Consider the following 57,089-nt stretch of genomic DNA (forward strand, 5'->3'; position numbering starts at 1 on the left):
AGCTGCTAATACTTCATAGTTTGAGTTGAAGTAAGATTTTATTTTGTGAATAGCTCTCATATAGTTATACGTTTTCTAAGTCTCCACCAACTTCAGCAAAAACTAAAAGGTTTGCAATAGAAGAAGCTCTTCCTGAGATTTTTTCTAATCTTCTTAATGAACTTAAAACTTCAAAGTACTCTTTAGAAAGTTCAATATTTTTAGTGATAAGTTTTAGAATATTTTTTTCAATCATTGCATATAAGTCATCAGTTTTACTATCTTCAACTAATACTTTATTAAATTTCTCTTCAATTGTTTTCTCATCATCTTCACCAATCATTTCAATTGCAGTATTAAGTGCAAGATTTGAAGTTTTTAATAAAGGAATTGCATACTCTAGAATTGCATCTGCATTTAATTCTGGTGAAAATGATTTTCTAAAGTTTTTAGCAAATGTTTTTGAGTAAGCTGCTGCTCTCATTAGCTCATTTGTAATCTTTAAATATGAAACCATCTCTCTTAAATCTTTTGCTTCTGGTGAGTATAAAGCTAAAGTTTTAACTATTAAGTTATCAATCTCATTTGATTTTGTAGATAACTTTTTTAAAGATAGATTTACATCTTTTAACATTGATGGGTCATTCTCTTTTAAAGCAGATAAAGAGATTTTATTTGCGTGAGAAATCTCTTCTCCAATAATAGTTATTTCTTCTTTTATTTTATTAATATTTTCAATATATGGCTTTAACATTATCCGAACCTTCCTGTAATATAATCTTCAGTTTTTTTATTTGATGGATTAACAAAAATAGTTTCTGTTTCATCATACTCAATTAGTTTTCCTAAGTGGAAAAATGCCGTATAATCTGCTACTCTAGCTGCTTGTTGCATATTGTGAGTTACTGTAATAATCGTATATTTCTTTTTTAACTCTAACATTAATGCTTCAATCTTTTCAGTCGAAATAGGGTCAAGAGCTGATGTTGGCTCATCCATTAAAATAACTTCTGGTTTAACTGCAATTGTTCTTGCAATACAAAGTCTTTGTTGTTGTCCACCTGAAAGTGAAGTCCCTGGTTCTTGTAATTTATCTTTTACTTCTTCCCAAAGACCAGCATCTATAAGTGCTTTTTCTACAAGCTCATCACAAGCTTTTCCTTTTTTTACATGACCATGTTTTAAAGGAGCATAAGCTACATTTTCATAAATAGATTTAGGAAATGGATTTGGTTGTTGAAATACCATACCAATCTTTTTTCTAACACTTACTTCATCTACATCTTTATCGTAGATATTCTTTTTATCAATAACAACAGAACCATCAATTTTCACACTTGAGATTAAGTCATTCATTCTATTTAAACATCTTAGGAATGTAGATTTTCCACATCCAGATGGTCCGATTAATGCTGTAATTTTGTTTTCATATAAAGGAACAGTGATATTATGAAGTGCATGATTATCTCCGTACCATAAGTTTAATTCGTTTACATCTATTTTTATACTATTTTTTGACATCTTTTTTATTCCTTCTTACCACTTAACTTCATATTTTTTTCTAAGATAAATTGCTAATGCATTTAGTGAAATTAAAATTGTTAATAACACCATAATACCAGCTGCTGTTTTTTCTATATACATTCTCTCTGGCATACCAGCCCATGTAAATAGCTGTGCAGGCATAACTGTCGCTGCTTCAAATATTGAACCTGGAGAATCAGGGATAAATGCAATCATACCAATGATGATTAATGGAGCAGTTTCACCCATTGCTTGTGCTAAACCAATAATTGAACCAGTTAAAACTCCAGGGAATGCTAATGGTAAAACATGGTCTCTTGTAACTTCAATTTTTGTAAGACCTAATCCATAAGCTGCTTGTCTAATAGAATCTGGAACTGCTCTTAATGCTGCTCTTGAACTTACAATAATAATAGGTAAAGTCATAAGCGCAAGTGTTAATCCCCCAACAAGTGGTGAAGACCTTGGCATACCAAATAGGTTAATAAAAATTGCTAGACCTAAAAGACCAAACAGAATTGATGGAATTGCTGCAAGGTTATTGATATTTACTTCAATTGTTTGAGTAAATTTATTATCATCTGCAAACTCTTCTAGGTATACTGCTGTCATAACCCCAATTGGGAAAGCAACAAGCATTGCAATAATTAATGTTAAAATTGAACCAATAATTGCTGAGTTTAAACCTGCAAACTCTGGTGTTTTTGAGTCACCATTTTTAAAGAAAATTTCATTGAATCTAAGTTCAACCTCTCCATTTGCTTTCATATCATCAATTAAAGCTCTATCTTTTCTTTTTAGCTTGTAGTAGTGACCTTTTAAATATTGGTCAACTTGGTCATCAGCAAGTACCCACATTTTTGTTTTAGTACCTATTAGTTCTGGATTCTTTTCCATTTCCATAGGAAGTGTTCTAAGCCATGCTCTTGATACTATGTTATTGTATTTTCTTTCAATAGCTTTTCTATAGCTCTTTTTAGAGGCTTCACTATAAGTTACTTCTACATTAACGTATGCTTGTTTGAATGCAGGAGTTCCTTTTCCTACAATATCAAAAAGGAAAAATGCTAAAAACGCAATTGAAAAAAGTAAAGATGCAAAAGTAAATCTTTTGAATCTTTTAGAACTTCTATGCCTTTTTGAAAGTGTAGGGTCATAAAATGGATTATCTTTATTCTTATTTTTTCTTTTAATCATAATGTATTCACTTTATATTTTTCTTTGAATTTTCTAATTAGACTTAATGAAATAATATTAAGTACTAAAGTAACAACAAATAGCATAAGACCTAAAGCAAATGCTGAAAGAGTCTCTGGTGAATTAAATTCAAAGTCACCAACAAGAGAGTTTACAATTGTTACTGTAACTGTTGTCATATCTTCTAGTGGATTCCAAGATAAGTTTGGTCTAAGTCCTGCTGCCATTACAACAATCATTGTTTCTCCAATAGCTTTTGAAAAACCAAGGATACAAGCAGAAATGATACCAGGAAGAGCAGAAGGTAATACAATATTTTTAATTGTTTCCCCTTGAGTCATACCAAGACCAAGTGAAGCTTTTCTTTGAGAATCTGGAACTGCTTTAATAACATCATCAGAAAGTGATGAAATAACAGGAATAATCATAATCCCCATTACAACTCCAGATGCTAAAGCTGAGTTGAAAGTTGCTTCAAGTCCTATTGCAGCTGCACCTTTTACAATTAGTGGAGCAACAGTAATTGCTGCAAAGAAACCATATACAACAGTTGGAATACCTGCAAGAACTTCTAATATTGGTTTTAAATATGATCTTGTTTCATGAGAAGCATACTCACTCATAAAAACTGCACTACCAAGTCCAATAGGAATTGCAACAAGCATTGCAATGAATGTAATCATCATTGTTCCAGCAAAAATTGGTATCGCACCAAATTTACTTCCAGTAATACCTGGCGACCACTCTGTTCCTGTTAAGAAGTACCAAAAACTTCTTAATTCAAAGAAGGCTATTGCTTCAAATAGAATTGAAAAAAGAATACCAAAAGTTGTAAGGATTGATATAACAGAAGCTGTAATCAATGCACCTTTAATAAGGTTCTCTTTTAATTCAGTTGATTTGTTTTTAGATTCAAATGAATGCAAATCTACCCTTTATGTTTAAATTTGCGTAATTTTACAAGATATTAGTTACATGCTGGTTACATAAAAATGCATGTACTATAGGGAAGAGGATACTCTTTTGATAGCTTTTTTATTTGTCCTATATTTAGGTTGAATGACTCTTGTGTCGAGCTTTGTGTAAGTTCAATAATAGCTGCTGAAACAGAAAGAAGACTAAAGTTTCTACTTGTTCCAAATCTATCTTTTGATGTCATGTAACCATTATTTATATCTTTTTCACTATAAAGACTTGTTGCACTTAGTCTGAATTCTTCTTGCACATTTTTAATAACATCATAAACATATTCATATTCACTATTTACAAAACCAACAAAAAAGTCATCTCCACCTACATGGGCAACAAAGTTTTCACTTGAGATATTTTTTTGAAGTATTTCTGAGAACATTAAAATTGCACGGTCACCTTGTCTAAAACCATAAGTATCATTAAAGGGTTTAAAGTCATTAAAATCAAAATATACTATTTGAGTATGCTGATTATTTTTAAAAGCAGTAGAGATAAAGTTCTCAATTTGTTTATTCCCTGGTAGCTTTGTAAGGGGGTTTTGATTTTGAGCTATTTCAAGGTTTCTTTTATATGAAAGCGATAAAAGATTATTAAGATTTATAAATCCATAATATCTTGAATCCTTACTTACAAATACACCCCTTGCATCATTTCTCATATTAAAAATTTCTAAGGCTTTATCTATCCCCCAACTAATATCTATCTCTAATACAGGTTTGATGTAGTTTTTTAGTTTTGCTTTAAAAGAGTCATTTTTTGCTAATGATAATCCATATTGTGAATAAGATATCTCTTTAATATCAACTTCATAAATGGCACCTAATATTTTCTTATTATCATCTATAATAGGAACAAAAGTGTTTAATGTATGCTCTTTAAAGTAAACAAATAGTTCATGTAAACTAGCATTTACATTTAAAGGGTCAATTTTATCAATAAAAGACTTATCAATAAAATTTCCTCTAGTTACTCTTCTATCTTTTTTAAAGATATTATCTTTTGAATAGTATTTTTTTATATCTTTAATATTTGTACTTGGTCTTGCTACTAAATACCCTTGGATATAGTCTGCTTTTATCTCTTTACATACATAATACTCTTCTTTAGTTTCAACACCTTCTGCTATAACTTTGATTCCCATTGTGTGAGCCATCTCAACTATCGAGGCACAAAATAGTCTTTTCTTTGCATCTTTATGAATATTTTCAATAAAGAATTTATCTATCTTAATAAAGTTTGTATCAGATAAATATAGCAAGTGAAGTCCAGAGATTCCTGTACCGAAATCATCTAGTGCAATATTATAGTTTTTTGATTTGTATGTACTTACAATATGTTTTATTAGTTGTTGGTCTTCCAATGAACTATGCTCTGTAATTTCAAAACATATGTCATCTTTACTTAACTCTTGTTTTTCAAGAAGTTTAGCAGTCTCTCCAAACTGGAAATCAGGCATTGCAAATAGTCTGTTATCAATGTTGTAAAATAGTTTTAGATTGCTTACTTCAATTTTTTTATATTTTTTAATAGCTTTTTTTCTTAATAACATATCTACTTTATATAGTATTTTCTTATTAGCTAAAGTATCGAAAAAATGGAAAATTGATTCAAACTCAAGTTCTTCAACATTTCTAATCAAAGCTTCAACAGCAAAAATTTTACCTGTATGAGTATTTACGATAGGTTGAAAAGCGAAATCAAGTTTGTCAACATCAATTTTTGCTGACATTGGTTTTACCTTTTTATAAATAGTATTAAATATGAGCTCTTATATTTGTTTGTAAACAGAATAAAAGTTCATAGCTAAAACTATTAAAAGAAGGAGGGACGCCTTCTTTTAATTTGTTAATTAGTAGGGAAAGAAATTAGTGTTTTAAGTCAGCTAATTTAAGTTTTTTAGAACTCATTACTGCTTTTCTAGTATTAGTTCTAGTTTCATCTGGTAAAGAGATTAGTCCGATTTCAGTTAAAATTCCATCAGGTCCAATCATATTTTCAGACATAAACATCTCAACATATTTGTTCATTGCAGGAACTTCTTTTTTATGAGAGTTTTTGATATAGAAGAATAATGATCTTGATACAGGGTATTTACCAGAAGAGATTGCATCTGGAGTTGGAGCTACACCATTGATTGTTGCACCTGCTAATTTATCATCATTTTCAACTAAGAAAGAGAAACCAAAAATACCAAATGCATTTCTGTTTTTATTTAGTTTTTGAACAATAATATTGTCATTTTCTCCTGATGGTACATAAACACCGTCAGTTCTAACTACAGAGTATTTTTTATATTTTTTGTTTGCTTTTTTGTCAGCTTTGTAAAGGTCAGTATAAACAGACATCTTTTTGAATGTTTTTTGCATTACTAACTCTTCAAATGCATCTCTTGTACCAGATGATTTTGGTGGTCCATAAACAATGATTTCTCTATTTGGTAAAGAAGCATCAATATCTGACCATTTTTTGTATGGGTTAGCAATTAATTTTTTTCCATCTTTTGAAGGTACTTCAGCCGCAACTGCTAATGCTAAGTGCTCTCTTGAAATATCAAATGCAGCATTTACTTTAGATTGTGCAAATGCAATTCCATCGTAACCGATAACTGACTCAGTAATATCAGTAACTCCATTTTTTTCACACATAGTGAACTCTTTAGTTTTCATTCTTCTTGATGCGTTAGTGATATCAGGAGTATTTAAATCATTTCCAGCACAAAATAGTTTCATACCACCACCTGAACCAGTTGATTCAACTACAGGAGTTGGGAATTTAGTTGTTGCACCTAATTCTTCAGCAACAGCTGATGAGAAAGGATATACTGTAGATGATCCTACGATTTTGATTTGATCTCTAGCACTTAATGATACAGTAAGTGCAGCACTTGCTAATAAAGCAATTGTAGTTTTCTTTAATGTCATTTTTGTCTCCATATTTTAATTATGATATGGAAGTATAATAGTAGTTGATTACAACTTGGTTACTAAAAGAAAGGTTTTGTGTGGTTATTTATTATAAAGTGAAAACAAATAGGCTTTTATAGCCCATTTGCTTCAATAAGTTTTGCTTGATGATCAGTAATAAGAGGATCAATTACTTCATCTAGAACACCATCATTCATGATTGCATCTAATCTATATAGAGTTAGATTTATTCTATGATCTGATATTCTTCCTTGTGGATAATTATATGTTCTAATTCTTCCACTTCTATCTCCAGTACCAACTTGTTCTTTTCTAGTGGCACCTTCGCTTTCCATTTTTTCTTGCATTTCAAGGTCATAAAGTCTTGCTTTAAGAACTTTCATTGCTCTATCTTTATTTTTGTGTTGAGACTTTTGGTCTTGGTTTGTAACAACAATTCCACTTGGAATATGAGTAATTCTTACAGCAGAGTCTGTAGTATTTACCGATTGTCCACCATTTCCACTTGCTCTCATAACATCAATTTTTAAATCATTTGGGTTGATTTCAATCTCTACATCATCAACTTCGGGCATAACGGCAACAGTAATTGCTGACGTATGGACACGACCCTGTGATTCAGTAGCTGGAACCCTTTGAACTCTGTGTGTACCACCTTCAAATTTTAATTTTGAATATACATGGTCACCTTTAAATAAAGCTACAATTTCCTTGTATCCACCTGCTTCACTTTCACTTTGGTTCATGATTTCAACTTTCCATCCATTGTTTTCTGCATATCTGATATAAGCTCTAAATAGATCGCCAACGAAAATTGCCGCTTCATCTCCACCAGTACCAGCTCTAAGCTCTAGATAGATATTTTTGTCATCATTTGGATCTTTTGGAATCATTAGAAATTTAATTTCTTCTTCAAGCTGTGGCTTTAAAGATTCTAATTCTTTAAGTTCCTCTTTTGCTAGTTCACCAAGTTCTGGATCATCTAACATCATTTTGTTTTCTTCAATATCTTCTACAACTTTGATATACTCTTTTGCTTTATTAACAATTGGTTCTATACTAGATTGTTCTTTAGAAAGCTCAGTCATTCTTTTTATGTCAGAAGTGATATCTGGAGAGATCAATAAATTATTGATCTCTTCATATCTGTCTATAAATGGTTTTAGTTTATCTTGTAGCATATTTGTTAGTATTTATTATATTTATATAGACTCGAATAAAATATTTGAATTTATACTTATATAGCGTTTACTTGTACTTGTAGTCTAGAAACTTTTCTAGCTGCAGTACCTTTCTTTAGGATACCTTTAGATACACAGTGGTGGATGTATTTGTTAGCAGATTTCATTGCTTCAACTGCTTTATCTTTGTCTGCAGCTTCAATTGCAGCTACTACGTCTTTAGTAACATTTTTAATTCTAGTTTTATAGAATCTGTTTCTCTCTGTTCTAACTTTTGTCTGTCTTGCTCTTTTCTCAGCAGATTTGTGATTTGCCATAATTATTTAACCTCTTTGTAAAATTTTAAAGGATAGAATATTATCTAAATAACTTTAAAGTTAGTTTAAATTTAGGAAGATTTAATGAAACTATTTGGAACAGATGGAGTTAGAGGATTAGCAGGTGAGTTTTTAGATGCAATTACTGTATTAAAGCTTGCAAAGGCTGCTGGAATCTACTTTAGAAAGCATTCAACAACAAAAAGAATATTAGTTGGAAAAGATACACGAAGAAGTGGATATATGATTGAAAATGCACTTGTAAGTGGTCTTACTTCAGTAGGTTATGATGTAATTCAAATTGGTCCTATGCCAACTCCTGCAATTGCATACTTAACAGAAAGTATGAGATGTGATGCTGGAATTATGATTTCTGCTTCACATAATCCTTTTGAAGATAATGGTATTAAATTCTTTGATAACCATGGAAATAAATTAAGTACTAACTGTGAAGAGAATATAGAAAAGATTTTCTTTGATGATGAAGTATTAAAAGAGGGTACAGTAACAGGTAAAAATATTGGTTCTTCTAAAAGAATTGATGATGTTATTGGAAGATATATCGTTGCTATTAAAAGTTCTTTCCCAAATGATTTATCATTACAAGGTATGAGAATCGTTCTTGATTGTGCAAATGGTGCAGCCTATAAAGTAGCACCAACAATTTTAGATGAATTAGGTGCTGATGTAATTACATTAAATGATAAACCAAATGGATATAACATTAATGATGGATGTGGAGCTTTATATCCAGCAAATGTAGGAAAGATAGTAAAAGAGTATAGAGCTGATATTGGTATTGCTTTAGATGGTGATGCAGATAGACTTGTAGTTGTAGATGAAGAAGGGGAAGTTGTTGATGGTGACAAACTTCTTGGAGCACTTTGTACTTTCTTAAAAGAAGAGAATACTTTAAAAGGTGAGGCTTGTGTTGCAACTGTTATGTCAAATAAAGCTTTAGAAGACTATTTAAACTCGCATGATTTAGATCTTTTAAGATCAAATGTTGGTGATAAAAATGTTTTAGAACAAATGAAAGAAAGAGGAGTTAATTTTGGTGGTGAACAAAGTGGACATATTATTTTCTCTGATGTTGCTAAAACAGGAGACGGTTTAGCTTCAGCTTTACAGGTTCTTGCATTAATTTTAAGAAAGAAACAAAAAGCAAGTGTAGCTTTAAATCCATTTGAGCTATATCCTCAACTACTTGTAAATCTAAAAGTAAGTGAGAAAAAACCTTTAGATGAGATTGATGGACTAGAAGAGATTTTAGAACCAATTAGAAAAAAAGGTATTAGAGATTTAATTAGATACTCTGGGACTGAAAATAAAATAAGACTTCTTTTAGAAGGTAAAGACAAAAAAGAAGTTGAAGAGTCAATGGCTATATTAAAAGGTTTTATTGAAAAAGTTCTATGAGAAAAGAGTATAAATTATCAATAATTATCTTTATTTGTATATTTGCATTTGACCAGTTTGTTAAATATGCTTTTGTAAACTTTTCTTGGGAAGTTGATGGACCATATATGTCTTTAAAGTTGGCATATAATTACGGTGTAGCTTTTTCAATGTTTGCCTTTTTACAAGAGTATTTAAAATACATTCAACTGTTAATTGCACTTATTGCAACAATTTATTTACTAAAAAACAAAGAAGTTTTTTATAAATATTTTTTACCAATATCAATTCTATATGCCGCAGGTTTATCAAATATCTTAGATAGGTTTACCTATGGGGCAGTAGTGGATTATTTTTATTGGCATTATGGTTTTGAATTTGCAATCTTCAATATAGCAGATGTAATGATTAATATTGCAGTAGCTATCTTAATTTTTATGCAAATTAAAGAAGCAAGAGACGAAAAGAAGAAAGCATCAAAATCGTAAAATTTGGGACTTAAATATTTATTTAGGTATAATCCCCACAAAAATTATTAAAATGGGGTTTTTATGGGTCAGACAATAACAGAAAAAATATTTAGTGAACACGTAGGAAGAGAGGTTTACGCAGGAGAAATTGTAAGAAGTCCAATTGATATGGTAATTGGAAATGATATTACAACTCCTATTTCTATTAGAGCGTTTGAAGAAGGAGGATTTAAAGAGTTAGCAAATCCAGATGGTTTTGCAATCGTATTAGATCACTTTATCCCTGCAAAAGATATTGCATCTGCAAACCAAGCAAAAATCTCTAGAGATTTTGCAATGAAACATGACTTAAAACACTTCTTCGATGAAAAAGATATGGGTATTGAGCATGCTTTATTACCAGAAAAAGGTTTAGTTTTACCAGGTGACGTAATCATTGGTGCAGATTCACACACATGTACACACGGTGGTTTAGGAGCATTCTCAACTGGTATGGGAAGTACTGATATTTCATTTGGAATGATTACAGGTGGTAACTGGTTTAAAGTTCCTGAATCAATTAAAGTTGTAATGACTGGAAAACCAAGTGAATATGTATCTGGAAAAGATATCATCTTAGAAGTTATTAGAATGTTAGGTGTTGATGGAGCTTTATATCAAACTTTAGAGTTTACTGGTGATACAGTACAATATTTAACTATGGACGATAGATTCTCTATTTGTAATATGGCTATTGAAGCAGGTGCTAAAAATGGTATTTTTGCTTATGATGAAGTTACAGAAGAGTTCTTAAAGAAAACAGCAGAATTAAATGATGGTTTAAGAGCTGAACCAAAAATTCATTATTCTGATGAAGATGCAAACTATACTAAGGTTCTTGAAATTGATGTTGCAAATTTAGAACCAGTAATTGCATATCCATTCTTACCAGATAATGGACACTCAGTTTCTCAAGCAGTTGCAGATGAAATTAGAGTTGACCAAGTATTTATAGGTTCATGTACAAATGGTAGATTATCTGACTTTAAAGTAGCTGCTGAAATTATGGAAGGCAAAAAAGTTGCTAGACATGTAAGAATGATTTTAACTCCTGGAACTCAAAAGATTCTTAGAGATGCTACAAAAGCAGGATATATTGACACTTTAGTTGATGCTGGTGCAGTTGTATCAAATCCAACTTGTGGAGCATGTTTAGGTGGATATATGGGAATCTTAGGTGATGATGAAGTTTGTATTTCTACAACTAATAGAAACTTTGTTGGAAGAATGGGTTCTAGATCTTCTAAAATTTATTTAGCAAATAGTGCCGTTGCAGCTGCAAGTGCAATCTCTGGATATATAACTGACCCAAGAGGTTTATAATGACTACTCCACCACTAGAAGATATCCCTTGTGTTATTCTTTGTGGTGGTAAAAGCTCAAGAATGGGAGAAGATAAATCTCTTCTTCCTTTTTCTTCTTCAAATACTCTTACACAATATCAATACGAAAAATTAAAAAAACTATTTAAAAAAGTATATCTATCTTCAAAGGTCGACAAGTTTGATTTTATCTCAAAAGATGAACTACTTCTTGATAAGGCAGAAGTATACTCTCCTATAGCTGCTTTACACTCAATATTTACAAAAATAAACAGCAATAAAGTATTTATAATAACTGTTGATACTCCATTAGTGAAACTTGAATCAATAAATAGAATAATTAGTGAATCTAATGATTATGATATAGCAGTTGCAAAGACAACAAGGGTTCATAACCTTTGTGGAGTTTTTAAAAAAGATAAACTTTTATCTTTAACAAATAAAATGTTAGAAGAAGACTTTCATAAAGTAGGTTACCTATTACAGCAAGTTTCAACTCATTATGTTGAGTTTTCTTTAGAAGATGAATTTATAAATTTAAATGAAAAAGAAGAGTATAAACGAGCTTTATCAATTATAAGTAAGGATAATAATAGTTATTAAACTTTTCAGAAAGTTATAAGTTATGTATTATAAGTTTTTTGATATCCTTACATATAAATTTTACTTATACTAAGGATATTAGAATGTCTAATAATAATGAGTTAAAAGAAGCCCTAGCTTTAGTTGATAAAGAACTAAAAAACAAGGGACTTTCAAGAAGAGATGCCTTAAAGGTTGCAGGATTAGGTTCAGCAACTTTCTTAATGGGAAATACAGAAGTTGAAGCTGCTACTGTTGCAAAAGCAAGTGATATAAAAGCAAAAATACTAATCATTGGTGGAGGACTTGCAGGTATTTCTACTGCTGCAAGATTATCAAATAGTTTATCAAATCCTGATATTACAGTTATTGAACCAAATCCAAAATCTGTTTCATATCAACCTGGAAATACTTTAATTGCTGCTGGTGTATATACAAAAGATGATATTATGTATGACACTAAAGATTTTGTGCCAAGTGGTGTAAAAGTTATTAAAGACAAAGCAATTGAGTTTGACCCAGAGAACAACAAAGTAAAAACACAAAACGGTGAAACTTTTGATTATGACTATTTAATTGTAGCAGCTGGTTTAAAACTTGACTTTGGAAAAATTCAAGGTTTAGAAGACATAGGAGAGCTAACAAGTTTAGGAGATGCTTCTAAACTTACTTCAAAACTTAAAAACTCAGGTGTTTGTTCTATCTATTCTACTGATGGAGCAGTAGCTACTTGGGAAAATATGCAAAAACTTATTCAAGATGCAAAAGCTGGTAAAAATGTAGAAGCTGTATTTACTCACCCAAATACACCAATTAAATGTGGTGGAGCTCCAAAGAAAATCATGTATCTTACTAATTCAAGATTAGAAGAAGTAGGGGCTAGAAAAAATGCGAACTTAACTTTCTTCCCAAATGGTGGAAGCATGTTTGGAGTAAAAGAGTATCATGAGGCAATCTTAGAACAGTTTAAAGCTAGAGATTTTAAATGGCATTACAATCACAATTTAATAGGTGTTGATTTAGAGAAAAAAATAGCAACATTTGATAATTTCTGGGATGAAAAAGGTGAGTATGACCCTGATTTAGAAGAGTATGATATTGTAACTAAACATAAGAATGTAGAAGTTCCATATGACTTTTTACATATTACTCCACCAATGAAAGCACCAGATGAAATTGGTAACTCTCCTATTGGTTCAGGTAAAGGTTGGATTCCAGTTAATAAAGAGACACTACAACATGTAAAATATGACAATATTTTCTCATTAGGTGATATTGCAGCAGTTCCAATGGGAAAAACAGGTGGAAGTGTTAGAAAACAATATAAAGTATTAGTTGACAATATCATTTCAAGTATGGAAGGAAAAGCTTTAACTGCAAAATATGATGGATATACCGTTTGTCCTTTAATTACAGATATTGGAAAAGTAATGCTTGCTGAGTTTGATTGGAGCAAAAAACCAGTGCCTTCATTCCCTCTTGACCCAACAGTGGAAAGATATGTTTGGTGGTTGTTAAAAGTATATATGCTTAAACCAATGACTCAATATGGAATGTTATCAGGTCGAGCATAAAAATGAAGAGAGAGCTTTTATATTTAGGTTTAATATTTGTTGTTTTATCACTTATTATTCACTATAAAGAGTTTCTTTCTTTTCCTTTAGAACATATACAAAACTTACAAGATGCAGGAGCTTACGGATTTGGCTTTTTGCATCCTTTTCTTTTTACATTATTAGTATATATAATATTACTAATACCAAGAATAATAATTAAGATAATTAATAAACTAACAACTAAATACAACTAATATAACTAAAAATTATACTTTATATAATAAAATATAATTTTTATAAAATACCATAAAATCGTACCACTTAACAAATTATAGAGAAAATCAATAAATAAATAATAAAAATTAAAAAAAGTGAACATCTATTCAAAAACATTAATATAATTAATAATAAACATTATATAATAATTACATATTCATTGAAGGAGATGGTAATGGATAATAGAGATTTACTTAATGAGTTTGAAAAAGAACTTATTAAAAAAGGTATATCAAGAAGGGATGCTTTAAAGTTAATGGGACTTGGTGCAGCGAGTACTGCAATGTTAAATCCTATTGAAACTAAAGCTTCTGAAGCAAAAGCTAGTGATGTAAAAGCAAAAATTGTAATAGTTGGTGGAGGACTTGCAGGTATTTCTACTGCTGCAAGATTAATTAACTCTTTAAGTAATCCAGATGTTACAGTTATTGAACCAAGTGATGTATCAGTTTCATATCAACCAGGAAACACTTTTATTGGTGCAGGTGTATATGAAAAAAAAGATGTAATGTATGAACTAAAAGACTTTTTTCCACAAGGTGCTAAACTAATCAAAGATAAAGCCGTAGAGTTTGATCCTGATAATAATAGTTTAACTATTTCAAGTGGTGAAAAAATCTCATATGATTATCTAGTAATTGCAGCTGGACTAACTTTAGATTTTGGGAAAATCAAAGGGTTAGAAGAGTTAGGTGATACATATACTATGGATGAAAGAAGTAAAATCAAAGAGTTATTTGATGGAACAGGTGTTAGTACAGTATATAATACTGATGCTGCTGTTTATACTTGGAAAAATATGCAAGCAACAATTGAAGAGGCTAAAAAAGGCAAAAAGTTAAATGCTATTTTCTCTCATCCTGATACGGCAATTAAATGTGGTGGAGCTCCTAAAAAAATGATGTATTTAATGGATACAAGACTAAATGAAGCAGGAAAAGATGTTAGAGCAAATGTAGATATGACATTTTATCCAAACTCTACAAAGCTGTTTTCTGTAAAAGAGTATGCTGATGCAATTAAAAAGCAATATGAAGCAAGAGATATGAAATGGAAGTTTGCTCATAATTTAAAAGCTGTAGATATTAAAAATAAAGTTGCAACATTTGAACACTATTGGGATGAAAAAGGTGAATATGATGCTGATTTAGGAGAGTATGATTTAGTAAGAAAAACTAAAATGGTTGATGTAGATTATGATTTCTTACATGTGGCACCTCCAATGAAAGCCCCAGATGAGATAGGTAACTCTCCTGTAGGTTCAGGTAAAGGTTGGGTTCCTGTAAATAAAGAGACATTACAGCATGTTAAATATGATAACATCTTCTCTTTAGGTGATATTGCCGCTATTCCATTAGGAAAAACTGGTGGAAGTGTTAGAAAACAATATAAAGTAGCTGTTGATAATATAATCTCTGCAATGGAAGGTAAACCTTTAAGTGCTAAATATGATGGGTACACAGTATGTCCTATTATTACAGGAATTGGAACAGTTATGTTAGCTGAGTTTGATTGGAGTATGAAGCCCACTCCATCGTTCCCACTAGACCCAACACAAGAGAGATATATTTGGTGGTTATTAAAAGCATATATTTTAAAACCAATGACTCAGTACGGAATGTTATCAGGTAGAGTTTAATAAAAAAAGGAGAAGACAATGAAAGCAAAAAATTTATTAAAAAGTTTAGTTATTGTAGGTTTATTAACAAGTGGTGCCCTAGCAAATGACCCAGGGAACTTAACAAAACCAAGTCCTAAAGTTCAAAGTATGATTAGCAAGTTCAAACTAGAAGTTGTTGATTATAACTACACTAAATCAAAGATTGGTAAGGGGACTCATAACAGTGCAAAAGCTGTTTTAGTAGATGCAAGACCAAATAAGAAATTTAAAGTTGGAACTATTCCTTCGGCAATCAATATCCCTGATACTGATTATGAAAAGTATATAGGACAATTAAAAGATACACCTAAAAACAAAGAGATTTTAGTATTTTGTGGTGGATGGAAATGTGGTAAATCTCCAAAAGTAGCTAATATGCTTAAAAAAGATGGATTTACTAATGTAAAACTTTACCAAGCAGGGGAACCTGAGTGGTCAAAGAAAAACTATAAAGAAGTTGATTTAGTAGTAGTAAAAGCAGCACAAGCAAATAATAGTGCAGTAATTATTGATGCAAGACCATATAAAATGTTTTTAAAAGAGACAATTGCTGGTTCTGTTGCTATTCCTGATACAAAAGTTGATGAGTTAAAAGGAAGATTTCCAGTTCATCAAAATGAAAAAATTATTGCATTTTGTGGTGGATATAAATGTGCAAAATCACATAATGTAGCTAATAAACTTATCTCTATGGGATATAGAGATGTAAATGTATTTGCAGGTGGACTTCCTGAGTGGAAAAAATCTGGATTAAGTACAACTAAAAGTGCAGGTGAGACTGTTGCTAAAAAAGCGCCAAGTAAACCAACAATGAGCAAAAATGGTGCTAAACTTGGATTAGATGAGGGTAGTATTGATGGTGAGTGGTTAAATGCACTTATCAAAGAAGATAAAGTACCAGCATTTATTCAAATTGTTGATGTGACTGATCCAAGTGAGTTTAAAAATGGTCATATTAAAGGGGCTATTAATATTCCTGCAGAAAAACTAAGTGCAAAAGAGTTAGAAGCAAAATTACCAAAAGGTAAAACTATTGTGTTTAATTGTACAGCAGGTGGTAGATCAATTGAAGCATGGACAAAATTAAAAGAAGCAAAACTTGATATAAGTGAAGTTTTCTATTTTGATGCAAATGTTGATTGTAAAGGTAATAAGTGTAAAATTGAAGTAAATGAGGCTTTAGGTATTTAATCCTAAGCTTCTTTATTTTAGGCATAAAAAAAGGCAGAAGAGTTAATCTTCTGCCTTTTTTATTTATAGCAAATTTATTAATTATGCTGCTAATGCTTCTTTTGCTTTTACAACTAATGCTGCAAATGCTTCTGCATCATTCATAGCAAAGTCTGCTAGGATTTTTCTATCTAACTCAATGTTAGCTAATTTTAATCCATTCATGAATCTTGAGTAGTTAATATCATTTAATCTACAAGCAGCGTTGATTCTTACGATCCAAAGCTTTCTAATATCTCTTTTCTTTTGTCTTCTATCTCTATAAGCATATACTAAAGAGTGTTCTAATTGCTCTTTTGCTTTTCTAAAGTGTTTTCTTCTTCCTGAGAAAAATCCTCTAGCTTGCTTTAAAACTTTTTTATGTCTTCTTCTTCTAACTACACCAGTTTTTACTCTAGGCATATTTTTCCTTTCTTTACTCTATTTTTTAATAGGTGTCGATTTTATAATCGAACTTGTCCACTTATGTGGAGGGACTATATAATTAACTTTAAAAGTTAATTATGCTTGGCATAACATTCTTTTAACTCTAGTTGCATCAGTTGCAGCTACAGTTTGAGGTCCTCTAAGAGCTCTTTTTCTTTTTTGACTCATTTTAGTTAAGATGTGGCTTCTGAAAGCTGATCCTCTTTTAATAGAACCATTCTTTTTCACTTTAAATCTCTTTAAAGCCCCACTGTTTGATTTCATCTTTGGCATCGTACAGTTCCTTTCTAATAAATTTGCATTTTCATAAGTAATGAAAAAGTTCGAGATTTTACTTAAAATTAGCTTTAATTAAGATTAAATAGTATAAAAGGAGCGCAGAGGGAGTAGCTCCTCTGCATAGAAATTTTTTGGAGATTGGTTTTTAAGATTGTGTATATTTATTATTTTCTATTTTCTTTAGGAAGAACCATCATATTAACAAATCTTCCTTCTTGTTTAGGAGCAGCATCTCTTACTCCATACTCTTCAAGCATAGGCCATACTCTTTCAAGTACGTCTGCACCAGCTTCTGGATGAGCCATCTCTCTACCTTTTAAGAATACTCTACATTTAACATGGTATCCTTTTTCTAAGAATTCAATAGCATGTTTAACTTTATAGTTAATATCATTTTCTGCAATTTTAACAGAGAACTTTACTTCTTTTACTACAATTACTTTTTGCTTTTTCTTAGCTTCTTTTTTCTTTTTCTCTTGTTGGTATTTAAATTTACCGTAATCCATAATTTTAGCAACAGGTGGTTTTGCATCTGGTGCAATTAGAACTAAATCTAGTCCTAAATCATCAGCAGTGTTTTGTGCATCTCTAGTTGATATTATTCCATAATTTGTACCATCATCTCCTGTACATCTAACTTCTGAACATCTGATGTCCTCATTCATAATTGCTTCTGGCTTTTTATTTTGTCTACTCAAATTTTACTCCCTGATTTAATTTCATTTAACATATTAATAAATTCATTTTTGCTCATGTTTGACTGTTCTCTATTTCTTCTATCTCTTAGTGCAACAGTCTCATTTGCTACCTCTTCATCTCCAACAACAATAATCATTGGAACTCTTTGCTTTTCAGCCATTCTAATTCTTTTATTTAATGATTCATTCATATCAAATATTTTTGAATCAATTTCATTATATAAAAGCTCTTTTTGTAATGATTTTGCATACTCAACGTGAGTATCTGCAATTGGTACAAAAATAACTTGTGTTGGTGCAATTACAAATGGGAACTCACCAGCACAGTGTTCAGTTAAAATTCCAACAAATCTTTCAAATGAACCAAGAATTGCTCTGTGAATCATAACTGGTTGTTCTTTTTCACCCTTATCATTTACATACTCGATATTAAATCTACTTGGTAAGTTCATGTCCACTTGAACAGTACCACATTGCCATTTTCTTCCAATAGCATCTGTGATTTTAATATCAATTTTTGGACCATAGAATGCTCCTCCACCTTCATCAATTCCATAAGGTAGGTTTTCTGAATCTAGTGCGTCCATGATACCTTTTGTTGTTGCTTCCCAGAATGCATCATCACCAATTGCTTTTTTAGGTTTAGTAGATACTTCCATCTCATATTTAAAATCAAATAGTTTCATTAATGAATCAACGAATTCTAAAACCTCAATGATTACATCTTTAATTTGATCTTTTGTACAGAAGATGTGTGCATCATCTTGTGTGAATTCTCTAACTCTAAATAGTCCATGCATAGCACCAGACATTTCATGTCTATGAACAACACCATATTCAAAAAGTTTAAGAGGTAAATCTTTATATGAAACTAAATCATTTCTAAAGATTTGAATATGACCAACACAGTTCATTGGTTTAATACCATACTCTTGCTCATCAATTTCAGTAAAGTACATATTCTCTTTATAGTTGTCATAGTGACCAGAGATTTTCCACATGTCTGCTTTTAACATCTCTGGACCACGTACTGGCTCATAACCTCTAATTCTATGTGCTTTATATAAAAGATGCTCTAATTTACTTCTTAGTTTTGCTCCATTTGGTAGCCATAATGGAAGTCCTGCTCCAATATCTTCACTAAACGTAAATAGTTCTAATTCTGTTCCTAGTTTTCTATGATCTCTTTTTTTAGCTTCTTCAAGCATTCTTACGTAATCATGTAACTCTTTTTTATCAAAGAACGCGATACCATAGATTCTAGTAATCATTTCATTTTCTTCATCACCACCTAAGTATGCACCTGCAACTCTTGTAAGTTTGAAGCTTCTAATCATTCTTGTATTAGGTACGTGTGGTCCTCTACATAGGTCTTCAAATTCACCTTGTTTATATAGAGTTAAAGTATCATCTGTAATGTTAGAAAGAACTGCTTGTTTTAATTCATCATTTGCAAATTTAGCTTGAATTTCTTCTCTAGATGCTTCATATCTCTCAATTGGAAGTTTAGCATTTGCTAACTCTTTCATCTTTTTTTCAATCTTTGGAAGATCTTCTTCAGAGATTTTTTCTTCGGTTTTAAAGTCGTAGTAAAAACCTTCTTTTACTACAGGTCCTACGAAGAATTTCGCATCTGGGTATAGTTCTTTAATAGCTTGTGCCATTAAGTGAGCACATGAATGTCTTAGTATCTCAAGAGATTCAGGAGAGTTGTCAGCTTTAATCTCATCTCCACTTAAGTTTAAAGCCTCCGCTGTTTGAAGGTCGAATATCTGTCCTTCTTTTAATATACCAATCGGTTCCAATAAATTCCTTTTTTCCTTAAAAGTTTTTAAAATTCTTATATTTTATCTTAATTGCTCTTAAATTTAATCTTAACAGAGAGTTTTAACAAAAAATTGATAAAATAGTGTATGATTTTAAACCTTTCTAAAATAAAAACAGAAGCCTTACTACTATTTTGTAAAGATTTGATTCTTTCTTATAAAGATAAAGAAGACAGTTTCTTCAATATTGACAAAGAAACAGTTAAATATATTAATACTATCTCAGAAGAGATACTAACTCAAATAAATAATGTAACCTTTCCAACAGAACACTATTTAAAAAATAAAAAACACTATAGGATTTCTGCTGTTTTAAAAGCATATGATTTTATAAATAACTCATTAACTAAAGAGTTTGAAAAAATAGAAGAATCAAAAAGAGTTTTTAATCCTTCAATGTTATATTTTTCTATGCTTGCAGTTTGGTTTAAAGAGCTTGACAAAGAGAGTCGTTCAAAAGAGTATATCTATTTTACTATCTATCCTTATGCAAATGTGTATGACAAACTTCTTATAAATATCAAAGATGAAAACTTTAAAAAAATCAATATTATGATGCTAGAGCTTGCAGAAACAATAATTTACAATTACAACTCAATATCTTTTAATAAGTAAAACTTATAAAACTTTTATAAGTAAAATTAATCTTATCTTATGTATAATTCTCCAAAATTAAGTAAAAGGAGAATTATGAAGGCGTTAGTATTTAAACTACTTGCACTTTTAACATTAGTTTCTGTAGCTCAAGCACAGGATTTAAAAATAATTAAATTTTCAGAAGCAAAAAAACTTTTTGAAAATAAAGAGGCTCTATTTTTAGATGCTAGAGGAGAGAAACTTTTTAAAAGAGGAACTATCTTAGGAAGTTTAAACTTACCAGTAAATAGATTTCAAAAGAGTATTGCATTTTTACCAAATGAAAAAAATGCAAAAGTAGTATCATTTTGTAATGGGTTTAAATGTGAAAAATCAGATGAGCTAGCACATCTTTTACAAAAAGCAGGATATACAAATGTTTTAGTATATAAAGGTGGTTATCCAGAGTGGAAAGAAAAATCTATGCCACTTATGGCTTTAAAAACTGAAACAACTGAACCAAAGGTAGAAGAAGCAAAAGGCCAAAAGTATCAAGCTAAGGGAACAACTATTTATCTTGGACAAGATAAAGGAATGATTGATCAGTTTTGGTTTGAAAAAGTTGTTTTAAATGATTTACCTAAAAATGTACAATTAGTTGATATTAGAAAAGAAAAAGATTTTAAAGAAGGTCATATCAAGGGTGCTGTAAATGCAACTTGGGATTCAAAAACTGAAAAGATTGATATCTCTAAAATATCTGATGATAAGATTATTGTATTTTATTGTAATACAGGAATGCAATCAGCAGAGGCTGCATTGAGTTTAAAGAACAGAGTAGGAAAAGATGTTTTCTATTTTGATGCTAATGTAACTTGTGAGAAAAACAACTGTAAAGTTGAAGCAAATGAGAATCTATAAGAGGGATTAACCTCTTATAGTAAAGTGATTAACAAGAAGGAACGTTTCCTGAATCATTAGCATACTCATATGAGAAATCATAAAGATGAGGAACCCATGAATCTTTAATATCAGATTCTTTTACATCTGGACAAATTACCATCATCTCTTGTTTAAAGTTTCCAGCTTCATTGATTGAAGACCATTCACCTTGAGAATGTTTTGCTGCAAACTTAGCACCATTAAATCCACATTTAGATTTAAACTTCTTAATAAAAATCTTTTGACCTTTTCTTGCATCAGCTGAAGCAGTTGTTGAAGCAACACCTAATAATAGAACAGCAGCCATTGTAAGCTTAAGTAACTTTGTCATTATTTATCTCCTAATTAATATTTTGGTATTATTATATCAAAGATAAATAAAAATAATACTTACATAAGTATAAGAAAAAGTGATAAATATTGAAATACTATATTCTAAAAGAGATTACAAAATACCTACAAGAAAAAGCCCAAGTTATAAAACATATAAGTAGAATTGATAACAATCTAATTATAATTGAATTTAATAATAAAAACCAAATATATTTTGATATGAGTAAAGGAAAAAGTTATATTTACAAAAAAAGAGGAGAAAAAGCTTCTAAAAAAGATTTCAATGCACCTTTTGATGTAGTACTTCAAAAAAGATTTATTAATTCAAGAATTGAGAATCTTGAGATTTATAATGATGATAAAATTATAAATATAAAAGTTAACTCTTCATCTTCATATAAAAAACTAACAACAATTTTACAGTTAGAGTTTACAGGAAAACATACTAATGCAATTATTTTAGATGAAGATAGAACTATACTAGAAGCTTTAAGACATATAGATGAATTTGCTTCAAGTAGAGTAGTAAAGGTAGGAATAAAACTTGACGAAGTTCCAAAACAAGATTTTATACCTAAAATAGAAAAGCTTGAAAATGTAGAAGAGTATCTATATAAAGTATATGAAGAGATAGAGAATAATAACCTTGAAAATCATAGACGTCAAAAAGTAAGTCAAGTAAATAAAAAGTTAAAAAAACTACAAAAAACTTTGGATAATTTACCTAAAAAAGAGGACTTAGAAGAAGAATCAAACTCTTTATATGAAAAAGCAAACTTGATTCTTGCAAATCTACATACAATAAAACCATATCAAGAGGTATTAAAAGCATATAATTATGAAGGAAAAGAGGTAGAAATAAAACTTGATACAAGATATTTGGCTTCTAAGTATTCAAATGATTTATTTAAAAAAGCAAAACGAGCGAAACAAAAAGCAAACAATATAAAAATAGAGAAATCAAATTTAGAAGAGAAAGTTGAATTCCTTAAAAGACTTATAAATAATATTAACTCTTGTAAAACAATTGATGAAATAGAGTTTTTACTTCCAAAGAAACAAAGGAATCAAGCCAAAACAAAAAAGAGTCAAAACTATGAAAGCTTCTTTTATGAGGGATATAAAATTATGCTTGGAACAAATGAGAGAGAAAATATATATTTATTAGAAAATTCAAAAGCAAGTGATTTTTGGTTTCATTTAAAAGATGCTCCCTCTTCTCATGTGATAGTTCAAAATAGTAAAAAGACAATACCTGAAAATGTGATAGAAAAAGCAGCAAAAATATGTGCGCAATTTTCAAGTGATTTTGAAGGAACTTATGCTGTTGATTATACTCAAAGAAGAAATGTAAAGATACAACATGGAGCAAATGTTTTATATAACCCCTATACAACAATAAGTGTAAAAATATAAAAAAGTAGAGATTTAAAAAAATAAAAAAATGAGTCAGTTGTGAGACATTTTTATTGTAAAATCAGAACTTTAATTATAAATAAGGAGAAAGAATGAAAAAAACATCTTTGATTACAGGGCTAATTTTAGCTTTTCTTTTGATGTTATCTGGTTGTAAGAGTACAACAGTTCAAAATATTGACAATAGTGGTTATATAAGTGGTTCTAAGGTAACAACTAAGAAAGTTGAAAGAGCTATTCAAAAAGGTGCTATGAGAAAAGGTTGGGTTACTAAAAGAATTAAAACTGGACTTTTAGAAGCTAAAAATAATGTAAGAGGAAAACACCTTGTTGTAGTAAATATTGCATATGATAGAAAAGGTTATAAAATCTCTTATAAAGATAGTAGAAATATGAATTATGATGCTGGTTCAAATACAATTCATAAAAACTATAATAAATGGATTGCAAACTTAGAGAGAAATATTAACTATGAATTATCACAAATTGGTGTAATGGGGAATACTAGTGCAACTAGAAAAGTAACTAATATTGAACCAAAAAGTTCTACGGCATCTACTAAAAACTATAAAAAAGCAGATAGTAGTGCAATTAGTGGAAAAACAATATATATTAGAAATATAACTCCTTATTCTTCAGGAAATAGAATAGCAGAAAATATTAAAGCTGAGTGTACAATCAATGAGCAATTAGCAACATTTATAAAGAAATTTGCTCAAGAACAAGGTTTAAAAGTAGAGTATAAAAATAAACCTTCTTCTAAAGATTTATTCTTAGATGTTAAAATCGTAGATGCAATTAGCCAAGGTGGAGCATTTAGAGGTCATAGCAAATTTACTTCTATTGAAGGAAGACTTGTAAAAGGAAATAAAAGTTATGGTTCTTTTAAAGCAGCAAGAGTTTCTGGTGGTGGATTCTGGGGAGCTTATAAAGGTTCTTGTGCAGTATTAGGAAGAACAGTTGAAGCTTTAGGAAAAGATGTTGCTCTTTGGTTATATAGTCCAATGGATAATGCAAGATTAGGTGATACTGGATATATAAGATAGAACTAAAATACAGAGAAATTTTCTCTGTATTTTTAGGGAAATTATATATTAAATAATTGTTGGATATAATTTAATATAATAATATATTAGGTTTTATTTTGGATATTAAAAAAGTATTAGTTATATCGTACTCTCAAACAGGACAATTAACTCAATTAACAGAATCAGTTTTAGCCCCTTTAGAGGCAGATACAAATGTAGAAGTGGTTTATAAAAAAATTGAACCACTAAAACCATATCCTTTTCCATGGGATTTTATGACTTTTATGGATTGTTTTCCAGAATCAATATATTTAGACCCTCCAGAAATTAAAGAGATAGAAGATGATGACAATGATTATGATTTAGTAATCTTACCTTATCAAGTTTGGTTTTTATCTCCATCTTTACCTATTACAGCTTTCTTAAAAAGTGATTATGCAAAAAGAAAGTTAAAAGGCAAGCCAGTTATTACTTTAATTGGTTGTAGAAATATGTGGGTTATGGCACAAGAAAAATTAAAACAAATGCTTAATGACGTTGAAGCTAAACTTATTGATAATATAGTTTTAATTGACCAAGGAAACTCTTTTGCAACATTTGTTACAACACCAAGATGGATGTTAACAGGAAAAAGAGATTCATTATGGGGAGTTTTCCCTGAAGCAGGAATCTCAAAACAAGATATAAAAGAGGCTTCAAGATTTGGTAAAGCAATAAGTCATGCATTAGCAAATGATGAAGAGAAAAAACAAGAATCTATTTGCCATGGATTAAATGCAGTTACAATAGATGAAAAACTAATTAAAAGTGAACAAATAGCAACTAAAAGTTTTATGATTTGGGGAAAACTTATTAGAAAAGTTGGAAAACAAGGTGACCCTAAAAGAAAACCTATAGTTATGCTTTATGTAGTTTTTTTACTTTTGATTATTTTAACAATTGTTCCAATAAATATGTTGGTTCAAACAATAATTAGAAAAGTTAATAAAGAGAAAATATTAAAACAAAAAGAGATTTTTGAAGCACCGTCGGGAAGTGCAAAAGATAGAATGAAGGATTTTTTATAAGATGAGTAAAGTTTATATAAACAATATACAAAAGTTTATGCCAAATGATGCAGTTACAAATGAAGAAATAGAAGACTACTTAGGTTATATTGGTGGAAAGAAATCAAAAGCTAAAAAAGTAGTACTTCGAAGTAATGGAATTAAAAGTAGATATTATGTTTTAGAAAAAGGAACTGAAAAAGCTCTTTTTTCAAATGCTCAAATTACAGCTAATGCAATCAAAAAATTAGAGAATGAAAAGTTCTCTTTAGATAGTGTTGATTGTCTTTCATGTGGAACAACAACTCCAGATCAACTTATGCCAAACCATACTTTAATGGTACAAGGTGAATTAGGTTTAACAGAGATTGAGACATTAAGTGCTTCAGGTATTTGTTTAAGTGGAATAAATGCTTTAAAATATGCTTACTATGGAATTAAATGTGGAGATTTAGAAAATGTTGTATCAACAGGTTCAGAAGTTGTTTCTCCAACATTAAGTGCTAAAAACTTTAAAACAGAATCTGACCATAAAGCAGTAGAACAAAATCCAGGAATTGCCTTTGAAAAAGATTTTTTAAGATGGATGCTTTCAGATGGTGCAGGAGCGATGCTTTTACAAAATAAACCAAATGAAGAGGGTTTATCTTTAAAAATTGATTGGATAGATATTTTATCTTATGCGGGTGAAATGCCAACTTGTATGTATAGTGGTTGTGAAGTTAAAGGCGATGAGGTAAAAGGTTTTAGAACATTTACTCAAGAAGAGATAATGGAAAAATCTTTACTTACAATTGCCCAAGATGTAAAACTTTTAAATGAAAATATCATTGAATATACAGTTACAAAACCTATTGAAAAGATAGCTAAAAAAAGAGATTTAAAAGAAGAAGAGATATCTTACTTTTTACCTCACTACTCTTCAACATTCTTTAGGGATAAAGTATATGAAGGAATGAAAAAAGGTGGTTTAGAAGTTCCTTTTGAAAAGTGGTTTACTAACCTTACAAAATGTGGAAATACTGGTTCTGCATCAATTTATATTATGCTTGAAGAGTTATTTAATTCAAATAAATTATCAAAGGGTGAAAAAATTCTTTGTTATATTCCAGAAAGTGGGAGATTTTCTACATCATTTATGATGTTAGAAGTAGTATAAATGGAAAAAATTGAAGTTCCACAAGAAGAGAATAAAACCTTAGATGGAATAAAGAAGGTTATGTATACAACTGACAATGATGGTGAATTTAAAACAGCCAACTATGGAAGCTCTGTTGAAGAGTTTGCTACACAAGTTGCAGTAGAAGAGTATGAAGTTTTAAAACAAGAGAGCTTAGAGAATATAAAAAAAGGTCTTAGCTCTCCTATTGAGTACTTTATGTTTGAAAATAGAATGGATTTACCAACATTAGCAAGTGTTGTGGGGATGTTTCAATTTAGAGTAAAAAGACATCTAAAAATGAATAACTTCAAAAAACTAAATGACAAAGTTTTGTCAAAATATGCCGAAGCATTTAATATTAAAATAGAAGAGTTAAAGGATTTTAAAGTATGAGTGAAAAGTTTGAACATTCACAATTTGCACACTGTGAGAGTGGAGTTGTTTCGACTTTATTAACTCATTATGGTTTAAAACTTAGTGAGCCAATGGTTTTTGGACTTACTAGCTCTTTATCTTTTGTTTTTCTTCCAATAATCAAACTTAATAATATGCCTTTAATTGCATATAGAGAACTTCCTAAAAACATAATCAATAAAGTTTCAAAAGTTCTTGGAATAGATATTGTTAAAAAAACATATAAAAATGGTGTTGAAGCAAATAATGATTTAACAAAATTTGTTGAAGATAAACAATTAGTTGGTCTTCAGACATCTGTTTTTTATCTTCCATATTTTCCAAAGGATATGAGGTTTCACTTTAATGCACACAATCTTTTAGTTTATGGAAAAGAAGGAAGTGATTACAAAATCTCTGACCCTGTTTTTGAAGAGGCTGTTTTATGTGATGAAAAAGAGCTTACGAGAGCAAGATTTGCAAAGGGAGTATTTGCTCCAAAGGGCTTTATGTATTATCCTAAAAATATTCCAACCAATCTTGATTTTTTCTCAATTGTTAAAAAAGCTATAAAGAAAAATGCTAAATCAATGTTAACTCCTTTTCCATATGCAGGAGTAAAAGGAATGAGAACTTTAGCAAAGAAAATATCAAAACTAAATCCTAATTCTGACCCTAGATATTTAAAAAATTATTTAACGCATATTGTTAGAATGCAAGAAGAGATAGGAACTGGAGGTGGAGGCTTTAGGTTTTTATATGCTGCATTTTTAAAAGAAGTGAAAAAGTATGATTTAGATAATGAACTATTAGATGAAGCATCTTCTTTACTTGTGAAGTCTGGAAATACTCTAAGAGAGTTTGCTTTACTTTGTGTAGAATCTAGTAAAAAAATTGATAAATTTGATGCAAATAAAATTGCAGAAAAATTAGTAGAAGCTTCAAAGTATGAAGAAGAGGCTTTTAAACTATTAAAAAAGATACAATAGAGCTTAAACTTTAAGTTCTATTGTAATGTAGTTATTGTTTATATCTTTTGCAATATAAAGGTGTTCACCTTTGTATTCAAGAAGGTCTAAAACTCTTAAAGCACCTTCACTTCCAAAGAAATCTTTTGAATCAATAATCTTATTATTATCAAGTTTTAAAACAATATTTTCATCATTTAGTGCAAATTGATTAAGAGCTATTTTTGAATATGTACTTTTTATATTTTTTAGCAACTCTTCACTTGAACTAAACTCTTGGATATTTGTAATTTCTCCTAAAGAGTTAGATGATTCATTGTTTAAATATAACCAACAGCTTCCATCTTGTGAAGTTTGATTATTTGCAAAGTTTACATACTTTTCATAATCTTTTATTTCCTCAAGGGATTCATCAACCCCTCCAATTAAGATATCTGATATCTCATCTATTTCAAGTTCAAACTGTGCAAGTTGTAAAGACTTCTCAAATGATAAGTATTGAGAAGTTAAAAGCATATTCTTACCCTTTGCATTTAAAGCTTGAGAAACATAAAAGCTAACATTGTTGCTGTTTACATTTAGAAAGTCAAAGGGCATTACTATATTATTTTCTTCATTTATTGTTTGCATTAGCTTATAAACATCATTTATAGGTCCGTATTCACTTGCAACATAAATTCCAAGGTTTTCTCTTAGCTTAATCTCTTTTGTTGCTCTTAGAGCCCCTAGGACTGCTAAAATATTAAACTTACTTGATCTTCTAAGATTTATCTTTGAAATCTCTTTTAACTCTTTTCTATACTCTTTTACAGCTTTACTAGAATTGATAAGTTTATAAGTTGAGTGAATATACATATCAATCCTTATTGCTTAAGATTATTGAACTATTATTCCCACCAAAGGCAACATAGTTTAATAAAATAGTCTGTTTGTTCTCACAAGGTTTGTGTTCTAAAATTGGAGTAAAGGCTAAATCTTCAATTGCTTCTTCAAAACCAAAAGTTGCAGGAAGGAAACTATTTTTAATAGCTTCAAGCATTAAGACAATTTCATTCGTACCACAAGCCCCTAAAGTATGTCCTAAAATAGGTTTTAGAGCTGTAACTTGTGTCTTTTCTTTGTGGCTATTAAATAGTTGAGCTAAAGCTTTTGCTTCTGATGAGTTATTATTTTCACTTCCTGTAGCATGAGCTTTTATACAATCTAAATCTTTTACTTGTAGTTTGGCATTTTTTAAAGCACTATTCATAGCTTCAAAAATAGGAGTTCCTGAAGGGTCACTTGTAGTTTCAGAGTAGTTATCACAGATATTTGAAGAAGAGATATATTTAAAGTTGTTTTCTTCTTTTTTTTCACTTTCTAACACAACAGCTGAACAACCTTCTCCTAAGATAATACCATCACTATTTTTATCAAAAGGTCTGTATATTTTTGATTGAGAAAGAAGCATTAAAGATGAAAAACCACCAAATGTAGATTTGTTAAAAAGTTCAAAGCCAATAACAATAGCTCTTTTGATCTTTTTCTTTTCAATCATTTTAGCTGCATAGGCTAAAGCATTTACACTAGATGTACAGGCAGTTGAGAAAAGAGTAGCTTTGTGTTTAGAGTTAATTAGTTTTTCAACATATTGACCAATAGCACCATTTCCAATATTTTTAAACTCTAAATTAGATGAACCATTATCAAACTCATCTTTAAACTGCTCATTTGTACCCATTTCCATAGAAGTAGAGCCAAGGAAGATATGTAGGTCTTCTTGTTCTTCTTTAGAAAGCTTTGCTTCTTTTACTGCATCTAAAACTACTTTTTCTAAGATTTTTTGAAATCTCTTTTCATTTGAGTAGTCATAATCATATATTTTATAAAAGGTTTTATCTTTTAAAATCTCTTGAAGATTTTCTTTATATGTTTCAGGTGAGATATTTTTTAAATTGGAAATAATATCTTGTTTATTATCTCCAATATTGCAAACTAGTGAGCTACCTGTGATATATGCGTTCAATGTTATTCCGGTTGTATATGGTCTGCTAAAGTATTTATTGATGCCATGATTTTTCTAAGTTTTTTACTATCATTTGCATCAATTCCATATTTTTTATGTAAAGCCATAGATATTTGTAAGGCATCCATTGAGTCAAGTTCTAATTCTGTGTCTGAACCAAATAGTACTTCATCATCACTTATATCTTCTGGTTCGATATCTTTATCGCACTCTTCAATAATTAATTCTTTTAATTCTAGTTTTAGCTTCTCATCTTTAGAACCTATCAATTTATCTCCTCTTTTTTAGTAAAATATATGCTAATAGTAAACAGATTATAGCAAAAGTTATCATGTTATATACATAAGTAGAAATGTCATTAAAACTTCCACCTCTAACAAATACCTCTAAGAAACTCTCTAATCCCCAAGACATTGGAGAGTATTCTGAAAAATCTTGCATAAATTTTGGCATTACAAATTTAGGAACCATAATTCCACCAATTGCTGCAAGAATAATATTTGAAACACCACCAATAGTTGTCGCTTCTTCTGTTGTTTTAGCTATGTTTGCAATTAAAAGTGCAAAAGAGATAGAAGCAAAACTAACAGCAGAGGAAACTAAGAAAATCAAAGGAATACTTCCTTGTATAACTAGTGAATCTCCGCCTAGTAGTGGAACAATATAAATACCTACAAGTATCATAAATACTACTTGTACTTGATTGATAAAATAGTATGGAACAATTTTTCCTAATAAAATAGGAAAGAGTGAAACATTGATACTTCTAATTCTATCAATTGTTCCAAAGGCTTTTTCATTTATAAAAGTATTTGATATAGGAATTAGTATGAAAAACATAGAAAATACAAGCCAAGCAGGAACACTTTGTTGTACTGATGTTGGTGTTACTTCAAAGCCATCTTTTTTATATACATATGAGTTTTGGATTTTTGACTCAAAATCAAGTACATTTTTTGTATCTATTTTTTGAGCAAGCATTAAATCTTCTAAGATAAGTTTTGTACTTGCACTTGAAATAAGTTTTTTAAGAATCTCTATTTTTTGTAAAGAAGTATCTGGTTTACTATAAATAATAACTTTAAAGTTTTTATCATTTAGTTTTATTCTTTCAATATAGTTTCTTTGAATATCAACTATAAAATCATAGTTTTCTTTATATAAAGTCTCTTTATTATCTTTTACTTTTAGAAAGTTAGCATCGAAGAAGTTGTTTTCATTGATACTTTCAATCATAGTTTTAATTGATTTATTGTTTTTAGAGCTTGTAATAGCAACTTTTAAAGGTGTATCTACACTATTTGAATAACTATTTTTTAAAGCCAAAGACATAATTAAAATAAAAATAACAGGCATTACAAATAAAACTAATAAAGCATGTAAATCTCTAAAGATAAGGGTAAACTCTTTTTTTAGTAAGTATTTAAACATTAGTCTCTTAAATCCTGTTTTGTTAAATTTAAAAACATATCTTCAAGATTTTTGTATCCAAAATCAATATTTTCTATTCTTTTATTCTCTTTTTCTAATTTTGCAATCATCTTAGTAAAGTTATCAAAACCATCTTTTGTATCTACTTCTATAATTTCATCTAGAAGTTTTATTTTTATAATAGAGTTTTTCTGAAGTAGCTTCTCTTTTTTCTCTTGTAAAATGATTTTTGATTTATCTAAAATAGCTATTTCATCACATAAATACTCTACTTCTTCCATATAATGAGAAGTGTAAATAATAGTAGTATTCTCTTTTTCATTGATTTTTTTAATAACATTTAAAATATATTTTCTTGATTGAGGATCAATTCCTACCGTTGGTTCATCTAGGTATAAAATCTTTGGACTATTTAGTAAGCCAATAGCGATATTTAATCTTCTTTTTAAACCACCTGAAAAAGTGTGAGCTTGTTTATTTATATATTTTTCTAAAGAAGTTACTTCAATACAGTAGTCAATTCTTTTTTTAAGGGCTTCTTTTTTTAGTCCATAAAGACTTCCAAAAAACTCTAAGTTTTCAAAGGCAGTTAATTTTGGATAAAAAGCATAAGTTTGAGGAACAATACTACAAATAGATTTTATTTTATTTTCATCTTTATCTAAATCCATATTATCAACTAAAATAGTTCCTGAATCCTTTGGAATCAAAAAGTTTAATATAGATACTAAAGTAGTTTTTCCTGCTCCATTTGGACCTAATAAACCAAATAAAGAGCCTTGCTTTATTTCTAAATTTAGATTATCTAAAACAAGATTTCCCTTATAGGATTTACATAGATTTTTTATAACTATTGACATTAAATATCTTTTCCCCGTATTTTGCGAAGTATAGCAAACTATTAGTTTATTTTCAACTTTTTACCAACACTTGAAGTTGGTATTTTATCCACATGTTTTAATGACAGTGAAAACTTTAGATTAGAAAGTTTACTTTGTAAAATCTTTTTTATCTCTCTTGCTGTGAATTCTTTAGAACTTTCTAGGGTGATATCTAAAACTTCACCCCTTAAAGAGTCATTATCAGAACTTACAAAAACTAAAGCCTTGTTTATCTCCTCTTCCTCTTCTAAAATATTTTCTATTTGAATAGTAGAGTACCTTTTCCCTGCAATCTTTAAAATCTGTGAACTTCTACCTACAAGTCTAAACTTCTCATTCTCTTTTTCAATATAATCAAAGGTTTGCATTACTCCATTTATATCTTTGAAACTATTTTCATAAATAGTTGTTGAAACAAAAGGTGATAAAACTTTTAATTCATTTTGCTCATTTGTTTGAATTTCAACTTTAGGCATAGGTGTCCATAAAATTTCGTCATTTAGTTTATAAGCGATTCCACCTGTTTCTGTTGAACCAAAAATTTGCATAACATCTGTATTAAACTTTTCACTAAACTCTTTTGCATTTTGTGAATCAAGTGGTCCCGTTGAACTAACAAAAGTAGCTTTTGATAAATCTTTTTCTTGTGAAATTTTATTTAAAGCTTTTATATAAAGTGGAGTGGTTACAACTAAACTATTATCATCAATTAAATTTAGTAAATCATTTGGCAAAAAGTGTTCTTTTAAGACAATATCAATATCATTTAAAAGTGGATATAAAAGACCAAATAACATTCCATAAATATGAATAAATGGTACAGTTAGAATGACTTTTTTTATCTCTCTTTTCTCAAATAGTTTTGTTAAAACTTGAACTTCTTCTTCAAGATGTTTTTTTGTTTTTAAAGCTCCTACTGGATTTCCAGTACTTCCACTTGTAAAAAACATCATAGAAAAATCTTTTTCATCAAAAATAGTATTTATCTTTTCCTTATGTAAAAACTCTTTGATATTTAGTTCATCAAGTTTTTCTTTTAGTATTTGGTTTGTCTCATCAAATAGAATGATTTTTGAGTCATTAAAATATGCTTTGATAATATTTAAGGCATTTTGTTCTTTGGATTTAGAGTTAATATAACCTAAATGATTTTGTAAAGAACTATTCGTAAAATCTTTTTTATTTAAATTATGTGTTGTAATAGTTCCATTATCGTTATGAACTTCAATCTTCATTTGATGACCTTTTTAAAAATATTAGTAAAAATGCAATAGCTAAAACACCAATTGTGGCAACTATTCCAATAGAATAAAGTGAATTTATTTTGCTAAATATAAGTACTCCAAACCCTGCAAATGTACTAAGAAGGGAGAAGAGTATAGCTTTTTTTGTATTTATATCTAAGCTTTTAGAACTATAAATAGCATAATCAATACTAATTGCTAAAATAATAAACATCATAAAAAGATGTAAGATATTAAATGCCACAAAGTTAGAATATAAAAGAATTAAAGCTAAAGGAAATAGTAAAAAACTAAGTGCAAAAAGAAACTTCTTTTTTGTAATAAATATAAGCATTAAAATAATTAGAACTAAAGCAATAGTTCCAAGTATTAAAATATTTTCTTTTACTTCATTTAATGAGTCTTCAAATAAAAACTTCATGCTAAGTGGTTTTATAAACTCTAGGGTTTTAATTTTTTCATAATCTTTGATATCTAGGGCTAAAAATACATAGTTTTTTTCTTTATATTTAAAATAGTTTATTTTTAACTCTTTTAGTTTTTCAAAACTATAGTTTGGAAGCTCTTTTAAACTATAAGCCTCTTTAAAATACTCTTTTTTAAACCCTAAATTAGAAGCTTGAAGTTCTAACTCTTTTTTTAACTCTTCAAATTTTTCACTATTTAAAAGCTCTTTTGTCTTTTCATATTGCTTTTTTGTGATAATTAAATCAAGGGAAGAATTTAAAGAAGGAATAGTCTGTTTTACTCTTTGATATTTTTTTATTAAATCATTTGTTGAGGTACTTTCAATCAGTAGGGCAACTTTGTTTTTTTGTTTTAGCTCTTTTTGAAAGTAAGCGTTTAATCTATCAAGGTTTTTGTTTTGATAATCAAGATTTCGTAAGTTTGTATCAAATGAGATATTAGTTAGTGAAAAGGCAATAGCTGTAAATGAGAATAGAAGAATATAAAATCTATCTATCTTAACTTTAATATTATTTGTTTTTTTGTTTTGTTTTAATGTAAAACCAATTTTTGGATATAAAAAACTAAAATGAAGATATGAAACAGTAAGAGATATAATTGTAAAAATAGCTATTTGAGTAATCAAAGAAAAAGAGATAAAACTAATAGTAATAAAAGCAATAATAGTTGTCAAAAAGCCAAAGAATACTTCTTTATTAAACTCTTTCTTTTTTAGATAGTGACCATGCATATAGTGATGAAACATATAATCAATAGCAACTGTACTAATTGATAAACCAAATACTAAAACAAAGATAGAGACTTCACTAAAAATAGAAGTAACAACAAGAATTGAGATAATAGCTGAGGTAGCTAATGTCGTTAGTGTATTTAAAAGTAAAGGAATATTTCTTAGAATAAAAATATATAGTGTTAGTAAAATCAAAAAAGCAAATATTATGATTTTGTTTACATCAGCTTTTATAGCTTGTGAGTTTTCTACAAAATAGAAAATTGTACTAAAGGTTTTTATCTCTTTATATTTTTTTTCTATGGTTTTTATTTTTGAATAAACCTCTTTGTATTTAGCTAAACTATTTATTGTTTTATCAAAGGTGTAAACTCTTATATTTTTATTTATCTTTTCTTGTTTAGTTTTTTCAAAAAGGTTTAAAGGGTCTTGTTTATTTATTAAAACTGGGAAAAAAGAGTTTAGTAAAGAGTTTTGTACTTTTACTAACTCTTCTTTTACATCTATGTTTTCTAATCTTTTTTCATCTATATTTTTTAAAAAAAGTTGATATTTTTCTTGATACTCTAACAAAGCTTTTTTATCTAAACTATTTTCTTTGTGTAAACCTTCTATATCTAAAAGCTCTTTCTCTACGTTTTTTATTTCTTGTTTAGGAAGGTTTTCAAAAGATACAAAAAGAGTTTTTGAGTCAGAGTATTTTGTATAGGCTTGTAGGATTTGTTTATTTTGTGAATCTGGCAAAATAGATAAAATACTATTAGAGATATTTGTATAGCTATTTGATAAAAAAAGAGCTAATAAAACAATAGAAAAGATTAAAAAATTTGATAGTTTAATCAATTTGTTCAATACTTATCCTATCATTGTTTAGCATATTAATATGAAGATATTCTAATTTCGTAGTTTTTTTGTAGTTTATACTTTTTACATAGTTTGCAACAATACTTTTAGGTTTTAGAAATACTTCATTATTTTTTTGTTCTATTTCAAAATAAACTTCTAAATTTGAGATATCATCTAAATAGATAGCTTCCAGTAGAGTATAATATATCTTTTTAGGCATATCTCTATTTAAATCAATCTCTACAGTTTCATCTTTTTTCTTTATAAAAAGAGTATCTTCTTGAAATAGTAAAACTTCATCACTATTTTCATATGAAGTTTCAATAGAGTCTTCTTTAAAGTTTATATAGCCAGTTTTTTTAGTACTTATATCTAAAGCATCTATATATTTTGACTCTTCAAAGTGAATAGTTTGTGCAAATATATTTATAGTAAATAGAGTAAGAAATAGTGCTTTAATCATTTGAATCCTTTAAAAAAATAAACTTTCTATGTAAAAACTGTAATAGTCCTGCAAAAATAAAAACAAAGTACCAGCCAATAGAACTATAATAAATCCAATAATCCATATTCGTATCAAAGAAAATAATAAGATGAATTATAGCATTTATTAAAGAAGTAAAAAACCAAAAAAGAGTTGATTTATGAATATACTCTTCTTCCTTTTTACTAAACTCTTTTTTTGAGAACTTTTTAGCAAAAAATAAAATTATAGAGTTTTTATTTATATATGAGATAAACATTATTGCTGTAATAAAACTTGAAATCAAAAAGGGTATAGTTTTTAAAAGCAAAAACTCTTTTAGGAAAAAAGCCAAAATAGAGATACAAATATATAAAAGAGGGTACAAATACTCTTTATAACCTCTTTTAAAAACCACTATGAACCAAAGAGTACTTAAGCAAAATATTACAAGACTTACTTTCGTGATATCAAAATATTTAAGTGATATAAATACTATTGGTGCATAAAGCAGTGAGATAATTAGGTTCATTCTTACCTAACCATTGCTCCACTGATATTTAAAACTTCACCACTTACATAAGTAGCATCATTTCCTATAAAGTAAGCACATTTTGCCACTTCTTCTGGTTTTCCAAATCTATTTAAAGGAATAGATTTTTTAAGCTCCTTACTATTTGGAATGTTTTCTATCATTTCAGATTCTATGATACCTGGAGCTATTGCATTTGCTCTAATATTATATCTTCCAAGCTCAATTGCTAAAGTTTTTGTAAAGGCAATTACTCCACCTTTAGAAGCTGAGTAGTTAGCTTGTCCCGCATTTCCAGAGATACCTGAGATAGAAGCTACATTTACGATACTTCCTTTTTTGTTCATCATCATATTTCTAGAGATAGTTTTTGTAACATGATACATTCCAGAAAGGTTAGTATTTATCACATCTTCCCATTGCTCATCTTCCATAAAGAAAAATAGATTGTCTTTGATGATTCCAGCATTATTTACTAAAACATCAACAGAAATATTTTCTAAAGTAGTTTTAATATCCTCTTTATCTTGCATATTAAAAGTGATTAATTCACCATGCTCAATTGAGTCTAAAATAGCTTGAGCTTTGTCTTTATTACTATTATAGTGAACATATACAAAGTAACCATTCTTTGCATACTCTTTTACAATAGCTTCACCAATAGAACCAGTTGCCCCTGTTACTAATACTTTTTTCATTTCCACAACAAACTCTTTATATAAATTTAGCTTCTTGGATTAGTTTATTGATATTTTTTATATCAATATCCATTCTTCTATCTTCAAGTAAAGGCTCTACAATCTCTCTTGTTGTATCATAGATTTTTCTTAAGTGTGGAGATACTTGTTCTTTTCCTCTAATATCAACTGCTTGTGCCATACCTATAAAGGCAATAGAAAGCATATTATGAAGTTCTGGCATCATTTTTGCAAAATCATTTGCTGCTGTTGTACCCATAGAAACTTTATCTTGATTTAGTGATTCTGTTGGTCTTGAGTGAATAGATGCAGCAGTTGTATTTTTAATAACATCTGCACTTAATGAACTAAGACTAATTTGCATAGCTTTAAATCCATGAAAAAATGGCTCTTTTGAAAGTTTAAGATTCTCTCCTAATCCTCTATTAAATTTGTGGTCAACAAGTAGGGCAAACTCTTTATCAAGTAAGTCAGCTAAATTTGCAGCACAAATTTTTAGTGTATCCATAGCGTGAGCTACATATCCACCATAGAAGTTTCCAGAAGTATAAATTTTTTGATTTTCTCCATCAATTAATGGGTTGTCATTTACAGAGTTGATTTCAGTCTCAACCCATTTTTTAGAAATATCAAGGTTATCTCTAATTACACCTAAAACTTGTGGTGCACATCTCATAGAGTAAGTGTCTTGGATATTTAAGTGGTTATCTGCAAAGAATTTATCGTATCTGTCATCTCTTCCATGAGTTAACTTTGAACCAGCTATTTTGTTTTTAATATTTTTAGCAGCTGCAATTTGTCCATCAAATGGTTTTGAATCATGTACAAAATCTGCAACAGGAGTATCGTCTCCTAATAAAACCTCAAACATACCAGCAACATATGACTCCATAGAGTCTAAGATAACTTCAAACTCTTCAATCGCTTTTAAAGCAATTGCACTCATGATAGTTGTTCCATTCATAATTGCTAAGGCTTCTTTTGGTTCAAAAGAGTATGGTTCTATTCCAAGTTCATTATAAACTTCAATAGCAGATTTAATCTCACCTTTATAGTAAACTTCTCTCTCACCTGCAACAACTGCTGCAATATATGATAGTGGAGTTAGGTCACCACTTGCTCCCACTGACCCTTGCGATGGAATAACTGGAATAATATCTTTTTCAATTAACATTTCAAGTCTGTGTAAAAGGTTCATTGAAACCCCAGACCTAGCTTTACTTAATGAAATAGTTCTGCAAATAACTGCATATCTGCATACTTCATATGATAGGTTTTTACCTATTCCACAACCGTGAAATCTAAATAGATTTGTTTGAAGTTTTGCAGCATCATCATAATCTACATAGTTTTTACCACTATCTCCATATCCAGTTGTAATTCCATAAATAGGCTTACCTTGTTTGATTGTATCCATCATAAAATCATGTGTATGGTTAATAAAAGTTATAAACTTCTCATCATTTGAGATCTCAACGCTAGATGCATTTACAATCTCTTTAAGACTAATATGTCTCTTGTCAATTGTTAATTTCATTTGTCCTCCCAGAAATCGTAAAAATTGAACCATTGTAAAGGGTGTTCTTTTAAAGTTTTCTCTAATAGTTTTACATACCTTTGCATAGCTTCTTCTACAGCTTCATTTTCCTTTTTATTAGTATTTATATCAATTCTTTCAAATATCATTTCGTAAGTTTTTTTCTCTTTTAATACAACAAAAAGTGCAATAATAGGCTTTTTTGTTTTATATGCAATAAGAAATGGATTTTTATTAAAGTGTGCATCTTTTTCAAAAAAAGAGATTTTGTGTAAATGTTTTTTATTTATAGCTCTATCACCCATTAATGCTACTGATTCATTATTTAGTAAAGCATTTCCAATAGAGATAGATGTAGCAATATCACCCTTTGATAGGTCGATGATATTTACATTTTTATCATTTTTTTTATTTATAACTTGTTCAAATTCACTTGCATTTTTTATCATAGCTTCATTCATAACAATATTTATTTTAATATTGTCATCTCTAAAGTAGTTACTTGCTGTTGCCCAACCACCAAAATGGTTTGATAGAAGAATAGAACCATTTTTTAATTCACTTAATAGTTCATTTCTATTTTGGTTTATGAAGTTATATATTTCAGGATTTGCCTTTGAGATAAATCTATCAGAAGTAGCTAGGGCATAGTTAAATAGGTGTTTGAAATATTTTTTATTTGAAAACTCTTCCCCAATATTTTTATAATATTGTTTTAAAGATTCCCTTACATTTGAAGCAAATAAAAAGTAGTATAAAACAACAAAATACAAAGAGAAGTAAACACTTCCATAACCAAATATTTTATAAAATGAGTATAGAGTTTTTACAACTGGTCCACCAACTCTTTGTTTAGCTGCCATTAAAGAATACCTTTTAATAAAAATATCTTTTGTAAAAAAAGTTTTAGATGTAAAAGTGTGATATTTATTGTGTCATTGTAGTTATCGAAGTGACTTACTCTCTCTTCAGGAGTAGGGTAATAGCACTCAATTATAGTATCAGTAATATTTTTATGTTTCCAATAATGTTTTACTAAAACTTCTACTTCAAAGTTAAATCTTCTAGTTTTAATATTTAAATCAAGTATTGAAACAGGGTATAGTCTAAAACCAGTTAGTGAGTCATTTATGTGGTAACCACTATTTAATCTAATCCAAAAGTTATGAAAGGCTCTACCTATTTTTGATTTTTGTGGAACATTGTCTATTTCAAAGTTTCTAGCACCCATAACAATTTGGTTTTTACTGTTTATACAGGCTTTTAGTTTCGCTATCTCTGAAGCTAAATGTTGACCATCTCCATCCATACTTACAAAGTATTCATATCCAAGCTCTTTTGCTTTTTTTGCACCTGTAAGAATAGCTTGGCCTTTACCTTGGTTTTGTTCATGTCTTAAAACAGTAACATCTTCATTTTTTTCAATTAAACTAGAAACTTCAATATCTGAACCATCATCTACAACAATAACTTTGTAGTTGTGATTTAAAATGTCTTTTATTACATTTGAGATTGTTTTTGGGTTGTTGAAAGTAGGAACAACTATGATAATATCATTTTTGTACAATGGAGAACTCACTACATTTTTTATTTTCTTTTTCAATTTTTACATTAAAAGTTGTATCTTTTATTTTTACAAAATAAGTTACTTTATCCTCTGGAAGAATTGCTTGTAAGAATTTAGCTTTTTTTACTTCTATAACATCAATTGATAAAATTTCACTTATGATATCTATTTGAAGAAATCCTGGAAGTAAACTATTATCTGGAAAGTGAGCTTTGAAAATTTCATGACTTTTGTCTGTAAATAATACTTCTATTTCAGCATAGTCATTCTCTTTTTTTAGAACATTAAAACTATATAAATTGTTCAATTACTTATTACCTTGTAAATGCAAATATTAGATTCAATTGTATCAAAAGTAAACTAAGTATATAATAAGAAAAAATTATTTGTATTACTTCTTGGAGGACTTAATGGAAGAAAATTGTGATGTGTTGGTTATTGGTGGGGGACCTAGTGGTTCTGTTGCTGCGTGTAAACTATTAAAAGCTGGGTTTAGTGTAACAATATTAGAAAAGTTAGAATTTCCTAGGTTTGTTATTGGAGAATCACTACTTCCAAGATGTAATGAAATTTTAGAAAAAAATGGTTTAATTGATGTTATTGAAGAGCAAGGTTTTATGCTAAAACCAGGTGCAATTTTCATTGATGAAAATAAACAAGAAGAGCTAATTGATTTTAGAAATAACTTAGGTCAAAAATGGGGAACAAGTTATCAAGTAAAAAGAGAAGAGTTTGATAATGTTCTTTTAGAAACTGCTAAAAAATGGGGAGCAGATGTTAGACATAAGTATGAAGTGATTGCTTATGATAATGACAATAACAAAGTTACTGCAACAGATGAAAATGGTGAAGAAAGAGTATTTAAAGCAAGATTTGTATTAGATGCTTCTGGATATGGAAGAGTATTACCTAAACTTTTAGATTTAGATATTCCTTCTGATTTAAGACTTAGAAATGCAATTTTCACAAGAGTTGAAGGTGAAACAAGAAGAGAAAAAGATAAAGAAGGTTTCATTGATATTGTAATCCATGATGATAATAAAGCATGGTTATGGGGAATTCCTTTTAGTGATGGAGTAACTTCTATTGGTGTTGTTTGTGAAGAATCATACTTTGAAGAAACTGGTCTTAGTCTTGAAGACTTCTTTGACAAAGTAATCAATGAGCATGAATATTTAAAAGAGAAATATAAAGATGCTAGGAAGTTAAGACCTGTAGGAGTTATCAATGGTTACTCAGCAGCAATTAAAACTATGCATGGAAAAGGTTTTGCCTTAAGTGGAAATGCAACTGAGTTTTTAGACCCAGTTTTCTCTTCTGGTGTAACATTAGCTTTAGAGTCTTCTGATAGAGTTGGAGATTTAATTATTAAAGAACTAAATGGTGAAAAAGTAGATTGGCAAAAAGATTATGAAGATTATATGATGATTGGTATTAACGTATTTAGAGAGTTTGTTTATGCTTGGTATGAAGGAAAATTAAGAAAAATCTTCTATGCTCCAAATAAAGCTGAAAAGATAAAACAATCAGTAGCTTCAATTCTTTCTGGGTATGTTTGGGATGAAGATAACTACTTTGTTAAAAACTCAAAACAAAAAATTGATGCCCTTATCTCAATGGTTTAGACATCTATATAAGATGTCTAAAAGGGCTAAAATAATATAATAATATAATAAAATAGACTAAAAGAGGGATAAAATTAATGGCAATTTCAAGCAATGAGTTTAAGCAAGTTTTGATTGATGGTTTAAAACTTGAAGATATTGAAGTTGGAGATATTGAAGATGCAGATGCACTTTTTGGGGATGAAGGTTTAGGTTTAGATTCAGTTGATTCAATTGAATTAGTATTAATTATTGAAAAAGAGTATGGTGTAAAAATTCAAAACCCAGAGCAGTATAATGAAATTTTTGCATCAGTAGAGAACTTATTAAAATATATTAATGATAACAAATAAAAAGGCATATATAAATAGTTTTGAAGCAGTAAGCTGTGCTGGACTTGATTCCCAACAGCTTTTCGCTTCAATCTGCGAAAAAAAAGATTGTATTTCAATTGATGACTCTTATGTTCAAGATAGAAGTGTTGCAATTGGAAAAATAGATTCAAACTTATCTTTCAATGACTTACTTACAAAAACAGTAAACAAAGTACTTACAAACTCTAATCTAGAAAACTATGATAATACTTTACTTATAATTGGCTCTTCTGTTGGTGGAATGAACGAAACAGAAAAAGTTTTTTTTAAAGATTCTAGTTATGAAAATATTGACTATAAAAAACATCCAATTGATGCAATAGCTTATCACTTAAAACAAGATTTCAATTTTTATGACGATATCTCTTTTTCTACAGCTTGTACTTCTAGTGCTAATGCTTTAGGGTATGCAAAAGAGGTAATAAATAAAGGTATTTATAAAAACGTTTTAGTTGTAGGTGTAGATGCTTTATCTTATACTACTGTTTGTGGATTTTCAGCACTAAGTGTTTTATCATCAAACCCTTGTACTCCATTTGAAAAAAATAGAGAAGGGATGAATGTAGCTGAAGCTATTGCAGTTCTTTTAATCCAAGATGAAAAAGAAGATTCAACAAGTGTTGAAATATGTGGAGCTGGATATAGTTCAGATGGTCACCATATGACTCAGCCTCACCCAGAAGGTTTAGGTGCTGCAAAAGCAATGCAAAATGCTATTGATGATGCAAAAATAAATAAAGAAAAAATATCTTATATCAATGCCCACGGTACAGGAACTATGGCAAATGATTCTTCAGAATTAAATGCAATTTCATTGGTATTTGATACTTCAAAACCTTATGTTAGTTCAACCAAATCTTTTACAGGACATACTTTAGGAGCTGCTGGAGCTATTGAAGCTGTTATTGCTTGTATGAGTTTACAAAAACAGATAATACCACCTTCAAAAGATATCAAAGATGTAGAAAGAGAAGATATCTCATTTACAAATGAACCTTTAAAACAAGAAGTTTCATATGTACTTTCTAACTCATTTGCCTTTGGTGGAAATAATACAAGTATTCTTTTAGGACTAAGCAATGACAATTAATTTAGAGATTTTAAATGCAGCATTTTTATTAGCTCCTACACAAGTAGAAGACCTAAATACAAAAGCTTTAGTTCCTAAAATGGTATTTAGAAGAAGATTAACAAGAGCTTCTAAGTTAACAGTAGAGCTTATGGACAAAGTTGATTTTAAACAAGGAAGAATTATGTATGGAAGTGCATATGGTGAACTTCCTGCAACTGCAAATATTTTAAATGCAATTTTAAATAAAGAGGGAATCTCTCCTACAGACTTCCAAAACTCTGTTTATAATACACCAGTATCTTATGCTTCGATTTTAGAAAAAAATGAGAGTGAAATCTTGACTATCTCTTGTGGAGACAATACTTCTAATAGACTTCTAAAAATGGGAGCTATAAAAGCATTAGATGGGGATGAAATTTTATTAGTGGTTACTGAAACTATGAACATTGAGAATATTGAGCAAGTAAATAAGTGTATTGATTTCCTTGAAGTTGCAGTTGCTTTAAAAGTAAAAGTTACTAAAGAGCAAGCAACAATGGATTTAAAAGATGATAATACTAAGTGTCCAGAGTCTGTAAAAGAACTTTTATCATATGCAAAACAGTTCAATGAAAATCAAAAAAATATTATAGAGGTGAAACTATGAATATCCCTCATCAAGAACCAATAAAGTTTGCAAAAGAGCTTTTAGAAGTAAACAAAGAGTTTATAAAAGTTAAATGTGAATTTTCTTCTTTACCAACTTTACCAATGCTTTTTGAAGCAGCGGCACAAAGTTCTGCTGGATTTTCACAAGAAAAAGAAGCAAAAATTGGTTTTTTAGTATCAGTAAAAGAAGTAAAACTAAATAAAGAACCAGATACTTTAGAATATGTAATTAAAGTAGAAAAGAATTTAGAGTTTGGTGCTGTTTGTGAATTCTCTTTTAATGTTTTTGATTTAGCAGAGAATACAAACTTTGCAACAGGTGTTTTAACAGTAATGATACAAGAGTAATGAAAAAGTTTCTTTTTACTTTCTCTTTATTTATTTATTGTTTAAATGCCCAGTTCATTAAAGAACCAATCTTTAATGAAGTAAGTTACGTAGAAACTTATGGAAACCCTAAAAATGAAGCAATAGTTTTTGTTCATGGTTTAGGAAAAGAGGCTTCATCTATTTGGCTTGAATCAGTTGAAGCTTTAAAAAAAGATTACTATATTTTGATATTTGATTTACCAGGTTTTGGAAAGTCAGATAAATCTAACCAATTATACTCTCCAAAAAGATATGTAGGTTTTATTGATACTTTAATTGATAACTTTGTAGATAAGCCTTTTCACTTAGTGGGTCACTCTATGGGAGCTAGTATTAGTTTAAAATATACAAGTTTAAATCAAGAAAGAGTAAAAAGTTTAACACTTATTGATGCTGCAGCAATTTTACATAAGGTTGCATATTCGGAGTTTTTAGTTAAATATAAAGTAAAAGAAACGGTAAAGAGTGATGCTATTTCAGATTTTATGTCAGAGTTGCCACAAATGATAGATACTATTATGCCTTTTGAAGTAGATACTATGTTAAACTCTAAATTAACTAGAAAGGTAATTCTTCGTTCAAACCCAAATACAATTGCTGCAATGGCTTTAGCAGAGGAAAACTTCTCTTCTATTCCTCAAAGAATTGAAGTACCAACTTTAATTGTGTGGGGAAAAGAGGATAAAACTGCACCTCTTAGAACAGGATATGCTTTAAATAAATTAATCAAAAACTCAAAATTAGAAATTATTGAAGACTCAAAACATACTCCAATGATAGACAATTTTGAAACCTATTTAGATTTATTAAAAAAACATCTAAAAACAAAAAGATATATAAAAAAAGACACTAAAATAGAGTCATCATCTAAAGAAATTGTAATTAGAAATGACGAAGGTAGAGTTTTAAAGGGGCATTTTAAAAAAGTGGAAGTTTATGATAGTAAAGATATTACTCTTAAAGATGCTTTTATTGAAGAGTTAATTATCTATAACTCAAAAATAGATTTTATAAACTCAAAACTTGATTTAACAAAAGATAGTTTTATTATTAATTCAAAAGTTCAAATGACAGCAACTACAATAAAGCTAGATAAACCTATTGAGATAAACAATTCTGATTTTGATTTGGCTGCCGTTGATGTAGAGACTAAGACAAAAGCTTTTTATACAAATAGTGAAAAAAAGCAAGAGGTAGTTTACTCTTTATGTACTGTTAATTCTCAACCTAGACATGGAGTATTTACTGTAGGTCACTTCTAAAATAAAAGCTATTATTTTCTACCAAGAGATAAAATGTTAGAATATCTAACTTATTATTTTAGGAATATATATGGCATTTAACGAGATAATTAAATCTAGTTCTACAAGAATTAAAACTGGTATTGCATTGATATTAGCTGTGCTAGTTATAGGGTACATTGATTCATTTTTTATAATGTGGTTACTGTTTGGTATTTTATTAGTAGTTTCAATTAATGAATCTATGAAAATGTATAAGATGCAAAGTGACTCTATATACTTTTATACAGGAAGTATCTGGTTTTTAGCTTACTTCTATCCTTACCCAGAAGACTTAGTATTTTTATTAGCAATAGTTTATGCTTCTTTAATTGCATATAAAAAAGAGATTGATAGAAAACTTTTCTTACCACTACTTTATCCAACAGCTTCATTTCTGTTTTTACTAGCACTTTATAGTGAGTATGGTGTTATGTCTTTATTATGGTTACTTGTAATTGTAGCAGGTGCTGATGTTGGAGCATATTTTGTTGGTAGAAGTATGGGAAAAACAAAGTTCTGTGAAACAAGTCCTAACAAAACAATTGAAGGTGTGATTGGTGGAGTTGTGGTTGCAACTATCTTTGGTCTTATCTTCTCTCTTGACAATATTTCAACTTTAGGGGCAATTGTTATTTCAGTTGCAGTAGCAATTTCTTCAGTATTTGGAGACCTTTTTGAATCATATTTAAAAAGACTTTCTGGCATCAAAGATAGTGGAGATATTTTACCAGGACATGGAGGAATTCTAGATAGAACTGATGGATACCTTTTTGGTGGAGTTCTTATGTTAATGATTCTAAGAGCAGTAATGTGATAGTCCTTGGTTCTACAGGCTCTATAGGAGTAAATACTCTAAATATAGCTAGAAAATTCAAGTTAAATGTTGAGGTTTTAGTTGCTGGAACTAATATTGAGCTACTAAACAAACAAGTTGAAGAGTTTAAGCCTAAAAAAGTTGTAATAGCAAGAAAAGAAGATATTCATAAAGTAAATCATACTAATGTTAGTTTTGGTGAAGATGCAATTTTAAAAGCAATTGAAGAATCAGAGGCTAAAACAGTTGTAAATGCACTTGTAGGTTTTCTAGGTTTAAGACCAACACTAAAAGCAATTGAGTGTAAAAAGAAAATAGCTCTTGCAAACAAAGAGTCTTTAGTTGTTGCAGGAAAGTTTATTGACCAAACAAAGCTTAGTCCTATAGATTCAGAGCATTTTGCACTTTGGTATTTACTTCAAGATAAAAAAATCTCTTCTATGACTATTACAGCAAGTGGTGGTTCTTTTAGGGACTATCCACTAGAAAAACTAAAAGATGTTTCTATTAAAGAAGCTTTAAATCATCCAAACTGGTCAATGGGAAATAAAATCACAATAGATTCAGCAACAATGACAAATAAAATGTTTGAGCTTATGGAAGCTGCATGGTTATTTGATACTAGAAAATTAGATGCTATTATTGAAACAAAATCTTTAATTCATGGTTTAGTTAACTTTGAAGATGGAAGTTCAACTGCACATATAGCAAATGCTTCTATGCAACTTCCTATTGCTTATGCAATTTTAGGAAAATGTGATGAGCAAGTTTTAAAACCAGTTGATTTATTAAAAGTAGGAAGTTTAGAGTTTAGGCAGATTGATAAACAAAGATATCCAATCTGGGAAGTTAAAGACACTATTCTAGAAAACTTAGATTTAGGTGTTGTTTTAAATGCTGCAAATGAAGTAGCCGTATCAAAATTTTTAAACTCGCAAATTGGATTTTTAGATGTATCAAAAATGAGTTTAGATGCATTAGAAAGATTTTCAAGTGTAAAAGCAAACTCTATTGATGATATTTTTGAAATAGATAAAGAAGTTAGGTCTTACTATGACTCTTGATTTACTTATTCCCTTTGGGATACTATTAGTTTTAGTAGTTTATTTAATTTATACACGAAGTAAATTTGAAAAAAATATTGTAAATATGTATGAAGAAAAGTTTCAACAGTGGAAAGAAAACTCAGGTTCAAATGAAGAGAATAAGAAGGTTTGCAAAGAGCTAGTTGGAATTATTTATAAAGAAGAGTATAATATAACAGTAGAACTTATGGATGAAAGTGTAAGAAGAAACTTACAACAAGGAAAATATAAAATAAAGGATAAGTAATGAAAGCCTTATTCTTCTTAATGTTAATTTTCTCTTTTTCATTTGCACTTGCAAGTGATTTAAAAAGAAATAGCTCATTAAAAGTTGTTGTAGATAATACAAACAAGTTAATGTGGGTTGATAATTCTAGTGTTTTAAAATTAAAGTTTACCCATGAAGAGGGTGAAGAGTATTGTGAGAACTTATCTTATGGTGGATACTCTAACTGGCGACTTCCTGATATTGAAGAATTAAAACTAATAGTAGATAAAAGAAACGAAAAAACAAATATACACAAAAGTTTTAGATATAGAATTGCAGATGGTTTTTGGGCAAGTAAAGCTCACTGGAGAACACTGTGGTTTTATGCTGATTATATGTACTTTATCAGTGGAACCCCTTATTTTGATAGTAGACATAAAAAGAAATATGTAAGATGCGTAAGAAGCATATAAAGAAAGGTAAAAAAGAAAAAATGGAAAAAAGAGTTTTAGTTTTACATGGATTAGGTGGAAGTGATTTCCCCCATTGGCAAGCACATTTAACAAGAGATTTAATAGAGCAAAATACACCTGTATCATTTCCTGCTTTACCAAATAGAAATAATCCAGACCTTGAAGAGTGGAAAGCTTATGTAAAAGCAGAAATTGAACATTTTAAACCTACTATTGTAGTTTGTCACTCTTTAGCAAATATTCTTTGGTTTCATTTATGTGAAGAGTTAGATATAAATCTAAAGAAGCTAATGTTAGTAGCACCTGTAAGAAATAAAGAGTTAGAAGAAGCAAAAACATTTTTCCCTTATCCAGTTCCTAGTGACTTAAAATCAGAGGAAGTAATTATTGCAGCTTCAACAAATGATCCATATATGAATGTAGAAGAAGCAATTAGACTACAAAGTAAACTTAATGTAGGAATGAAACTTTTAGAAGAAGCAGGGCATATAAATGCTGATTCTGGATATGGAAAACTTGATTGTGCTCTTGATTGGTTAAATAGAGAAGAAGAGTGTGAGGAAAATGCTTAAATGTCTGATTCATTAATACTTTCAATTGAGTCATCATGTGATGATAGTTCCATTGCAATAACAGATATTGAAACAAAAAAATTAGTCTATCATAAAAAAATATCTCAAGAATTACAACACTCTGTATATGGTGGAGTAGTTCCAGAGTTAGCTGCTAGACTTCATGTGGAGGCTCTTCCAAAAATTCTTGAAGAGTGTAAAGAGTACTTTCCAAAGCTAAAAGCAATAGCTGTTACAAATGCTCCTGGGCTTTCAGTTACACTTATGGAAGGTGTGACTATGGCAAAGGCTTTAAGTGTAAGTTTAAAACTTCCTCTAATAGCTGTAAACCATCTAAAAGGTCATATCTATTCTTTGTTCATTGAAAAAGAGGAAATCTTACCTATGACTATTTTATTAGTTTCTGGTGGACATACTCAACTTATAGAAGCTAACTCTTTAAATGACATGAAACTAATAGCAAGTACACTTGATGATAGTTTTGGAGAAAGCTTTGATAAAGTTGCAAAGATGATGAATTTAGGTTATCCAGGTGGTCCTGTTGTTCAAGAAAAAGCACTAAAAGGAGATGATGAAAGATTTGACTTTCCTATTCCTTTAAGACAAAGTCCAAATATAGAATTCTCATATTCAGGTCTAAAAAATGCAGTAAGATTAAGACTTGAAAAACTAGAAGAAGAAGGTCTTTGTGAAGAAGATGTTTGTGATGTATGTGCTTCTTTTGAAAAAACAGCAGTAGCTCATATTATGCAAAAAGTTAAAAAACTATTTAAACAGAAGTTGCCAAAGAACTTTGCAATAGTAGGTGGAGCAAGTGCAAATATTAGACTTAGAACGGCAATTGAAGATTTATGTAAAGCAAACAGAGTTAATCTTTATCTTAGTGAATTAAAATACTGTTCCGATAATGCAGCCATGATTGGAAGAGTAGCAGTAGAACAATACAAAAACAGAGAGTTTACAACGATAGAAGATATTGATGTAAAAACTAGACTAAAGGAGTTTTAATATGGGATTAGCTGATTTATTAGCACAAAATATGGGCTCAAGTCTAGAAGGTGATAAATTTGATACAAAAAAAGATGACAAAAAGAAAAAAGTAAACTCTTCTGAAATCATTCCTAAAAATCAACACCAGCTTGTTTTCACTTTTGAAAAAAGAAAAGGTAAACCTGTAACTTTAGTTGGAAGATTCTATCTTGAAGAAAAAGATAAAAAAGAGCTTTTAAAACTTTTAAAGAAAAAGCTTGCTTGTGGTGGAAGCATAAAAGAAGAATGGATTGAACTGCAAGGTGATGTAAAAGAGAAAGTAAAACTAACTTTAGAAAAAGAGGGTTGGAAGTTTAGAAAGTAAAGGTATATTATGCAGAATATATATTATGAAGTAGGTTCCTTAGATAAAAAGTGTTATGAAAAATTTGCTTTAACAGAAGATATTTTGATGGAGCATGCAGCTTCTTCTATGGCTAATTTTATTGAAAATAAGTTTGAAGAAAAAGCTTCTGTTTTGATTGTCTGTGGACCTGGAAACAATGGAGCAGATGGAATAGCTCTTGCAAGACTACTTCATAAAAAATATGATATAAAACTTTACTTGCCTTTTGGTGTAAAATCTTCTATGGCAAAACTTCAAGAAAAAAGAGCAAAACTCTTAGCTGTGTCTTTTATAGATACAATAGTAAAAAGTGATATTATTGTTGACTGCTTATTTGGAAGTGGACTAAATAAAGATTTAGATGAAACTTCTTTATCTATCATTGACTCTTTAAATAAACAAGATGCCTACAAACTTAGCTGTGATATTCCAAGTGGTATAAATATTAAAGGGCAAATAAATCAAGAGGCTTTTTATGCTGATACTACTATTACAATGGGTGCTTTAAAAGTAGCTCTTTTTAGTGATGAAGCAAAAGACTATGTTGGTAAAATTAAAGTAGCCAACCTTGGCGTTCAAAGAGATATTTATGAAGAAGATACAAATATCTATCTTTTAGATAAAGAAGATATGAAGCTTCCTTTTAGAAATAAAAAAAATTCCCATAAAGGAAGTTTTGGACACTTAAATGTAATTGCAGGTTGTAAAATGGGAGCAGGTGTAATTGCTGCAAAAGCTGCTTTTGGTTTTGGCGCAGGGCTTGTAAGTGTAGTAAGTCATGAAGATATAGATTTACCTTATCATATTATGCATACTCATTTTATAAGTGATAATTGTACAGCAATTGCAATTGGAATGGGGCTAGGAAAATATGAGATTAATGAAGTTGAGAAAATATTAGCAAAGGATATTCCTACAATAATAGATGCGGATTTATTCTATGAAGAGATTATTTTAGACAAACTTCAAAAAGATGTTGTGTTAACTCCCCACCCAAAAGAGTTTTGTGCTTTATTAAACTTGTGCAAGATAGCCCATATAAAAGTAGATGAGTTACAAAAAAATAGATTTGAGTATGTAACTAAGTTCTGTAATAAATATCCTAATGTAACACTTCTTTTAAAAGGTGCAAATACTCTTATCGGAAAAGATAAAAATATCTATATAAATAGTTTTGGAAGTGCTGTACTTAGTAAAGGTGGTAGTGGAGATGTTTTAAGTGGTCTTATAGCTTCTTTATTAGCTCAAGGCTATGATTCATTAGATGCAAGTATAACTGCAAGTTTAGCCCATGCATTAGCTGCCCAAAACTATAAAAAGAATAACTACTCACTTATTCCAGCAGATTTAGTAGAAGAGGTAAAAAAATTATGAAATTATTGTTAGTACAAACTACTTGTGTATCAAAGGATGAAGCTAAAAAAATAGCAAAAGTTCTTATAGAAAAAAAGCTAGCAGCTTGTATTCAGATGAGTAAAATAGAATCTTATTATATGTGGAAAAATGAGTTTTGTGATGATGAAGAGATACTATTAAGTATCAAAACTAAAAAAGAAAACTTCAAAAAAATCAAAAGCAAAATTAAAGAATTACATAGCTATGATGTGCCCGAAATTATAGGCTTAGATATTAGTGACGTAAGTAAAGAATATAAAAAGTTTATAGAAAAAAATTGTTAAAACTTATGGAGGAAAAAACAGAAATGAATGACCAGATTTTAAAAATTGGTGATTATGAATTTAATAGTAGATTAATTGTTGGTTCTGGAAAATATAAAGATTTTCAAACAACTAAAGATGCAACATTAGCAAGTGGAAGTGAACTTATCACAGTTGCTATTAGAAGAGTAAATATTACAAACCCAAATGAAGAGAATTTATTAGACTATTTTAAAGATACAAATGTAAAGCTTCTTCCTAACTCTGCTGGTTGTTTTACAGCTGAAGAGGCAATTACTACTTTTAGACTTATGAGAGAAGCAACTGGTATTGATATTATTAAGTTAGAAGTTATTGGTGATGCACAAAAAACTTTATACCCAGATGTAATTGATACAATCAAAGCTTGTGAGGTTCTTAAAAAAGATGGCTTCACAGTTATGGCATATACAAGTGATGATCCAATTGTTGCAAAAAGATTAGAAAATGCAGGTGCAGATGCAATTATGCCATTAGCAGCTCCAATTGGTTCTGGTCTTGGAATTCAAAACCCATATAATATTGCATTTATTAGAGATGCAGTTAAAGTTCCTGTTTTAGTTGATGCAGGATTAGGTTGTGCAAGTGATGCTTCATATGCAATGGAATTAGGTGCAGATGGTATTTTAGCTAATACAGCAATTGCTCAAGCACAAGATCCAATGAAAATGGCAGAAGCATTTAAATATGCAACAATTGCAGGAAGAATGTCATATAAAGCAGGAAGAATCCCTAAAAAACCTTATGCAACGGCTTCTTCTCCAGTGGATGGATTAATTCAATTTTAGTTGTTTTTGAAGAAATTTTGAAATTTTTTGAAATTTCTTCAAAATACTCTTGACAAACTAAAAAAAATATATTATAATTCCGTCCACTTTTTGAAAGAATAAGTGTTTATTCGGGGCGTAGCGCAGTCTGGTTAGCGCACCTGGTTTGGGACCAGGGGGCCGGAGGTTCGAATCCTCTCGCCCCGACCATTTATGAGTGGTAGGTATAGCTCAGTTGGTTAGAGCATCTGGTTGTGGTTCAGAGGGTCGTGGGTTCGAATCCCATTACTTACCCCATTTTATCATTCTTTCAGGATGATTTTTATATAATTTTTTTGATGCGTCTGTAGCTCAGCTGGATAGAGCAATGCCCTTCTAAGGCATCGGTCACACGTTCGAATCGTGTCAGGCGTACCACTTTTAAATAAGATTAAAGTTGTTTGCAACTTGATCTTTTTTTTTGTCTATATGCGGATGTGGTGAAATTGGTAGACACGCCAGACTTAGGATCTGGTGCCTCACGGTGTGGAGGTTCGAGTCCTCTCATCCGCACCACCTTACTAAAATGAAATCAATAACTTTAAGTTCAAATCTACTTATTTTATTTTTCTTTATTATTAACATTATGTTAACTTGCCGCGGAATAGAGCAGTCCGGTAGCTCGTCGGGCTCATAACCCGAAGGTCGTTGGTTCAAATCCAGCTTCCGCAACCAAATTATTACTATCAAAAGAGTTTTAATCCACACAGTAAATTGTTTTTTTAGATGAAAGGAACAATAAAATGTCAATAACAGAAATAAATTTAATTAAGAAAATAGAAGTATTTTTTAGATTAATTCAAAAAAATGAGAATATTTTAGATGCACTTAGTAAATCAGGAATCGTAATTCCTAATAGACTACTTACTTTATTTGTAAAATAGTGAAGGAAGAAGATATAAAAAGAGAAAAACTCTTTTTATATTTATTCGTTAATAGTTACTCTACACCCTACATTTGAAATAGTTTCAATTAAATCATAATGAAGTTTCGATCTAAGTCTATAAATAAGAGTTCTTAATGTACTATTTGAGATAGTATGATTATGCCAAATCTTATACTCTAAATCTTCAAAGGTAACAATAGCACCATTTGCTCTAATTAGTATTCTAAGTAGTTGTCTCTCTTTTAGACCAAGTTTAATAAACATATCTTTATAGTATAACTTATCATTTACTTTATCAAAGTAGTAATCAAATCCAAGTCTCATAAGACTTTTATCAATTGCTGGAACCACTTCATTTTTACTTTTATAGATACCTAAAAGAATATTTGATTTTAACTCTTCTCTTTTAAAGGGTTTAATTAAGTAAGTTACAGGATTTGTTTCTATTGCTCTGTTTAATGTTTTTTCATCAGAATATGCAGTTGTATAGATAATTGGAATATTGTTGTTCTTTTGTATCTGTTTAGCTACATCAATACCATCTTTATCATCTCTTAAATCAATATCCATCAAAATAATATCTGGTTTAGTTCTTTTTACACTCTCAAGTGCACTATCATATCCTGTTGCCATATCTGTCACTATAAAATCAAGCTTTTCTAGAACTTTTTTGATTTCAAGTGCAACAATCGTTTCATCTTCTACTATTAATACTTTATTCATCATCTCATTTTCTAAAAATTATTTTTTTATACAGAAGTATATCATTTTTTCGTCACACCTTTGTCACACTTACTGTTTTAAAAAGACTTTTTTAAAAAATCTTGATGCTAAACTAGGATTATAAGAAATTATTAAAAAAGGTATATCAACATTTCCATAAGCATCTAACTCTTTTTCTACTTTTACTCCACCAAGCTTTTCAAATAGTTTCAGGTGGTCTGCTCTTATTCCAGAAAGTGCTAGGTCAATGTTATTGTTTATAAAGATATTATAAATACCACACATTAGATATTTAAACTCTTGATTAAGACCTTTATTTCTATTTTTAACAATATTTCTTGAAATCTCACCTATAAGATTAAACTCTTCTCTTTGTTTACTAAAAGAGCATTTTTCTTCAGAGGGTAAACCTTTTTTTGAATCAAATATAAGTCTAATAGTTCCAGATATTTCATTGTTATTTTTACAATAAATCACCGCTGAGTTCTTATCAAAAGTATCAAAATTTAGTCCATCAATTTCATCAGGACACTCCTTTTGATATGATATCTCATGGTAAACACTACTTCTTAATTTAAAAACCTCAATAAGCTCTTCAGCACTAAGGGCTAAGTTTGTATTTGAATATTTATCATCCCAATTTAGACTTCTATTAAAGCTAATTGTTTCTTCTATAGTCTCTTCTAGAAAAACTCTTTTTTTAAATACTTCAAGGGCATACCTTTGTTCTTCATTGAACTTTTCAGGTAAGTAGTCTAGTTGGCTGTTTATATTGTGAGTTACAAACTCTTGTAGAAAGTTAATAGATATATTTTTGTTTAAGTGACTCATGTGTTTGTCCTTTTTTAGACAAACTTTACATAAGCCCTGTCACAGTTTATGTCACAGGATTGTAAGAATTATTAAGTAAGAGTAGTGATTTTGCATCCAAGTGATGGGATTGTTTCAATAAGTTTATATTCAAGCTTAGTTCTAAGCCTATAAATTAATGTTCTTAATGCTCCTTTTGAAACAGGATAATCAGGCCACAGTAAATATTCTAAACTATTAAATGAAACAATACTTCCTTTAGCTTCTACTAAAATACTTAAAAGAGCTCTTTCCTTTATACTTAGTTTTATTCTAAGATTCTCATAGAATAGTGTTTCATCTTTTAGATTATAATAATAGTTTAGTCCTAGATGAATAAAGTCTTTATTTTTAAATAGTTCATAAGAGCTATTTATTTTGTGTAATGCTAAATAGATTGTAGTCTTTAACTCTTCTCTTTTAAAAGGTTTCAGTAAATATGCAATTGGGTTTGTTTTTACTGCTTTTTTTATTGTTTCTTCATCGGAGTAAGCAGTTATATAAATAATAGGGATATTCTTGATTTTTTGAATATCTATGGCAGCATCTATTCCACTTTTACTATTTTTTAGGTTTATATCCATCAAAATTATGGAAGGGTCTTTCTCTTTTACAAATTTTAGTGCTTCATCATAGTTTGTTGCACAAGCTACAACATAGTAACCTAGATTTTCAAGACTTTTTTTTATATCTAAAGCAACAATTGCCTCATCTTCTACAATTAGAAACTTTTCATTTGTCATCATCTTGCCAGATAATTTTTGTCTCTACTCCTTTCGTTGATTTAATCTCTATCTCACCTTTAAGCTGATTCCTTGCAAGTGTATCTACAAGGGTTAAGCCTAGAGAATCAGTTTGTTTACTCTCTTTAAATCCAATTCCATTATCTTTTACAAGGAAAGTGATTTCATTATGCTGTTTAAAAAGTTTTATTTCAATTGTTCCAATAAAATCTGGGAAAGCATATTTAAATGAGTTTGTAAGAAGTTCATTTAATATAAGTCCACAATAAACAGCTTGTTCCATTTTTATATTTGCTCTTACATCTAAATCAATATCAACATCTTTATGATAACTGTCAACAACCTCTTCAATAAGAGCTTCAAAATATTCATAAGTATTTACATGGGAGATATTATCTTGTTTATAAAGTAATTCATGAAGATGACTCATTGCATTAATTCTATTTTGAATAGTAACTAAGATATCTTGTAGTTTTTCATTGTGTATTTCATCTGCTTGAAGTCTTATTAAAGATACAATAGTTTGCATGTTGTTTTTTACTCTATGATTTAGCTCTTTTAATAAAAGCTCTTTTTCAATAAGTGTATCTTTTAAGTCTTTTGTTCTTAAGGATACTTCTTTACTTAATCTTTCAGTCTCATTTTGTTGATGAACGATTAATCTTTTATTTGCTTCATCTTTGTCTTTTTGTAGACTTGTTATTCTATTTGCAAGGGCAATCGAAAAAATAGTTGCTTCAGATACAAAAGAAGCTTCTACAATATAAGGAAAGTAATCATATACGTTAAATATTCCTGCACTTGATAGGAACATTGTAAGTCCAGATATTAAAAATACAAACCATCCAAAAAGTATAAAGTAGGCTTGTTTATTTCTTTTTATTGTTGCATATAGAGTTAATCCCATTAGATAAATTAATAAAAGCATTGTAAGTGTATTTCTATGTTTATCATAATCGTCTGTTAATAAGAAAAAAACAATAGAAATAGGAATTAGGATTAAATAGACGTTTAAAAAAGCATTGTTTTTAGGATACTGCTTTGTATTTAAAAACTCTTTTGTAAATAAAGCAAGGGCAATAATAGGTATAGCAACAATTACAGGTGCATATTTTAATATTTCTTCTATCCAACCATCAGGAAGCATATATATTGTTGCAAAGCCAACATATAAAAGATGATGAACTATAATCCCAATGATATAAACAACATAATATAAGTAACTTATATCTTTTGTAAAAAAGAAGATAAATAGATTATAAATTCCCAAAATAAACATTGCACCAAAGAATAGGGCTAATATCATTTGATGTTTTAACTCTTTTTCAAAGAAAGTAAAGTTTTCCCAAAGTTTGAGTTTTATAATCATAGTTGTAATATCTGAAC

Annotated in this window: 65 protein-coding genes and 5 tRNA genes (2 of these 70 cut by a window edge); 38 read left to right on the plus strand and 32 right to left on the minus strand. The window is 29.3% G+C overall.

Annotation, left to right across the window (positions count from 1 at the left end; all coding sequences use genetic code 11):
* From CRV02_RS05070 to rpsT, 9 genes are all read right to left on the minus strand, one after another.
* Positions 1-60, minus strand: the 5' portion of a protein-coding gene (locus tag CRV02_RS05070) for a phosphate-starvation-inducible PsiE family protein (protein ID WP_129084536.1). Its footprint begins 345 nt before the window's first position; the window shows 60 of its 405 coding nt (coding positions 1-60); the start codon lies at positions 58-60; its stop codon lies beyond the left edge, outside the window.
* Between the two features lie 4 nt (positions 61-64).
* Positions 65-733 (minus strand): PhoU domain-containing protein, encoded by a 669-nt coding sequence (locus tag CRV02_RS05075; protein WP_129089430.1) that lies wholly within the window; start codon positions 731-733, stop codon positions 65-67.
* Positions 733-1,500 (minus strand): phosphate ABC transporter ATP-binding protein PstB, encoded by a 768-nt coding sequence (pstB, locus tag CRV02_RS05080; protein ID WP_129084538.1) that lies wholly within the window; start codon positions 1,498-1,500, stop codon positions 733-735. The genes CRV02_RS05075 and pstB overlap by 1 nt, the downstream gene beginning before the upstream one ends.
* Before the next feature lie 15 nt (positions 1,501-1,515).
* On the minus strand, positions 1,516-2,700 hold the full coding sequence (gene pstA / locus CRV02_RS05085; protein WP_129089431.1) for a phosphate ABC transporter permease PstA: 1,185 nt from the start codon (positions 2,698-2,700) through the stop codon (positions 1,516-1,518).
* The gene (gene pstC, locus CRV02_RS05090) at positions 2,697-3,626 is read right to left on the minus strand and encodes a phosphate ABC transporter permease subunit PstC (protein WP_129084540.1); all 930 of its coding nucleotides are present in this window, start codon (positions 3,624-3,626) and stop codon (positions 2,697-2,699) included. The genes pstA and pstC overlap by 4 nt, the downstream gene beginning before the upstream one ends.
* A 56-nt stretch (positions 3,627-3,682) precedes the next feature.
* Positions 3,683-5,401, minus strand: a complete 1,719-nt coding sequence (locus tag CRV02_RS05095; protein WP_129089432.1) for a bifunctional diguanylate cyclase/phosphodiesterase — start codon at positions 5,399-5,401, stop codon at positions 3,683-3,685.
* A gap of 136 nt (positions 5,402-5,537) precedes the next feature.
* Entirely contained in the window at positions 5,538-6,593 is a 1,056-nt protein-coding gene (locus tag CRV02_RS05100; protein WP_129089433.1) for a PstS family phosphate ABC transporter substrate-binding protein, read from the minus strand.
* A gap of 116 nt (positions 6,594-6,709) precedes the next feature.
* The gene (gene prfA, locus CRV02_RS05105; protein WP_129089434.1) at positions 6,710-7,777 is read right to left on the minus strand and encodes a peptide chain release factor 1; all 1,068 of its coding nucleotides are present in this window, start codon (positions 7,775-7,777) and stop codon (positions 6,710-6,712) included.
* Positions 7,778-7,833: 56 nt separating this feature from the next.
* Positions 7,834-8,094: a 30S ribosomal protein S20 gene (gene rpsT, locus CRV02_RS05110; RefSeq protein WP_129006420.1), complete on the minus strand. Its 261-nt coding sequence runs from the start codon at positions 8,092-8,094 to the stop codon at positions 7,834-7,836.
* Positions 8,095-8,178: 84 nt separating this feature from the next.
* Here rpsT and glmM point away from each other — a divergent pair, with 84 nt between their 5' ends.
* The 8 genes from glmM (at position 8,179) to CRV02_RS05150 (ending at position 16,588) form a co-directional block, all read left to right on the plus strand.
* Positions 8,179-9,513: a phosphoglucosamine mutase gene (gene glmM / locus CRV02_RS05115; protein ID WP_129089435.1), complete on the plus strand. Its 1,335-nt coding sequence runs from the start codon at positions 8,179-8,181 to the stop codon at positions 9,511-9,513.
* Positions 9,510-9,980 carry a signal peptidase II gene (gene lspA, locus CRV02_RS05120; protein ID WP_129084545.1) on the plus strand — a complete coding sequence of 157 codons (471 nt, stop codon included), beginning with the start codon at positions 9,510-9,512 and terminating at the stop codon, positions 9,978-9,980. The genes glmM and lspA overlap by 4 nt, the downstream gene beginning before the upstream one ends.
* A 63-nt stretch (positions 9,981-10,043) precedes the next feature.
* Complete coding sequence (locus tag CRV02_RS05125; protein WP_129089436.1) at positions 10,044-11,324, plus strand: 3-isopropylmalate dehydratase large subunit; 1,281 nt, start codon at positions 10,044-10,046, stop codon at positions 11,322-11,324.
* Positions 11,324-11,926: a molybdenum cofactor guanylyltransferase MobA gene (gene mobA / locus CRV02_RS05130; protein WP_129089437.1), complete on the plus strand. Its 603-nt coding sequence runs from the start codon at positions 11,324-11,326 to the stop codon at positions 11,924-11,926. Before CRV02_RS05125 ends, mobA begins: the two co-directional genes overlap by 1 nt.
* An 83-nt stretch (positions 11,927-12,009) precedes the next feature.
* Positions 12,010-13,479, plus strand: a complete 1,470-nt coding sequence (locus CRV02_RS05135) for an NAD(P)/FAD-dependent oxidoreductase (protein ID WP_129089438.1) — start codon at positions 12,010-12,012, stop codon at positions 13,477-13,479.
* Positions 13,480-13,481: 2 nt separating this feature from the next.
* Positions 13,482-13,715, plus strand: a complete 234-nt coding sequence (locus CRV02_RS05140; RefSeq protein ID WP_129089439.1) for a hypothetical protein — start codon at positions 13,482-13,484, stop codon at positions 13,713-13,715.
* Positions 13,716-13,912: 197 nt separating this feature from the next.
* Positions 13,913-15,376 carry an NAD(P)/FAD-dependent oxidoreductase gene (locus tag CRV02_RS05145; protein ID WP_129089440.1) on the plus strand — a complete coding sequence of 488 codons (1,464 nt, stop codon included), beginning with the start codon at positions 13,913-13,915 and terminating at the stop codon, positions 15,374-15,376.
* A gap of 18 nt (positions 15,377-15,394) precedes the next feature.
* Positions 15,395-16,588: a rhodanese-like domain-containing protein gene (locus CRV02_RS05150; protein WP_129089441.1), complete on the plus strand. Its 1,194-nt coding sequence runs from the start codon at positions 15,395-15,397 to the stop codon at positions 16,586-16,588.
* A gap of 81 nt (positions 16,589-16,669) precedes the next feature.
* On the opposite strand, the gene rplT is transcribed toward CRV02_RS05150, so the two are convergent.
* The 4 genes from rplT to thrS all read right to left on the minus strand — a co-directional run bounded on the left by rplT (position 16,670) and on the right by thrS (position 19,835).
* Complete coding sequence (rplT, locus tag CRV02_RS05155; protein WP_129084552.1) at positions 16,670-17,029, minus strand: 50S ribosomal protein L20; 360 nt, start codon at positions 17,027-17,029, stop codon at positions 16,670-16,672.
* A 99-nt stretch (positions 17,030-17,128) separates the two neighbouring features.
* Complete coding sequence (gene rpmI / locus CRV02_RS05160) at positions 17,129-17,326, minus strand: 50S ribosomal protein L35 (protein ID WP_129084553.1); 198 nt, start codon at positions 17,324-17,326, stop codon at positions 17,129-17,131.
* Between the two features lie 170 nt (positions 17,327-17,496).
* On the minus strand, positions 17,497-17,997 hold the full coding sequence (infC, locus tag CRV02_RS05165) for a translation initiation factor IF-3 (protein WP_258239236.1): 501 nt from the start codon (positions 17,995-17,997) through the stop codon (positions 17,497-17,499).
* A 29-nt stretch (positions 17,998-18,026) separates the two neighbouring features.
* Positions 18,027-19,835 (minus strand): threonine--tRNA ligase, encoded by a 1,809-nt coding sequence (gene thrS / locus CRV02_RS05170; RefSeq protein WP_129089443.1) that lies wholly within the window; start codon positions 19,833-19,835, stop codon positions 18,027-18,029.
* Positions 19,836-19,943: 108 nt separating this feature from the next.
* On the opposite strand from thrS, the gene CRV02_RS05175 reads away from it, so the two are divergent.
* Together CRV02_RS05175 and CRV02_RS05180 are read left to right on the plus strand one after the other, a co-directional pair.
* Positions 19,944-20,471: a hypothetical protein gene (locus CRV02_RS05175; protein WP_129084555.1), complete on the plus strand. Its 528-nt coding sequence runs from the start codon at positions 19,944-19,946 to the stop codon at positions 20,469-20,471.
* A 75-nt stretch (positions 20,472-20,546) separates the two neighbouring features.
* Positions 20,547-21,353, plus strand: coding sequence for a rhodanese-like domain-containing protein (locus CRV02_RS05180; RefSeq protein WP_164968963.1), 807 nt, complete (start codon positions 20,547-20,549; stop codon positions 21,351-21,353).
* 28 nt (positions 21,354-21,381) lie between these two features.
* Here the strand turns inward: CRV02_RS05180 and CRV02_RS05185 are convergent, their stop codons facing one another.
* Positions 21,382-21,705, minus strand: coding sequence for a cytochrome C (locus CRV02_RS05185; RefSeq protein ID WP_129089445.1), 324 nt, complete (start codon positions 21,703-21,705; stop codon positions 21,382-21,384).
* Between the two features lie 89 nt (positions 21,706-21,794).
* On the opposite strand from CRV02_RS05185, the gene CRV02_RS05190 reads away from it, so the two are divergent.
* The 6 genes from CRV02_RS05190 (at position 21,795) to CRV02_RS05215 (ending at position 27,741) form a co-directional block, all read left to right on the plus strand.
* A complete protein-coding gene (locus CRV02_RS05190; RefSeq protein ID WP_129089446.1) occupies positions 21,795-23,123 on the plus strand; it encodes an NFACT RNA binding domain-containing protein in 1,329 nt (442 codons plus the stop codon).
* Positions 23,124-23,215: 92 nt separating this feature from the next.
* Entirely contained in the window at positions 23,216-24,169 is a 954-nt protein-coding gene (locus CRV02_RS05195; RefSeq protein WP_129089447.1) for a hypothetical protein, read from the plus strand.
* A 98-nt stretch (positions 24,170-24,267) separates the two neighbouring features.
* Positions 24,268-25,218 carry a dialkylrecorsinol condensing enzyme gene (locus CRV02_RS05200; RefSeq protein WP_258239230.1) on the plus strand — a complete coding sequence of 317 codons (951 nt, stop codon included), beginning with the start codon at positions 24,268-24,270 and terminating at the stop codon, positions 25,216-25,218.
* 1 nt (position 25,219) lies between these two features.
* Positions 25,220-26,356 carry a beta-ketoacyl-ACP synthase III gene (locus tag CRV02_RS05205; RefSeq protein ID WP_129089448.1) on the plus strand — a complete coding sequence of 379 codons (1,137 nt, stop codon included), beginning with the start codon at positions 25,220-25,222 and terminating at the stop codon, positions 26,354-26,356.
* Entirely contained in the window at positions 26,357-26,752 is a 396-nt protein-coding gene (locus tag CRV02_RS05210; protein WP_129089449.1) for a hypothetical protein, read from the plus strand.
* Positions 26,749-27,741 (plus strand): BtrH N-terminal domain-containing protein, encoded by a 993-nt coding sequence (locus CRV02_RS05215; RefSeq protein WP_129089450.1) that lies wholly within the window; start codon positions 26,749-26,751, stop codon positions 27,739-27,741. The genes CRV02_RS05210 and CRV02_RS05215 overlap by 4 nt, the downstream gene beginning before the upstream one ends.
* A 3-nt stretch (positions 27,742-27,744) precedes the next feature.
* On the opposite strand, the gene CRV02_RS05220 is transcribed toward CRV02_RS05215, so the two are convergent.
* From CRV02_RS05220 to CRV02_RS05285, 14 genes are read right to left on the minus strand one after another with little or no spacing between them, the layout of a single operon-like run.
* Entirely contained in the window at positions 27,745-28,575 is an 831-nt protein-coding gene (locus tag CRV02_RS05220; protein ID WP_129089451.1) for a hypothetical protein, read from the minus strand.
* Between the two features lies 1 nt (position 28,576).
* Positions 28,577-29,725, minus strand: a complete 1,149-nt coding sequence (locus tag CRV02_RS05225; protein WP_129089452.1) for a beta-ketoacyl synthase N-terminal-like domain-containing protein — start codon at positions 29,723-29,725, stop codon at positions 28,577-28,579.
* Positions 29,726-29,727: 2 nt separating this feature from the next.
* Positions 29,728-29,994 carry a phosphopantetheine-binding protein gene (locus CRV02_RS05230; RefSeq protein ID WP_129084565.1) on the minus strand — a complete coding sequence of 89 codons (267 nt, stop codon included), beginning with the start codon at positions 29,992-29,994 and terminating at the stop codon, positions 29,728-29,730.
* Position 29,995: 1 nt separating this feature from the next.
* Positions 29,996-31,156 (minus strand): ABC transporter permease, encoded by a 1,161-nt coding sequence (locus tag CRV02_RS05235; RefSeq protein WP_129089453.1) that lies wholly within the window; start codon positions 31,154-31,156, stop codon positions 29,996-29,998.
* Positions 31,156-32,016 (minus strand): ABC transporter ATP-binding protein, encoded by an 861-nt coding sequence (locus CRV02_RS05240; protein WP_129089454.1) that lies wholly within the window; start codon positions 32,014-32,016, stop codon positions 31,156-31,158. The genes CRV02_RS05235 and CRV02_RS05240 overlap by 1 nt, the downstream gene beginning before the upstream one ends.
* A gap of 41 nt (positions 32,017-32,057) precedes the next feature.
* Positions 32,058-33,272 carry an AMP-binding protein gene (locus CRV02_RS05245; RefSeq protein ID WP_129089455.1) on the minus strand — a complete coding sequence of 405 codons (1,215 nt, stop codon included), beginning with the start codon at positions 33,270-33,272 and terminating at the stop codon, positions 32,058-32,060.
* Positions 33,262-35,331: a hypothetical protein gene (locus CRV02_RS05250; RefSeq protein ID WP_129089456.1), complete on the minus strand. Its 2,070-nt coding sequence runs from the start codon at positions 35,329-35,331 to the stop codon at positions 33,262-33,264. The genes CRV02_RS05245 and CRV02_RS05250 overlap by 11 nt, the downstream gene beginning before the upstream one ends.
* Positions 35,315-35,788, minus strand: coding sequence for a hypothetical protein (locus CRV02_RS05255; protein ID WP_129089457.1), 474 nt, complete (start codon positions 35,786-35,788; stop codon positions 35,315-35,317). The genes CRV02_RS05250 and CRV02_RS05255 overlap by 17 nt, the downstream gene beginning before the upstream one ends.
* The gene (locus tag CRV02_RS05260) at positions 35,781-36,320 is read right to left on the minus strand and encodes a hypothetical protein (RefSeq protein WP_129089458.1); all 540 of its coding nucleotides are present in this window, start codon (positions 36,318-36,320) and stop codon (positions 35,781-35,783) included. Before CRV02_RS05260 ends, CRV02_RS05255 begins: the two co-directional genes overlap by 8 nt.
* Positions 36,321-36,322: 2 nt before the next feature.
* A complete protein-coding gene (locus CRV02_RS05265) occupies positions 36,323-37,018 on the minus strand; it encodes an SDR family NAD(P)-dependent oxidoreductase (RefSeq protein WP_129089459.1) in 696 nt (231 codons plus the stop codon).
* 16 nt (positions 37,019-37,034) lie between these two features.
* On the minus strand, positions 37,035-38,555 hold the full coding sequence (gene hutH, locus CRV02_RS05270; RefSeq protein ID WP_129089460.1) for a histidine ammonia-lyase: 1,521 nt from the start codon (positions 38,553-38,555) through the stop codon (positions 37,035-37,037).
* Positions 38,552-39,418 carry a lysophospholipid acyltransferase family protein gene (locus CRV02_RS05275; RefSeq protein ID WP_129084573.1) on the minus strand — a complete coding sequence of 289 codons (867 nt, stop codon included), beginning with the start codon at positions 39,416-39,418 and terminating at the stop codon, positions 38,552-38,554. The genes hutH and CRV02_RS05275 overlap by 4 nt, the downstream gene beginning before the upstream one ends.
* A complete protein-coding gene (locus tag CRV02_RS05280) occupies positions 39,418-40,134 on the minus strand; it encodes a glycosyltransferase family 2 protein (RefSeq protein WP_258239231.1) in 717 nt (238 codons plus the stop codon). Before CRV02_RS05280 ends, CRV02_RS05275 begins: the two co-directional genes overlap by 1 nt.
* On the minus strand, positions 40,109-40,429 hold the full coding sequence (locus CRV02_RS05285) for a hypothetical protein (RefSeq protein WP_129089462.1): 321 nt from the start codon (positions 40,427-40,429) through the stop codon (positions 40,109-40,111). The genes CRV02_RS05280 and CRV02_RS05285 overlap by 26 nt, the downstream gene beginning before the upstream one ends.
* A 103-nt stretch (positions 40,430-40,532) precedes the next feature.
* Here CRV02_RS05285 and CRV02_RS05290 point away from each other — a divergent pair, with 103 nt between their 5' ends.
* The 22 genes from CRV02_RS05290 to CRV02_RS14800 all read left to right on the plus strand — a co-directional run bounded on the left by CRV02_RS05290 (position 40,533) and on the right by CRV02_RS14800 (position 53,386).
* Positions 40,533-41,747: an NAD(P)/FAD-dependent oxidoreductase gene (locus CRV02_RS05290; protein WP_129089463.1), complete on the plus strand. Its 1,215-nt coding sequence runs from the start codon at positions 40,533-40,535 to the stop codon at positions 41,745-41,747.
* Between the two features lie 77 nt (positions 41,748-41,824).
* Positions 41,825-42,079 (plus strand): phosphopantetheine-binding protein, encoded by a 255-nt coding sequence (locus tag CRV02_RS05295; RefSeq protein ID WP_129061603.1) that lies wholly within the window; start codon positions 41,825-41,827, stop codon positions 42,077-42,079.
* Complete coding sequence (locus CRV02_RS05300) at positions 42,066-43,190, plus strand: beta-ketoacyl-[acyl-carrier-protein] synthase family protein (RefSeq protein WP_129089464.1); 1,125 nt, start codon at positions 42,066-42,068, stop codon at positions 43,188-43,190. Before CRV02_RS05295 ends, CRV02_RS05300 begins: the two co-directional genes overlap by 14 nt.
* Complete coding sequence (locus CRV02_RS05305) at positions 43,180-43,818, plus strand: beta-ketoacyl synthase chain length factor (protein ID WP_129089465.1); 639 nt, start codon at positions 43,180-43,182, stop codon at positions 43,816-43,818. The genes CRV02_RS05300 and CRV02_RS05305 overlap by 11 nt, the downstream gene beginning before the upstream one ends.
* Complete coding sequence (locus CRV02_RS05310; protein WP_129089466.1) at positions 43,815-44,168, plus strand: hypothetical protein; 354 nt, start codon at positions 43,815-43,817, stop codon at positions 44,166-44,168. Before CRV02_RS05305 ends, CRV02_RS05310 begins: the two co-directional genes overlap by 4 nt.
* Positions 44,168-45,451, plus strand: coding sequence for an alpha/beta fold hydrolase (locus tag CRV02_RS05315; protein WP_129089467.1), 1,284 nt, complete (start codon positions 44,168-44,170; stop codon positions 45,449-45,451). The genes CRV02_RS05310 and CRV02_RS05315 overlap by 1 nt, the downstream gene beginning before the upstream one ends.
* A gap of 70 nt (positions 45,452-45,521) precedes the next feature.
* Positions 45,522-46,286 (plus strand): phosphatidate cytidylyltransferase, encoded by a 765-nt coding sequence (locus CRV02_RS05320; RefSeq protein ID WP_129089468.1) that lies wholly within the window; start codon positions 45,522-45,524, stop codon positions 46,284-46,286.
* Positions 46,283-47,350 carry a 1-deoxy-D-xylulose-5-phosphate reductoisomerase gene (gene dxr, locus CRV02_RS05325; RefSeq protein ID WP_129089469.1) on the plus strand — a complete coding sequence of 356 codons (1,068 nt, stop codon included), beginning with the start codon at positions 46,283-46,285 and terminating at the stop codon, positions 47,348-47,350. Before CRV02_RS05320 ends, dxr begins: the two co-directional genes overlap by 4 nt.
* Positions 47,340-47,618, plus strand: a complete 279-nt coding sequence (locus CRV02_RS05330) for a hypothetical protein (protein WP_129089470.1) — start codon at positions 47,340-47,342, stop codon at positions 47,616-47,618. The genes dxr and CRV02_RS05330 overlap by 11 nt, the downstream gene beginning before the upstream one ends.
* Complete coding sequence (locus tag CRV02_RS05335; RefSeq protein WP_129084583.1) at positions 47,618-48,052, plus strand: DUF1566 domain-containing protein; 435 nt, start codon at positions 47,618-47,620, stop codon at positions 48,050-48,052. Before CRV02_RS05330 ends, CRV02_RS05335 begins: the two co-directional genes overlap by 1 nt.
* A 20-nt stretch (positions 48,053-48,072) precedes the next feature.
* The gene (locus CRV02_RS05340; protein ID WP_129084584.1) at positions 48,073-48,624 is read left to right on the plus strand and encodes an alpha/beta hydrolase; all 552 of its coding nucleotides are present in this window, start codon (positions 48,073-48,075) and stop codon (positions 48,622-48,624) included.
* Positions 48,625-49,632 (plus strand): tRNA (adenosine(37)-N6)-threonylcarbamoyltransferase complex transferase subunit TsaD, encoded by a 1,008-nt coding sequence (gene tsaD / locus CRV02_RS05345; protein ID WP_129089471.1) that lies wholly within the window; start codon positions 48,625-48,627, stop codon positions 49,630-49,632.
* 1 nt (position 49,633) lies between these two features.
* A complete protein-coding gene (locus CRV02_RS05350) occupies positions 49,634-49,978 on the plus strand; it encodes a translation initiation factor SUI1 (protein WP_129089472.1) in 345 nt (114 codons plus the stop codon).
* Between the two features lie 9 nt (positions 49,979-49,987).
* Positions 49,988-51,373, plus strand: coding sequence for an NAD(P)H-hydrate dehydratase (locus CRV02_RS05355; RefSeq protein WP_129089473.1), 1,386 nt, complete (start codon positions 49,988-49,990; stop codon positions 51,371-51,373).
* Complete coding sequence (gene cutA, locus CRV02_RS05360; RefSeq protein WP_129089474.1) at positions 51,370-51,678, plus strand: divalent-cation tolerance protein CutA; 309 nt, start codon at positions 51,370-51,372, stop codon at positions 51,676-51,678. The genes CRV02_RS05355 and cutA overlap by 4 nt, the downstream gene beginning before the upstream one ends.
* A gap of 23 nt (positions 51,679-51,701) precedes the next feature.
* Entirely contained in the window at positions 51,702-52,484 is a 783-nt protein-coding gene (locus CRV02_RS05365) for a thiazole synthase (protein ID WP_129084690.1), read from the plus strand.
* Between the two features lie 111 nt (positions 52,485-52,595).
* Positions 52,596-52,673 (plus strand) — tRNA-Pro (locus CRV02_RS05370).
* A gap of 10 nt (positions 52,674-52,683) precedes the next feature.
* Positions 52,684-52,760, plus strand: a tRNA-His gene (locus tag CRV02_RS05375).
* 43 nt (positions 52,761-52,803) lie between these two features.
* A tRNA-Arg gene (locus CRV02_RS05380) sits at positions 52,804-52,880 on the plus strand.
* Between the two features lie 53 nt (positions 52,881-52,933).
* Positions 52,934-53,018 (plus strand) — tRNA-Leu (locus CRV02_RS05385).
* Positions 53,019-53,100: 82 nt separating this feature from the next.
* A tRNA-Met gene (locus tag CRV02_RS05390) sits at positions 53,101-53,177 on the plus strand.
* Positions 53,178-53,245: 68 nt separating this feature from the next.
* Positions 53,246-53,386, plus strand: a complete 141-nt coding sequence (locus CRV02_RS14800) for a hypothetical protein (RefSeq protein ID WP_164968964.1) — start codon at positions 53,246-53,248, stop codon at positions 53,384-53,386.
* Between the two features lie 41 nt (positions 53,387-53,427).
* Here CRV02_RS14800 and CRV02_RS05395 read toward each other — a convergent pair whose 3' ends face one another.
* From CRV02_RS05395 to CRV02_RS05410, 4 genes are all read right to left on the minus strand, one after another.
* Positions 53,428-54,114 (minus strand): response regulator, encoded by a 687-nt coding sequence (locus CRV02_RS05395; protein WP_258239232.1) that lies wholly within the window; start codon positions 54,112-54,114, stop codon positions 53,428-53,430.
* A gap of 66 nt (positions 54,115-54,180) precedes the next feature.
* A complete protein-coding gene (locus CRV02_RS05400) occupies positions 54,181-54,942 on the minus strand; it encodes a hypothetical protein (protein ID WP_129089475.1) in 762 nt (253 codons plus the stop codon).
* A 71-nt stretch (positions 54,943-55,013) separates the two neighbouring features.
* Positions 55,014-55,703, minus strand: a complete 690-nt coding sequence (locus CRV02_RS05405) for a response regulator (RefSeq protein WP_129089476.1) — start codon at positions 55,701-55,703, stop codon at positions 55,014-55,016.
* On the minus strand, positions 55,693-57,089 hold the 3' portion of the coding sequence (locus CRV02_RS05410) for a 7TM diverse intracellular signaling domain-containing protein (RefSeq protein WP_129089477.1). The gene runs 448 nt beyond the window's last position; 1,397 of the gene's 1,845 nt are visible here — the last part of the coding sequence; its start codon lies off the right edge, out of view; the stop codon is at positions 55,693-55,695. Before CRV02_RS05410 ends, CRV02_RS05405 begins: the two co-directional genes overlap by 11 nt.

This window comes from Arcobacter sp. CECT 8989, from assembly GCF_004116715.1.
Classification (GTDB): Bacteria; Campylobacterota; Campylobacteria; order Campylobacterales; family Arcobacteraceae; genus Halarcobacter.

What these genes read in the sequence shown, in the direction of transcription:
- CRV02_RS05260 (WP_129089458.1), bottom strand. Translation starts at nt 36,320, where the DNA reads ATGAACCTAATTATCTCACTGCTTTATGCACCAATAGTATTTATATCA.
- CRV02_RS05355 (WP_129089473.1), top strand. Translation starts at nt 49,988, where the DNA reads ATGCAGAATATATATTATGAAGTAGGTTCCTTAGATAAAAAGTGTTAT.
- CRV02_RS05095 (WP_129089432.1), bottom strand. Translation starts at nt 5,401, where the DNA reads ATGTCAGCAAAAATTGATGTTGACAAACTTGATTTCGCTTTTCAACCT.
- CRV02_RS05205 (WP_129089448.1), top strand. Translation starts at nt 25,220, where the DNA reads ATGAGTAAAGTTTATATAAACAATATACAAAAGTTTATGCCAAATGAT.
- CRV02_RS05195 (WP_129089447.1), top strand. Translation starts at nt 23,216, where the DNA reads ATGAAAAAAACATCTTTGATTACAGGGCTAATTTTAGCTTTTCTTTTG.
- CRV02_RS05305 (WP_129089465.1), top strand. Translation starts at nt 43,180, where the DNA reads ATGACAATTAATTTAGAGATTTTAAATGCAGCATTTTTATTAGCTCCT.
- CRV02_RS05320 (WP_129089468.1), top strand. Translation starts at nt 45,522, where the DNA reads ATGGCATTTAACGAGATAATTAAATCTAGTTCTACAAGAATTAAAACT.
- CRV02_RS05265 (WP_129089459.1), bottom strand. Translation starts at nt 37,018, where the DNA reads ATGAAAAAAGTATTAGTAACAGGGGCAACTGGTTCTATTGGTGAAGCT.
- CRV02_RS05145 (WP_129089440.1), top strand. Translation starts at nt 13,913, where the DNA reads ATGGATAATAGAGATTTACTTAATGAGTTTGAAAAAGAACTTATTAAA.
- lspA (WP_129084545.1), top strand. Translation starts at nt 9,510, where the DNA reads ATGAGAAAAGAGTATAAATTATCAATAATTATCTTTATTTGTATATTT.
- rpsT (WP_129006420.1), bottom strand. Translation starts at nt 8,094, where the DNA reads ATGGCAAATCACAAATCTGCTGAGAAAAGAGCAAGACAGACAAAAGTT.
- CRV02_RS05275 (WP_129084573.1), bottom strand. Translation starts at nt 39,418, where the DNA reads ATGGCAGCTAAACAAAGAGTTGGTGGACCAGTTGTAAAAACTCTATAC.
- CRV02_RS14800 (WP_164968964.1), top strand. Translation starts at nt 53,246, where the DNA reads ATGTCAATAACAGAAATAAATTTAATTAAGAAAATAGAAGTATTTTTT.
- CRV02_RS05135 (WP_129089438.1), top strand. Translation starts at nt 12,010, where the DNA reads ATGTCTAATAATAATGAGTTAAAAGAAGCCCTAGCTTTAGTTGATAAA.
- CRV02_RS05400 (WP_129089475.1), bottom strand. Translation starts at nt 54,942, where the DNA reads ATGAGTCACTTAAACAAAAATATATCTATTAACTTTCTACAAGAGTTT.
- CRV02_RS05235 (WP_129089453.1), bottom strand. Translation starts at nt 31,156, where the DNA reads ATGTTTAAATACTTACTAAAAAAAGAGTTTACCCTTATCTTTAGAGAT.
- CRV02_RS05255 (WP_129089457.1), bottom strand. Translation starts at nt 35,788, where the DNA reads ATGATTAAAGCACTATTTCTTACTCTATTTACTATAAATATATTTGCA.
- prfA (WP_129089434.1), bottom strand. Translation starts at nt 7,777, where the DNA reads ATGCTACAAGATAAACTAAAACCATTTATAGACAGATATGAAGAGATC.
- CRV02_RS05140 (WP_129089439.1), top strand. Translation starts at nt 13,482, where the DNA reads ATGAAGAGAGAGCTTTTATATTTAGGTTTAATATTTGTTGTTTTATCA.
- CRV02_RS05335 (WP_129084583.1), top strand. Translation starts at nt 47,618, where the DNA reads ATGAAAGCCTTATTCTTCTTAATGTTAATTTTCTCTTTTTCATTTGCA.
- rplT (WP_129084552.1), bottom strand. Translation starts at nt 17,029, where the DNA reads ATGCCTAGAGTAAAAACTGGTGTAGTTAGAAGAAGAAGACATAAAAAA.
- tsaD (WP_129089471.1), top strand. Translation starts at nt 48,625, where the DNA reads ATGTCTGATTCATTAATACTTTCAATTGAGTCATCATGTGATGATAGT.
- CRV02_RS05240 (WP_129089454.1), bottom strand. Translation starts at nt 32,016, where the DNA reads ATGTCAATAGTTATAAAAAATCTATGTAAATCCTATAAGGGAAATCTT.
- CRV02_RS05315 (WP_129089467.1), top strand. Translation starts at nt 44,168, where the DNA reads ATGAAAAAGTTTCTTTTTACTTTCTCTTTATTTATTTATTGTTTAAAT.
- CRV02_RS05330 (WP_129089470.1), top strand. Translation starts at nt 47,340, where the DNA reads ATGACTCTTGATTTACTTATTCCCTTTGGGATACTATTAGTTTTAGTA.
- CRV02_RS05210 (WP_129089449.1), top strand. Translation starts at nt 26,357, where the DNA reads ATGGAAAAAATTGAAGTTCCACAAGAAGAGAATAAAACCTTAGATGGA.
- pstB (WP_129084538.1), bottom strand. Translation starts at nt 1,500, where the DNA reads ATGTCAAAAAATAGTATAAAAATAGATGTAAACGAATTAAACTTATGG.
- CRV02_RS05185 (WP_129089445.1), bottom strand. Translation starts at nt 21,705, where the DNA reads ATGACAAAGTTACTTAAGCTTACAATGGCTGCTGTTCTATTATTAGGT.
- cutA (WP_129089474.1), top strand. Translation starts at nt 51,370, where the DNA reads ATGAAATTATTGTTAGTACAAACTACTTGTGTATCAAAGGATGAAGCT.
- CRV02_RS05075 (WP_129089430.1), bottom strand. Translation starts at nt 733, where the DNA reads ATGTTAAAGCCATATATTGAAAATATTAATAAAATAAAAGAAGAAATA.
- infC (WP_258239236.1), bottom strand. Translation starts at nt 17,997, where the DNA reads ATGAATGAGGACATCAGATGTTCAGAAGTTAGATGTACAGGAGATGAT.
- CRV02_RS05340 (WP_129084584.1), top strand. Translation starts at nt 48,073, where the DNA reads ATGGAAAAAAGAGTTTTAGTTTTACATGGATTAGGTGGAAGTGATTTC.
- CRV02_RS05310 (WP_129089466.1), top strand. Translation starts at nt 43,815, where the DNA reads ATGAATATCCCTCATCAAGAACCAATAAAGTTTGCAAAAGAGCTTTTA.
- CRV02_RS05350 (WP_129089472.1), top strand. Translation starts at nt 49,634, where the DNA reads ATGGGATTAGCTGATTTATTAGCACAAAATATGGGCTCAAGTCTAGAA.
- CRV02_RS05295 (WP_129061603.1), top strand. Translation starts at nt 41,825, where the DNA reads ATGGCAATTTCAAGCAATGAGTTTAAGCAAGTTTTGATTGATGGTTTA.
- CRV02_RS05100 (WP_129089433.1), bottom strand. Translation starts at nt 6,593, where the DNA reads ATGACATTAAAGAAAACTACAATTGCTTTATTAGCAAGTGCTGCACTT.
- CRV02_RS05290 (WP_129089463.1), top strand. Translation starts at nt 40,533, where the DNA reads ATGGAAGAAAATTGTGATGTGTTGGTTATTGGTGGGGGACCTAGTGGT.
- hutH (WP_129089460.1), bottom strand. Translation starts at nt 38,555, where the DNA reads ATGAAATTAACAATTGACAAGAGACATATTAGTCTTAAAGAGATTGTA.
- pstA (WP_129089431.1), bottom strand. Translation starts at nt 2,700, where the DNA reads ATGATTAAAAGAAAAAATAAGAATAAAGATAATCCATTTTATGACCCT.
- CRV02_RS05405 (WP_129089476.1), bottom strand. Translation starts at nt 55,703, where the DNA reads ATGACAAATGAAAAGTTTCTAATTGTAGAAGATGAGGCAATTGTTGCT.
- mobA (WP_129089437.1), top strand. Translation starts at nt 11,324, where the DNA reads ATGACTACTCCACCACTAGAAGATATCCCTTGTGTTATTCTTTGTGGT.
- rpmI (WP_129084553.1), bottom strand. Translation starts at nt 17,326, where the DNA reads ATGCCAAAGATGAAATCAAACAGTGGGGCTTTAAAGAGATTTAAAGTG.
- CRV02_RS05150 (WP_129089441.1), top strand. Translation starts at nt 15,395, where the DNA reads ATGAAAGCAAAAAATTTATTAAAAAGTTTAGTTATTGTAGGTTTATTA.
- CRV02_RS05300 (WP_129089464.1), top strand. Translation starts at nt 42,066, where the DNA reads ATGATAACAAATAAAAAGGCATATATAAATAGTTTTGAAGCAGTAAGC.
- CRV02_RS05395 (WP_258239232.1), bottom strand. Translation starts at nt 54,114, where the DNA reads ATGATGAATAAAGTATTAATAGTAGAAGATGAAACGATTGTTGCACTT.
- glmM (WP_129089435.1), top strand. Translation starts at nt 8,179, where the DNA reads ATGAAACTATTTGGAACAGATGGAGTTAGAGGATTAGCAGGTGAGTTT.
- CRV02_RS05215 (WP_129089450.1), top strand. Translation starts at nt 26,749, where the DNA reads ATGAGTGAAAAGTTTGAACATTCACAATTTGCACACTGTGAGAGTGGA.
- CRV02_RS05175 (WP_129084555.1), top strand. Translation starts at nt 19,944, where the DNA reads ATGATTTTAAACCTTTCTAAAATAAAAACAGAAGCCTTACTACTATTT.
- CRV02_RS05125 (WP_129089436.1), top strand. Translation starts at nt 10,044, where the DNA reads ATGGGTCAGACAATAACAGAAAAAATATTTAGTGAACACGTAGGAAGA.
- CRV02_RS05365 (WP_129084690.1), top strand. Translation starts at nt 51,702, where the DNA reads ATGAATGACCAGATTTTAAAAATTGGTGATTATGAATTTAATAGTAGA.
- CRV02_RS05220 (WP_129089451.1), bottom strand. Translation starts at nt 28,575, where the DNA reads ATGTATATTCACTCAACTTATAAACTTATCAATTCTAGTAAAGCTGTA.
- CRV02_RS05245 (WP_129089455.1), bottom strand. Translation starts at nt 33,272, where the DNA reads ATGAAGATTGAAGTTCATAACGATAATGGAACTATTACAACACATAAT.
- CRV02_RS05180 (WP_164968963.1), top strand. Translation starts at nt 20,547, where the DNA reads ATGAAGGCGTTAGTATTTAAACTACTTGCACTTTTAACATTAGTTTCT.